At 41.8% G+C, this 57671-nt stretch carries 63 protein-coding genes, 1 pseudogene and 1 riboswitch (2 of these 65 only partly in view); of the genes and pseudogenes, 50 read left to right on the top strand and 14 right to left on the bottom strand.

Annotated features, from left to right (window positions below; genetic code table 11):
* The 8 genes from BAA9072_RS01805 to BAA9072_RS01770 form a co-directional block, all read left to right on the top strand.
* A protein-coding gene (locus BAA9072_RS01805; RefSeq protein WP_230980719.1) for a glycoside hydrolase family 32 protein crosses the window boundary here: on the top strand, positions 1–711 show its end. The gene continues 795 nt to the left of window position 1, outside the view; only the last 711 of its 1506 coding nucleotides appear in the window; the start codon falls outside the window, past its left edge; it ends in the stop codon at positions 709–711.
* A 4-nt stretch (positions 712–715) separates the two neighbouring features.
* Complete coding sequence (locus tag BAA9072_RS01800; protein ID WP_201712963.1) at positions 716–1675, top strand: carbohydrate kinase family protein; 960 nt, start codon at positions 716–718, stop codon at positions 1673–1675.
* 37 nt (positions 1676–1712) lie between these two features.
* A complete protein-coding gene (locus BAA9072_RS01795; protein WP_201712962.1) occupies positions 1713–1853 on the top strand; it encodes a hypothetical protein in 141 nt (46 codons plus the stop codon).
* 553 nt (positions 1854–2406) lie between these two features.
* A complete protein-coding gene (locus BAA9072_RS01790; protein ID WP_201713193.1) occupies positions 2407–3888 on the top strand; it encodes an Lsa family ABC-F type ribosomal protection protein in 1482 nt (493 codons plus the stop codon).
* Between the two features lie 181 nt (positions 3889–4069).
* On the top strand, positions 4070–5377 hold the full coding sequence (locus tag BAA9072_RS01785; RefSeq protein WP_201712961.1) for a spore germination protein: 1308 nt from the start codon (positions 4070–4072) through the stop codon (positions 5375–5377).
* Positions 5370–6443, top strand: a complete 1074-nt coding sequence (locus BAA9072_RS01780; RefSeq protein ID WP_230980718.1) for a GerAB/ArcD/ProY family transporter — start codon at positions 5370–5372, stop codon at positions 6441–6443. Before BAA9072_RS01785 ends, BAA9072_RS01780 begins: the two co-directional genes overlap by 8 nt.
* Positions 6440–7513, top strand: coding sequence for a Ger(x)C family spore germination protein (locus BAA9072_RS01775; RefSeq protein WP_230980717.1), 1074 nt, complete (start codon positions 6440–6442; stop codon positions 7511–7513). The genes BAA9072_RS01780 and BAA9072_RS01775 overlap by 4 nt, the downstream gene beginning before the upstream one ends.
* 519 nt (positions 7514–8032) lie before the next feature.
* Entirely contained in the window at positions 8033–12118 is a 4086-nt protein-coding gene (locus BAA9072_RS01770) for a S8 family serine peptidase (RefSeq protein WP_201712960.1), read from the top strand.
* A 138-nt stretch (positions 12119–12256) separates the two neighbouring features.
* Here BAA9072_RS01770 and BAA9072_RS01765 read toward each other — a convergent pair whose 3' ends face one another.
* On the bottom strand, positions 12257–12847 hold the full coding sequence (locus BAA9072_RS01765; protein ID WP_201713190.1) for a YczE/YyaS/YitT family protein: 591 nt from the start codon (positions 12845–12847) through the stop codon (positions 12257–12259).
* Between the two features lie 114 nt (positions 12848–12961).
* Between BAA9072_RS01765 and BAA9072_RS01760 the strand changes: the two genes are divergently transcribed.
* From BAA9072_RS01760 to BAA9072_RS01750, 3 genes are read left to right on the top strand one after another with little or no spacing between them, the layout of a single operon-like run.
* Entirely contained in the window at positions 12962–13414 is a 453-nt protein-coding gene (locus BAA9072_RS01760; protein WP_201712959.1) for a MarR family winged helix-turn-helix transcriptional regulator, read from the top strand.
* Between the two features lie 24 nt (positions 13415–13438).
* Positions 13439–13954, top strand: coding sequence for a GNAT family N-acetyltransferase (locus BAA9072_RS01755; RefSeq protein WP_201712958.1), 516 nt, complete (start codon positions 13439–13441; stop codon positions 13952–13954).
* Between the two features lie 24 nt (positions 13955–13978).
* Positions 13979–14590: an FMN-binding negative transcriptional regulator gene (locus BAA9072_RS01750; protein WP_201712957.1), complete on the top strand. Its 612-nt coding sequence runs from the start codon at positions 13979–13981 to the stop codon at positions 14588–14590.
* Between the two features lie 73 nt (positions 14591–14663).
* On the opposite strand, the gene BAA9072_RS01745 is transcribed toward BAA9072_RS01750, so the two are convergent.
* Positions 14664–15278 (bottom strand): LysE family translocator, encoded by a 615-nt coding sequence (locus BAA9072_RS01745; protein WP_201713189.1) that lies wholly within the window; start codon positions 15276–15278, stop codon positions 14664–14666.
* A gap of 137 nt (positions 15279–15415) precedes the next feature.
* Between BAA9072_RS01745 and BAA9072_RS01740 the strand changes: the two genes are divergently transcribed.
* Positions 15416–15961 carry a helix-turn-helix domain-containing protein gene (locus tag BAA9072_RS01740; protein WP_201712956.1) on the top strand — a complete coding sequence of 182 codons (546 nt, stop codon included), beginning with the start codon at positions 15416–15418 and terminating at the stop codon, positions 15959–15961.
* Positions 15962–16138: 177 nt separating this feature from the next.
* Here the strand turns inward: BAA9072_RS01740 and BAA9072_RS01735 are convergent, their stop codons facing one another.
* Complete coding sequence (locus BAA9072_RS01735; protein ID WP_201712955.1) at positions 16139–16651, bottom strand: DUF6143 family protein; 513 nt, start codon at positions 16649–16651, stop codon at positions 16139–16141.
* Between the two features lie 135 nt (positions 16652–16786).
* Between BAA9072_RS01735 and BAA9072_RS01730 the strand changes: the two genes are divergently transcribed.
* Positions 16787–16942, top strand: coding sequence for a helix-turn-helix domain-containing protein (locus BAA9072_RS01730; protein ID WP_201712954.1), 156 nt, complete (start codon positions 16787–16789; stop codon positions 16940–16942).
* Positions 16943–17057: 115 nt separating this feature from the next.
* On the opposite strand, the gene BAA9072_RS01725 is transcribed toward BAA9072_RS01730, so the two are convergent.
* A complete protein-coding gene (locus BAA9072_RS01725) occupies positions 17058–17495 on the bottom strand; it encodes a hypothetical protein (RefSeq protein WP_201712953.1) in 438 nt (145 codons plus the stop codon).
* A gap of 773 nt (positions 17496–18268) precedes the next feature.
* On the opposite strand from BAA9072_RS01725, the gene BAA9072_RS01720 reads away from it, so the two are divergent.
* Entirely contained in the window at positions 18269–18622 is a 354-nt protein-coding gene (locus BAA9072_RS01720; protein ID WP_201713188.1) for a VOC family protein, read from the top strand.
* A gap of 120 nt (positions 18623–18742) precedes the next feature.
* Positions 18743–18842: riboswitch (purine riboswitch) on the top strand.
* Positions 18843–18900: 58 nt separating this feature from the next.
* Complete coding sequence (add, locus tag BAA9072_RS01715; protein WP_201712952.1) at positions 18901–19902, top strand: adenosine deaminase; 1002 nt, start codon at positions 18901–18903, stop codon at positions 19900–19902.
* A 124-nt stretch (positions 19903–20026) separates the two neighbouring features.
* On the opposite strand, the gene BAA9072_RS01710 is transcribed toward add, so the two are convergent.
* Positions 20027–20389 carry a VOC family protein gene (locus tag BAA9072_RS01710; protein ID WP_201712951.1) on the bottom strand — a complete coding sequence of 121 codons (363 nt, stop codon included), beginning with the start codon at positions 20387–20389 and terminating at the stop codon, positions 20027–20029.
* 217 nt (positions 20390–20606) lie between these two features.
* Here BAA9072_RS01710 and BAA9072_RS01705 point away from each other — a divergent pair, with 217 nt between their 5' ends.
* On the top strand, positions 20607–21017 hold the full coding sequence (locus BAA9072_RS01705; protein ID WP_201712950.1) for a DUF4181 domain-containing protein: 411 nt from the start codon (positions 20607–20609) through the stop codon (positions 21015–21017).
* Between the two features lie 17 nt (positions 21018–21034).
* Positions 21035–21217: a hypothetical protein gene (locus BAA9072_RS01700; protein ID WP_201712949.1), complete on the top strand. Its 183-nt coding sequence runs from the start codon at positions 21035–21037 to the stop codon at positions 21215–21217.
* Here the strand turns inward: BAA9072_RS01700 and BAA9072_RS01695 are convergent.
* Positions 21214–21360: a hypothetical protein gene (locus BAA9072_RS01695; RefSeq protein WP_201712948.1), complete on the bottom strand. Its 147-nt coding sequence runs from the start codon at positions 21358–21360 to the stop codon at positions 21214–21216. The genes BAA9072_RS01700 and BAA9072_RS01695 overlap by 4 nt on opposite strands.
* Before the next feature lie 260 nt (positions 21361–21620).
* Here BAA9072_RS01695 and BAA9072_RS01690 point away from each other — a divergent pair, with 260 nt between their 5' ends.
* Both BAA9072_RS01690 and BAA9072_RS01685 read left to right on the top strand, forming a co-directional pair.
* Positions 21621–21962 carry a PadR family transcriptional regulator gene (locus BAA9072_RS01690; protein ID WP_201712947.1) on the top strand — a complete coding sequence of 114 codons (342 nt, stop codon included), beginning with the start codon at positions 21621–21623 and terminating at the stop codon, positions 21960–21962.
* Positions 21959–22945 (top strand): HAAS signaling domain-containing protein, encoded by a 987-nt coding sequence (locus BAA9072_RS01685; protein WP_201712946.1) that lies wholly within the window; start codon positions 21959–21961, stop codon positions 22943–22945. The genes BAA9072_RS01690 and BAA9072_RS01685 overlap by 4 nt, the downstream gene beginning before the upstream one ends.
* Before the next feature lie 128 nt (positions 22946–23073).
* On the opposite strand, the gene BAA9072_RS01680 is transcribed toward BAA9072_RS01685, so the two are convergent.
* Both BAA9072_RS01680 and BAA9072_RS01675 read right to left on the bottom strand, forming a co-directional pair.
* On the bottom strand, positions 23074–23316 hold the full coding sequence (locus BAA9072_RS01680) for a hypothetical protein (protein ID WP_201712945.1): 243 nt from the start codon (positions 23314–23316) through the stop codon (positions 23074–23076).
* Positions 23317–23423: 107 nt separating this feature from the next.
* Positions 23424–24047: an HNH endonuclease family protein gene (locus BAA9072_RS01675; protein WP_201712944.1), complete on the bottom strand. Its 624-nt coding sequence runs from the start codon at positions 24045–24047 to the stop codon at positions 23424–23426.
* 337 nt (positions 24048–24384) lie between these two features.
* Here BAA9072_RS01675 and BAA9072_RS01670 point away from each other — a divergent pair, with 337 nt between their 5' ends.
* The 3 genes from BAA9072_RS01670 to BAA9072_RS01660 all read left to right on the top strand — a co-directional run bounded on the left by BAA9072_RS01670 (position 24385) and on the right by BAA9072_RS01660 (position 27864).
* Entirely contained in the window at positions 24385–24939 is a 555-nt protein-coding gene (locus BAA9072_RS01670) for a GNAT family N-acetyltransferase (RefSeq protein WP_330999255.1), read from the top strand.
* 137 nt (positions 24940–25076) lie between these two features.
* On the top strand, positions 25077–26492 hold the full coding sequence (locus tag BAA9072_RS01665) for a hypothetical protein (protein ID WP_201712943.1): 1416 nt from the start codon (positions 25077–25079) through the stop codon (positions 26490–26492).
* Positions 26493–26994: 502 nt separating this feature from the next.
* Positions 26995–27864, top strand: a complete 870-nt coding sequence (locus BAA9072_RS01660; protein WP_201712942.1) for a proline iminopeptidase-family hydrolase — start codon at positions 26995–26997, stop codon at positions 27862–27864.
* Positions 27865–28092: 228 nt separating this feature from the next.
* Here the strand turns inward: BAA9072_RS01660 and BAA9072_RS01655 are convergent, their stop codons facing one another.
* Positions 28093–29106 (bottom strand): hypothetical protein, encoded by a 1014-nt coding sequence (locus BAA9072_RS01655; protein ID WP_201712941.1) that lies wholly within the window; start codon positions 29104–29106, stop codon positions 28093–28095.
* Positions 29099–29983 carry an ABC transporter permease subunit gene (locus tag BAA9072_RS01650; protein ID WP_201712940.1) on the bottom strand — a complete coding sequence of 295 codons (885 nt, stop codon included), beginning with the start codon at positions 29981–29983 and terminating at the stop codon, positions 29099–29101. The genes BAA9072_RS01655 and BAA9072_RS01650 overlap by 8 nt, the downstream gene beginning before the upstream one ends.
* A 114-nt stretch (positions 29984–30097) precedes the next feature.
* On the opposite strand from BAA9072_RS01650, the gene BAA9072_RS01645 reads away from it, so the two are divergent.
* Positions 30098–30772 carry a hypothetical protein gene (locus tag BAA9072_RS01645; RefSeq protein ID WP_201712939.1) on the top strand — a complete coding sequence of 225 codons (675 nt, stop codon included), beginning with the start codon at positions 30098–30100 and terminating at the stop codon, positions 30770–30772.
* 74 nt (positions 30773–30846) lie between these two features.
* Here the strand turns inward: BAA9072_RS01645 and BAA9072_RS01640 are convergent, their stop codons facing one another.
* Positions 30847–32499 carry an ABC transporter substrate-binding protein gene (locus tag BAA9072_RS01640; RefSeq protein ID WP_201712938.1) on the bottom strand — a complete coding sequence of 551 codons (1653 nt, stop codon included), beginning with the start codon at positions 32497–32499 and terminating at the stop codon, positions 30847–30849.
* A 100-nt stretch (positions 32500–32599) separates the two neighbouring features.
* Here BAA9072_RS01640 and BAA9072_RS01635 point away from each other — a divergent pair, with 100 nt between their 5' ends.
* From BAA9072_RS01635 to BAA9072_RS01620, 4 genes are all read left to right on the top strand, one after another.
* On the top strand, positions 32600–33868 hold the full coding sequence (locus BAA9072_RS01635; protein ID WP_201712937.1) for an MDR family MFS transporter: 1269 nt from the start codon (positions 32600–32602) through the stop codon (positions 33866–33868).
* 78 nt (positions 33869–33946) lie between these two features.
* Positions 33947–34288, top strand: coding sequence for an NIPSNAP family protein (locus tag BAA9072_RS01630; protein ID WP_201712936.1), 342 nt, complete (start codon positions 33947–33949; stop codon positions 34286–34288).
* Between the two features lie 240 nt (positions 34289–34528).
* Positions 34529–34765: a helix-turn-helix transcriptional regulator gene (locus BAA9072_RS01625; RefSeq protein WP_201712935.1), complete on the top strand. Its 237-nt coding sequence runs from the start codon at positions 34529–34531 to the stop codon at positions 34763–34765.
* A complete protein-coding gene (locus BAA9072_RS01620; RefSeq protein ID WP_230980716.1) occupies positions 34758–35087 on the top strand; it encodes a 6-aminohexanoate hydrolase in 330 nt (109 codons plus the stop codon). The genes BAA9072_RS01625 and BAA9072_RS01620 overlap by 8 nt, the downstream gene beginning before the upstream one ends.
* A 75-nt stretch (positions 35088–35162) precedes the next feature.
* Here the strand turns inward: BAA9072_RS01620 and BAA9072_RS01615 are convergent, their stop codons facing one another.
* Positions 35163–35657 (bottom strand): hypothetical protein, encoded by a 495-nt coding sequence (locus BAA9072_RS01615; protein WP_201712933.1) that lies wholly within the window; start codon positions 35655–35657, stop codon positions 35163–35165.
* 132 nt (positions 35658–35789) lie between these two features.
* Between BAA9072_RS01615 and BAA9072_RS01610 the strand changes: the two genes are divergently transcribed.
* The 21 genes from BAA9072_RS01610 to BAA9072_RS01510 all read left to right on the top strand — a co-directional run bounded on the left by BAA9072_RS01610 (position 35790) and on the right by BAA9072_RS01510 (position 55827).
* On the top strand, positions 35790–36269 hold the full coding sequence (locus BAA9072_RS01610; protein ID WP_201712932.1) for a GNAT family N-acetyltransferase: 480 nt from the start codon (positions 35790–35792) through the stop codon (positions 36267–36269).
* 3 nt (positions 36270–36272) lie between these two features.
* Positions 36273–36827, top strand: coding sequence for a GrpB family protein (locus tag BAA9072_RS01605; RefSeq protein ID WP_408015193.1), 555 nt, complete (start codon positions 36273–36275; stop codon positions 36825–36827).
* Complete coding sequence (locus tag BAA9072_RS01600) at positions 36824–37423, top strand: hypothetical protein (protein ID WP_201712931.1); 600 nt, start codon at positions 36824–36826, stop codon at positions 37421–37423. The genes BAA9072_RS01605 and BAA9072_RS01600 overlap by 4 nt, the downstream gene beginning before the upstream one ends.
* A gap of 418 nt (positions 37424–37841) precedes the next feature.
* A complete protein-coding gene (locus tag BAA9072_RS01595) occupies positions 37842–38552 on the top strand; it encodes a FadR/GntR family transcriptional regulator (protein ID WP_201712930.1) in 711 nt (236 codons plus the stop codon).
* A 218-nt stretch (positions 38553–38770) separates the two neighbouring features.
* Positions 38771–39784, top strand: coding sequence for a mannonate dehydratase (locus tag BAA9072_RS01590; RefSeq protein ID WP_201712929.1), 1014 nt, complete (start codon positions 38771–38773; stop codon positions 39782–39784).
* Between the two features lie 23 nt (positions 39785–39807).
* Positions 39808–40314 carry a tripartite tricarboxylate transporter TctB family protein gene (locus tag BAA9072_RS01585; RefSeq protein WP_201712928.1) on the top strand — a complete coding sequence of 169 codons (507 nt, stop codon included), beginning with the start codon at positions 39808–39810 and terminating at the stop codon, positions 40312–40314.
* A gap of 10 nt (positions 40315–40324) precedes the next feature.
* On the top strand, positions 40325–41833 hold the full coding sequence (locus BAA9072_RS01580; RefSeq protein WP_201712927.1) for a tripartite tricarboxylate transporter permease: 1509 nt from the start codon (positions 40325–40327) through the stop codon (positions 41831–41833).
* Positions 41834–41899: 66 nt separating this feature from the next.
* Positions 41900–42880, top strand: a complete 981-nt coding sequence (locus BAA9072_RS01575) for a tripartite tricarboxylate transporter substrate binding protein (protein ID WP_201712926.1) — start codon at positions 41900–41902, stop codon at positions 42878–42880.
* A 178-nt stretch (positions 42881–43058) separates the two neighbouring features.
* Positions 43059–44000, top strand: a complete 942-nt coding sequence (gene kdgD / locus BAA9072_RS01570; protein WP_201712925.1) for a 5-dehydro-4-deoxyglucarate dehydratase — start codon at positions 43059–43061, stop codon at positions 43998–44000.
* A gap of 83 nt (positions 44001–44083) precedes the next feature.
* Complete coding sequence (gucD, locus tag BAA9072_RS01565; RefSeq protein ID WP_201712924.1) at positions 44084–45547, top strand: alpha-ketoglutaric semialdehyde dehydrogenase GucD; 1464 nt, start codon at positions 44084–44086, stop codon at positions 45545–45547.
* Between the two features lie 104 nt (positions 45548–45651).
* Positions 45652–46995, top strand: a complete 1344-nt coding sequence (gene gudD / locus BAA9072_RS01560) for a glucarate dehydratase (RefSeq protein WP_408015198.1) — start codon at positions 45652–45654, stop codon at positions 46993–46995.
* Positions 46996–47016: 21 nt separating this feature from the next.
* The gene (gene garD / locus BAA9072_RS01555) at positions 47017–48540 is read left to right on the top strand and encodes a galactarate dehydratase (protein WP_201712923.1); all 1524 of its coding nucleotides are present in this window, start codon (positions 47017–47019) and stop codon (positions 48538–48540) included.
* A 263-nt stretch (positions 48541–48803) separates the two neighbouring features.
* Positions 48804–49082 (top strand): ArsR/SmtB family transcription factor, encoded by a 279-nt coding sequence (locus tag BAA9072_RS01550; protein WP_201713185.1) that lies wholly within the window; start codon positions 48804–48806, stop codon positions 49080–49082.
* A gap of 60 nt (positions 49083–49142) precedes the next feature.
* Entirely contained in the window at positions 49143–49529 is a 387-nt protein-coding gene (locus BAA9072_RS01545) for a VOC family protein (RefSeq protein ID WP_201712922.1), read from the top strand.
* Positions 49530–49668: 139 nt separating this feature from the next.
* Positions 49669–50016 carry a hypothetical protein gene (locus BAA9072_RS01540; RefSeq protein ID WP_201712921.1) on the top strand — a complete coding sequence of 116 codons (348 nt, stop codon included), beginning with the start codon at positions 49669–49671 and terminating at the stop codon, positions 50014–50016.
* A gap of 195 nt (positions 50017–50211) precedes the next feature.
* Positions 50212–50634 (top strand): DUF418 domain-containing protein, encoded by a 423-nt coding sequence (locus BAA9072_RS01535; protein ID WP_201712920.1) that lies wholly within the window; start codon positions 50212–50214, stop codon positions 50632–50634.
* Positions 50635–50636: 2 nt separating this feature from the next.
* Positions 50637–51269, top strand: coding sequence for a DUF418 domain-containing protein (locus tag BAA9072_RS01530; protein WP_201712919.1), 633 nt, complete (start codon positions 50637–50639; stop codon positions 51267–51269).
* Between the two features lie 262 nt (positions 51270–51531).
* Positions 51532–51924, top strand: a complete 393-nt coding sequence (locus tag BAA9072_RS01525; protein ID WP_201712918.1) for a DUF3021 family protein — start codon at positions 51532–51534, stop codon at positions 51922–51924.
* 236 nt (positions 51925–52160) lie between these two features.
* The gene (locus BAA9072_RS01520; RefSeq protein ID WP_201712917.1) at positions 52161–53657 is read left to right on the top strand and encodes a spore germination protein; all 1497 of its coding nucleotides are present in this window, start codon (positions 52161–52163) and stop codon (positions 53655–53657) included.
* A gap of 18 nt (positions 53658–53675) precedes the next feature.
* The gene (locus tag BAA9072_RS01515) at positions 53676–54761 is read left to right on the top strand and encodes a GerAB/ArcD/ProY family transporter (protein WP_201712916.1); all 1086 of its coding nucleotides are present in this window, start codon (positions 53676–53678) and stop codon (positions 54759–54761) included.
* Positions 54754–55827: a Ger(x)C family spore germination protein gene (locus BAA9072_RS01510; protein WP_201712915.1), complete on the top strand. Its 1074-nt coding sequence runs from the start codon at positions 54754–54756 to the stop codon at positions 55825–55827. The genes BAA9072_RS01515 and BAA9072_RS01510 overlap by 8 nt, the downstream gene beginning before the upstream one ends.
* Before the next feature lie 294 nt (positions 55828–56121).
* Here BAA9072_RS01510 and BAA9072_RS01505 read toward each other — a convergent pair.
* A pseudogene (locus tag BAA9072_RS01505) lies at positions 56122–56328 on the bottom strand (cytochrome P450); the annotation flags it as partial.
* Positions 56329–56399: 71 nt separating this feature from the next.
* Between BAA9072_RS01505 and BAA9072_RS01500 the strand changes: the two are divergent.
* Complete coding sequence (locus BAA9072_RS01500) at positions 56400–56870, top strand: CBO0543 family protein (RefSeq protein WP_201712914.1); 471 nt, start codon at positions 56400–56402, stop codon at positions 56868–56870.
* A gap of 29 nt (positions 56871–56899) precedes the next feature.
* Entirely contained in the window at positions 56900–57358 is a 459-nt protein-coding gene (locus BAA9072_RS01495) for a hypothetical protein (RefSeq protein WP_201712913.1), read from the top strand.
* 208 nt (positions 57359–57566) lie between these two features.
* Here BAA9072_RS01495 and BAA9072_RS01490 read toward each other — a convergent pair whose 3' ends face one another.
* Positions 57567–57671, bottom strand: partial view of a cytochrome P450 gene (locus tag BAA9072_RS01490; protein WP_201712912.1) — the end only. The gene runs 1128 nt beyond the window's last position; 105 of the gene's 1233 nt are visible here — the last part of the coding sequence; its start codon lies beyond the right edge, outside the window — the gene reads right to left on this strand; its stop codon occupies positions 57567–57569.

Here is a 57671-nt window from a genome sequence, read left to right as displayed (position 1 = left end):
GACTCCATCCTCTGGCTTGATCACGGAAGGGACAATTATGCGGGAGTGAGCTGGTCCGATATCCCTGAAAAGGACGGAAGACGAATCTATCTTGGATGGATGAACAACTGGAGATATGCAAATCAGGTTCCGACTGAAACGTGGAGAGGAGCCATGACGCTGCCTAGAGAAATGACCTTGATTTCTACTAGAGATGGTGTTCAGCTTTTACAAAAACCTGTATCCGAAATCAGCGAAATCAGAAAAGAATCAAAGGTCTCTAATGCAATAGAGTTAACGGAAGAAGCGTACTTAATAGATGTAAATCATGAATTGGTGGAAGTGAATCTGGCTGTAACGTTGGAAAAGGCAGAAGAGTTCTGTCTGACGATCCAGCATTCATCCGATGAGAAAACAAGTATTCGGTACAATCGAATCACCCACATGTTATCGGTCGATCGGACTCAGTCAGGAGAACACGAGTTTTCGGATTCATTTCCGGGAATTTCCGAATGTCCTGTGGCATTATTGGACGATACACTCAGCCTTCAGTTATTCCTGGACTCGTCTTCCTTAGAGGTATTCGCACAGGGAGGACGGGGAGTATTAACCAATCTTATCTTTCCAAAGGGAACGAATCACACCCTTTCCTTCACTGCCCTTGGAGGTGGTGCCAAGGTGGAAGAGCTCTTGGTTACCGAGCTTTCCTCTATCTGGGGAAAGGAAGTGTGAGAGCATGAATAACCCTTCGATTTTATGTATCGGTGAACTGCTCATCGATTTCTTTTGTACCGATATCAATAAAGACCTGGCACATGGTCAACACTTCTCCAAGCAAGCAGGAGGGGCTCCTGCGAATGTGTGTGCCACCATCACCACACTTGGGGGGCGCGCCAGATTCCTGAGCAAGGTAGGAAATGACCCGTTCGGCCATTTCCTAAAAAAGACCATGAACGATCTTTCCATTGATGATTCTTCCATTCTTCTTGATGAGCATCATCCTACAACCCTGGCGTTTGTATCTTTGAAAGAAGATGGGGAAAGAGATTTCGTGTTTAATCGAGGGGCGGATGCCCATCTGAACAAGGAAGAGCTTCATGAAAGCAGTTGGAGGGAATCTTCCATCATTCACTTCGGATCGGCTACCGCCTTACTGGAGGATCCCTTTAAGTCCGCGTACGTATCCTTCATCCAAACCGTCAAAGAAGCAGGGAAATTCGTCTCCTTTGACCCGAACTTCCGAGGCGATTTATGGAAAGGGAGAGAGGGGGACTTCATTGAGGTGGCGGAGCAGTGCATCAGCCAAGCAGACTTCGTCAAAGTAAGCGAAGAGGAATGTAAGATCATTTCTGGATTTGCCCATCTATCAGATGGAGTCGAACGTTTTCATAGACTGGGAGCCCATACGGTAGCCGTCACCCTTGGGAAGGATGGAACACTGATTTCAAATGGTAAGGAATCGTGTATCGTCCCAAGCATTCCCGTTCATTCCATTGATTCAACGGGAGCAGGAGACGCATTCGTTGGGGCGACACTGCATCAACTCAATCACTATCAGGATCCGGAAGCCCTCCTGGATAATTTCGAAGAATTAAAGAACGTCATTTCAACCAGCAATCGCGTAGGGGCAACTGTCTGTACAAAAATAGGAGCGATCAGCGCGATTAGGGAATTAGAGGGACGGACCTCTTCTTGATGACAGCTATAACATTCGTGCACTAGATGGATGCCTGATGCCCGGGATGGTAAAGCATAAGCTTGGTGGGGGATGCACCGTTTTTTCTGAAATCATCCTAAAAGTAGAAGCGAAAAATCGTCTCGATGCTGTCATAGGAGGAGCATGGGGACGGTTCTGTTGCTTCTTTTTGGCGTAAAAAGGAAGCACGAGAACCGTCCCCGCGCTTCCCCTATGCAGAATGGGAACATTCGTGATATACTTATATTCGAAAAATGAGCTTTTCATTTTTCTCTGAGACGTGGATACATGATGATACTTTAAATCAATATGAGAGAGCTGATGAATGAACAATGATTAACTAATCTATATTTTATTTGAATCGAATAAACGTTCGAACATGTAAGTATAGGATTAGTCTGTTCATTTTTATAAACTTGTTTATGTCTTACTGGTTATGGCAATATTTTCATACCATGAAAGACGTATCCAATATGAGTGTATGACGATCCTTCCAATAACGATTGGGGGATTTTTTTGTTCTCTCAAAGATGCGAAGTATACTTTTCATAACTCTATCCACACTCTAATAGGTAAAGGAGAGATGAGATGAGTACCGACACAATTGTTGTGCATGATCCACTCCGTATAAGTCGTTCCTGTCCATCAAACTTATGCGGAGTAAAATAGATTCGATGGATGAGTCGACTTTGTATATTAGGAATGTGTATATATACAAAGGAGGAATTATGATGTCAATGATTCAAGTGCAAGACCTGACTTTTTCTTATCCGAGCAGCTTTGATCCTATTTTCGAAAATGTGAACTTCCAAATAGATACAGATTGGAAGCTTGGATTTATCGGTCGAAATGGAAGAGGGAAGACCACATTTTTTCATTTGTTATTAGGAAATTACGAGTATAGCGGGAAAATCAATTCTTCGGTTGAGTTTAATTATTTTCCTTATCCGGTAGCTGATAAAAGCAAATACACTCATGAAATTTTAGAAAGTATATGCCCTCAAGTAGAAGACTGGCAGTTCCTTCGGGAGATTTCGTATTTACATGTCGATGCCGAGGTAATGTACCGTCCATTTGAGACATTATCCAATGGGGAACAAACGAAGGTGTTGCTTGCTGCACTTTTCTTAAATGAAGGCCAATTTCTGTTAATCGATGAGCCAACCAATCATTTAGACACGAATGCCCGAAAGATGGTTGCAGACTATTTAAGCAAGAAAAAAGGATTTATCTTAATTTCACATGATAGGCATGTTGTGGACGGGTGCGTTGATCACATTTTGTCTATCAATAAAACAAATATAGAAGTTCAAAGTGGAAATTATTCTTCCTGGAAGCTGAATTTTGATAGGCAACAGGAACATGAAGAAGCCACAAACGAGCGCCTGCAAAAAGACATCGGGCGGCTACAACAGTCTTCGAAACGGTCAGCAGGTTGGTCAAACCACGTGGAAGCATCCAAAGAAGGAACAACAAATTCTGGTTCTAAATTGGACAAGGGTTTTGTAGGTCATAAGGCAGCGAAGATGATGAAACGATCTAAAAACCTCGAATCAAGACAGCAAAAAGCCATTGAGGAAAAATCAAATTTGCTGAAAAATGTAGAAAAAACCGAGGCATTAAAAATAGAGCCGTTGGAACTTCATTCGAAAGAATTGGTGAGTCTGACGGATGTGTCCGTTATGTACGATGGCAAAATCGTGAATAAACCGATCAGCTTGAACATGAAACAAGGAGATCGCGTCATCCTTGATGGGAAGAATGGGAGTGGGAAAAGTAGTATTCTGAAACTGATCCTAGGGGAGCCCCTTCAGTACAGAGGGACAATGAAGGTAGGTTCGGGACTTGTTATTTCGTATGTCCATCAAGACACTTCTCATCTAAAAGGCATGTTATCTGACTTTATTGAAGAGCACCTGATAGATGAGACGTTGTTTAAATCCATTCTACGGAAAATGGACTTTGACAGGATTCAGTTTGAAAAGGACATCTCCCATTATTCTGGCGGCCAAAAGAAAAAATTGCTTATAGCGAAAAGTTTATGTGAGAAAGCCCATATATACATTTGGGATGAGCCATTAAACTTTATTGATATCTATTCACGCATGCAGATTGAAGAGCTTATTCATAGCTTCAATCCAACCATGCTTATGGTGGAGCATGATCAGGCATTCCAACAAAATGTTGCCACGAAAAAAGTATCTATGGAATGAGATACATTATAAAAGTAGGTAAGTTTCTATATTGCATACGATGAAAAACGGTGACCGGATTTCCCGGTCACCGTTTTTGTGTGAAAAGGAAGCAACAGAACCGTCCCCGCGCTTCCTGAATAAAATATCCATGATATGGATAAGTTGTTTTTAATGATGTATTTAGAGGAGCTTCCCTTTTATGGATTCTATTTTAAAGGAAATCAAGGATGTATTTGGTGGTAGCGCTGACTTTTTTATGCTGGAGCAAATCATTGATCAGAATCAAATTGTCTTGCTGGGGTTGGATAGTCTCATCGATTTGCCCAAAACGATACAATCTCTCGAGAGGCATTTTCATGAGAGTGGTGAAAGGGGATTTTTACATCAAGTTGAAGAGAAAAATGAGCAAAGTGATTTTGTTCAATCGATATTGGAAGGCAAGCTGCTCATATATATACGTAGTCAAAATGCGTTGATTCCTTATGTTGACACGGTCGGCAGGGAATTGAGCCGTGGAATCGAGCAACCTACGAATGACAATATTCTACAAGGCCCTTTACTTGCTTTCACTGAAGACCTGAACACGAATATCGGCGTGATCCGCAAAGAGATTAATTCCGTCCACTTGAATGTGACGGCCTATTCATTTGGTGAGGAGCAAAAGAAGAGCGTTTCGCTCCTATTTCGTACGGATAAAGTCCACGCGAAGCTGAAGGATGAGATTATTTCCAGAATGGAAAGGAATAAGCATTTCGAGCTAAACAATCTACAAGATATCTCGAATATGCTGGGATTTCCAAAAAGAAATGTGATCTCGAGTTTTAAAACGACTGAAATTCCTTTAGAGGTTTATAGAAGCCTGGAAAGAGGGAAGATTGTATTATTTTTAGACAGATTTCCATTCGCTCTAATCCTTCCCAATGTATTTTCAGATCTGTTTTTTCTGGAGAATGACCGAAACTATTCATATCCGATCATGTTCGCCAAGAGACTGCTTAGAATAACGGGAGCTCTTATTTCCGTGATTCTTCCTGGATTATATGTAGCATTGGTTTCAGTGAATCCGGAAATGCTCAGAATAGAATTAGCATTATCGGTTGCTCAGTCTCGAGAAGGGGTCCCGTATCCTGCATTTATAGAGACGATGTTAATGCTCCTTATTCTTGAGTTAATATTGGAGGCAAGTTTAAGGCTTCCAAAAAGCGTTGGCCCAACGATTACCATGGTAGGAGGGATCATCTTAGGACAGGCGGTTGTAGAGGCAAGATTAGTCAGTAATCTGCTTATCATCATTTTAGCTGCGACAACGATCGCCAATTCGACCATCATAGGCTTCGCCAATTCCCTATTTATTCGAATCTTTAAATACCTCCTATTGATACTTTCCGCCATATTTGGTGTATTTGGATTGTTTGCAGGCATATTTTTTGTATCCGCCTATCTAGCCGGTTTTAACACGTTAGGGATGCCTTACATTACGATGAAAGGGGAAAGTAATAGTGGATAGAAGCTTGTATGTCAGTATATTGTACATATTAACTCATGTTGGACTCATCCTTTTCTTGTACCCGGCCAATATTATTATGAGTACAACTCAAGGACACTGGATTCCAATAATGATTGGAGTCTCTATCCATTTCATCTTACTCTATTTATTGTTGAAGGGAATCAGTCATTTCCCTGACAAAGATATCATTACGATTTACAAGGACAAAGGAAAGGTTCTCACCTTTATGATTCTTGCGCCAACTTTCATTTACTTTCTCATGGCAAACATCATTTCTGTGCGTGCCTATTCAGAGATTGTTTCCATCGTTTTTCTTTCAAAGACTCCTCTATGGGCGATTATGGCTCTTATCATGACGGTTGCATGTTACTTAGCTCTCAAGGGGATTGAAGGGATTATGAGAACCGGCTACTTAATCTTCCTGCTGTTGTTTCCGATCCTTTGTTTTATTATGATTTCCTCTTTTCAAAATGTGGATTGGCGCTATATCTATCCCCTTTTACCCAATGATTTCTCCTTTTTAACCAAATCATCTTATTTAAAAAGCTACTTTGCCATTGGTGGCTCTTTTCTGTTTCTGGGCTTTATTCACCCATTCGTTCCGTTTAAAGGAAGAAAGATTATGTGGGCAGGAATCGTTTTAATCCCCATCTTTCTGCTATCTGTTTATGTACCGGTTCTTACTTTCGGACAAGCAACGACTTCCCATTTTATTTTTCCCTTTGTCATGACGGTAGACGCTATTCACTTAACCTGGATTATGTTTGATCGGTTAACGGTGTTCTTCTTACTTAGCGTCGTCATTTTCACCCTCCTGTACATTTCATTAGTATTGTGGATGCTAGACAGAATCATTCGCAAGTGTCTATGGCCAAGTGCCAAGTCGTCTTTGCTGATTATTGGACTATCTATATTTATCTATTTGGTGTGCTTATGGATTCATAATTGGAATGGTGTGGAAATGCTGTTCAAGTGGAATACGATCATACGATTCTTCGTCATCTTTGGTGTCCCAACCTCAATCTATTTCCTTGGTGTGAAAGAAAGAAGGGGGGAGAGTATGTGAAGAAGAAAAACGTAAGGATGTGGGTATTACTCTTGTTACCCATTGTGTTAGTAAGCGGATGCTGGGATAACAGGGATATTAACCATCGGGTCATGCCTGTTGTGTTGGGAGTTTCGAAGGATATGGAAAAATATAAAGTCTACTTGCAAATCCCGGAACCTCAAAATGGTACCATTAGGACCCGGGTGGTGATCGGGTATGGTGAAACGATCAATGAAGCGGTGGAGAAGATAAGTACCAACATAGAACAAGATGTGGATTTATTACATGTAAAGGTGATTGTATTGGAGAGACGATTAGCGGAAGAAGGGGTGGAAGACCTGATTTCAGGAATCATGAGGTCAAGAGATGTGTCTGCCAAAGCGCTCGTTGCCATATGTGATGACAATATAGAGGATTTCTTTGCCAGCATGGAAAAGGATACTCCCCCCAGCGGCACCAGTCTCTTCGGTTTTTTTGAAAAAAATGCTGGATGGGATCCGGAAATTGCCTTAACAAGGGTGTGGCAAATTTACAGGAGTATCCATTCCTACACAAGAGATGTTGCCGTACCTCTTCTTCGACGTGGAGACACTACCCTGGTAGAGTACAAAGGGGCGGGGGTAATCAAAAACGGAAGAATGGTAGAAGAAATCAGTCCCGATGAAACGTTATTATATAATGCATTTAATGGGGAAAGTACTCAAGGGAGAGTAGAAGTAACCAATGTAGGAAGTGTATTAATTCTTGACGACTCGATGTCTCACAAGAGTACCTTCACTCATGATCGGCCATCTTTAGTAACCCACATGAACTTTGTTGTCATGGTATTGGAAACAAAAGGGAAACCTTCAGAAAAAGAAATAAAAGAGGATTTTGAAAAAATTGTGACGAACAGATTTGAACAAATGTTCACCAAACTACAAAAGTCCGAAGCCGATATTTTGGGATTGGGTCAAATGTTTCGAAAAGAAATACCCCGACAAAACTTAAAAAATTGGCGTTCACAGTATTACCCTGAACTGAATGCATCATTTATCATCCATGTAGATATTCAAAACACAGGAAACTTGAAACTGACCAATGATTAGGGAAGCATGGGGAAGCATGGGGACGGTTCTGCTGCTTCGTTTTTGACCAAACAGGAAGCACGGGAACCGTCCCCATGCTTTTTTTTGTCTTAAATAGGTTATTGGTCTTAACGGTGACTTTCAAGAGACTGGGCGTTATCAGTGAGGAGATGAATGGAAAAATGAACATTCGGAAGCAAAAGAACCGTCCCCATGCTTCCAAATGGGGGGAATTTGGTAGGGTGATTGTCCCGGTTTTTTTGATTGGTGCTTTTGTGATGAGTTGAAAACCTTGTCAGTATCATATCGCTTGATGATGCTGACATGTTCGCTTTGTTTTGATTTGGGAAAGTCCTTTTTATAGAGGGGTTTTGCCATGTTAACTCTAATTGGTAGGTATGCTCATAGTTTGCTAATTCCTGAGTATTCAAGATTATTTTCAAAGGTGGTGAAAATCGTTTTTTTTAAATGGAGTTCAAAGGAACATATAAGGCTTAGTCGCAGGCTCTAATGAAAATAATGGACTGATGGGGGAAAACAATGAAACGGAGAAAGAAAATCGTAAAGGTGTCTGTGTTAGCGGTTAGTGCCATGTTATTAAATCCTATTGACGGTATAACAAACTCTGAAGCGGAGGCACACACCGGTATAAATCGAGAACAAACTCAACAAATGTCAGAGGCAGCCAATCTTGTTCACGGGGAAACAACAGCAAGGATCAACCAGTTTCTGAAAGAGTTAACGCCCGAGCAAAGAAAAGCACTCCAGGATTTGAATACAACGAGTAAACCCGAAATAAATATCTCACCTGAGACGAAGCTGGATAGTTCAAAAGAAATATCCGTTATTGTCGAGTTTAAGCAGCATACAGCAAACACTGCCATCATGCTGGAAAAGCTTAAGGGAAGATCCTTAACACAAGAAGATGCGAACAAAAAGATAGAAGCATCCCATGAACAATTTAATAAGGACTTATCTCACCTAAAGGTAAAGCATAAAGTAAGTGATACATTTACGGAAGCATTCAATGGTGTTGCCATAACCCTACCTGCGGATCAGGTAGAAACCTTACTTCAATCTGAAGAAGTTAAAAGCGTTTACGAAAATAAACAAGTACAGTTAATCGAACCAACTCAAGAAAATACGAATACGTCCCCTTATAGTGGGAAAACCCCTCAAGAAATAATGGGGGTAGACAAACTCCATGAAGAAGGTTTAACTGGGAAAAACATCAAAGTGGGTGTGATTGATACTGGAATTGATTATAACCATCCAGATTTGAAAGATGCTTACGCAGGTGGATATGACCTTGTAGATGATGATAATGATCCAATGGAAACGACTTATGAAGATTGGATCAAAGCCGGGAAGCCAGGCGGGAATGCTTCGAATTATATTACCTTTCATGGTACCCACGTTTCCGGTATCCTTGCAGGACAGGGGAAAGCAGAATCAGCCTATGCAACTAAAGGGGTGGCACCAGATGCGGACCTTTATGTATATAGAGTTCTTGGTCCACATGGGACTGGTTCAACGGGAGATATTTTAGCTGGTATTGAGAGATCAGTGAAGGACGAAATGGATGTTATGAACTTGTCGCTTGGGGCTAATTCTAACGATCCATACTCCCCTTTAGCGATTGGGATCAATAATGCAGTATTATCAGGTATTACGTGTATTCTGGCCGCAGGTAATGAAGGGGGAGGACAGTATACTCTTGGAACTCCTGCCGCTTCAGCACTTGGGATTACCGTTGGTTCGAGTAATCCAGAAGTTGCAGAGTTCAATTATACAGGAACATTTAAAAGCAGCCGTACAGAAGTAGATTCGGAAATTCGTTATTCTACACATGGCTATGGTGAGGACGCCAGGACATTAGAAGGAAAAACATTTGATATAGTCGATGCAGGTAAAGGACTGGAAACTGATTTCAATCGTGTAGACGTATCGGGGAAAATTGCCCTGGTTTCAACCGGGACGAATCGGACGTATGAAAAAGTAAGGTTAGCCAAACAGCATGGAGCGGCAGCTGTATTTATATACGGTACTTATAACGGATTCATCGGAGATAAAATAGCTGTCTCCACAGATAATACGTATGCTTATATTCTTAATGGCGAGCAAGGAAAAGCGTTTAAAGAATTGTTACAGAACGAAACGGCACACTATACATTTAAAGAACCTGAAAAAAATGTGATATACCCGGAGGACACCATTTCCTATTTCAGCTCCCGTGGACCTGCGCTATTTACGTATGATATTAAGCCAGAAGTGACAGCACCGGGACTTGATATTATGTCGACGGTTCCTCCTTATTTACGCGGTGAGAAATATGAAGGACAGTACGAATACGGTTATGCCCGATTATCAGGGACCTCTATGGCATCTCCGCAAGTAGCGGGCGTGGCAGCGTTAATGCTTGAAAAAAATCCAAAAGCCACACCATCTGATATTAAAACATCTTTGATGAATACGGCAGATGAAATGGCAGAAGAGTACAGTGTTTTTGATGTGGGAGCCGGCCGTATCGATGCGTATGAAGCGATTCATTCAGATATGAATTTTCAGGTGATGGATGAGACGAAAAACTTCCTAAATGGTGAGGAAATTCTGATCGATGAGCTGACAGGGAGTATGAGCTTTAGTTTGCAGCATGAAGATGATTCACTTAGAGATCAACGAACAATCATGATGAATAATTCCAGTAAAGAAACGAAAACGTTTATTGGAAGTGTAAAGTTTACAAAGCATTCCCTTGACGCTTCCAAAAATGGAATACAGCTGACCTTTGATCACGATATGAAAGTAAAGGCCGGGAAGAAAAAGAAAACCAATGTTTTCTTGAACGTGCCTAAGACAGCTGAAGACGGTTACTATGAAGGGTATATCCGTTACGTGAACAAGGAAGATTCGACAGAGGAATATCGTATACCTTTCAGTATTCGAAAGGTGAAAGATGGGGTTGAATATCTGGAAACGAGCTCGGGAATTACAACCATCAATAACGGGAATTTAAATTACAGCAGTTTAGCATCAGCTAGTCTGAAATTAAATTCTTATATGCGCTCACTTGATATTTTCTTAGCGGATGCAAACTCTAAAGATATCGGATATATTGGCTATTACGCAGGAACTGAAATGCCTGAAGGGAAAGAGATTAAACTAAACCCTTTCTTCAAGGGGGATTATTATCCTCTTGGAGTCACATCCGAACAAGTTGAAGCCATGGAACCCGTCCAAGTAAAGCCGGGTACGTATAAGGTGAAGTTTGTCTTTACGAGAGAAAATGGAAAACAAATCATGATTGAAAAGCCGATTTCCGTTGATAATTCAAATCCTGAATTGACTACCAATCTGGCTGGAGGCGTCATTGAAGTAAATTCTGATGATTCAAATCCGGTGATTGATATCAAAGGGAATGTAATGGATCAAGCAATACTTGATTTGAAAGCTGCTGGTTCCGACGTCACTCAAGCAAATAATACGGTCTATTATCGTTACAACACTAATTACCCATCCCGAATACCAGTTGACGCGGAAGGGAATTTTCATTTCGTCAGAAGCACGATCCCCAGCCACTTAAACGTACTGCCTGTTGAATTTTACTCAACAGATCATGTGGGGAATAAATCTGCTTCCTTGCAGTACTATTTTGTTAAAGAAGGTTCACCATATGTGACAACTACCCCACGCCAGAAAGAAGTGACGCAAGGTGAAACGGTCACATTCGATGTAAATGCTGCGAATCAAGGCGTATTTAAAAAAGCAGAACTGGAATTCAAATACGACCCGAAAGTTCTTTCCTTTACAGAAATTGCTTTAGTAGAAACAATGAAGGATCACTTCGATGCAGAAGTGACGAATGAAAATGGTACGATTAAGGTGACATTACAAGCTAAGGATACAACATGGAATGCCGAAGATGTACTCTCTCTCCTTCAATTAAAAGCAGAAGTGAAAACGGATCACTATATGAATGACTATGCAAAAGTGTCACTAACAAAAGCCGATTTCACAAACTTATCTGATGTGAAAACAACAAGTGGACGAATTGATCCATCATTCAACATACATGCTGCGAATTCTTACATTTTAGGGACCATGAATGGAGAAGCAGTGTATGAATTATCCGCATCCGGTCCTGTACAGCTATTTGATTATTCCACAATGGGTGCGACAGTCAAGGTGATGGATGAGGACGGAAATCAATATCCGGGGAACGTAATGGAAGAGCCTACTTTTGAAGTGAAATTACTGCCTTCGACTAGAGAACCATTAACATTACTATTTGATATACCCGGTCATTTCACCGTACAAAAGTCCTTCTATGTCGGATTAGATGGTCATGTAGGTGAAAAGAAATTTATAGATAAAAAGGCAGCCATTGCGGGAGATGTGAACAAAGACCATGTAATCGATATTCTTGATGCGACCTACCTGGAAGAACATTGGGGTACGAACGACCGCAAAGGAGATATCAACTTTGACGGTACAATTGATTTGGTCGACATGAACTATATCAAACAAAACTTCCTAAAAGAAAATCCAACAATCCCACATGAAAACCAACCGAAATCAACCGAGAATGGGAAAACATTAGAAAGCATCATGGAAGGTCTGAATTAAGAGAAAGCAAGGGGACGGTTCTCTTGCTTCGTGACGGGCGACAGTTTAGTAATGACACAAAAGAGATTGGTATCTTACTAACCAATAGCTTTTGTGTCATTTTTTTCATTATTAATGTACTAATAGTAGAAGGCTCATTCATACATGGTCCAATACCTTCCTAGTAAATGACATAAAGTAGTTCAGTATTAGACCACTTAAGCAAACGATTAATAAAGTTCCAACGCCAATGGGTCCTTTAATAATCAAGGCCATTAGTAAGAAGATGAGGTAAATGAACGTTCTCGAATAAAATAGATTGGTTCTCGTTAATTCCTGTATGATTAGCGTTAATCGGTCAACCGGGATCGGTGCGATATTTGTGTGTAGGTATAGGGCAGTACCTAATTCTATCGCTATTAAGCCGATTCCAAAGTAAATAACCTTGCTGTACCATAGTTCAGGTATGAACAAATTTTCTAATAGAATGAGCCACATATCGATACTAATCCCCGTTATACATGCTGTTAACAACCCCAAAATTTCTGGTTTTTGCTTTTTTAGAAACGAGTTACACCCTATTACGATCAAAGCAATGATGATTTCCCAGGTTCCCACCGTAAACCCCACGTGGTTAGCGAGTCCTACCAAAAGTGCGTCAAAAGGGGAAGTGCCAAGGTCCGATTGTATCGTGAAAGAAATGCCAAGGGTTAATAGCAAAATTCCTACTACATAAAAGAAAAACGTCACATTCATCTATCCCTTCATTGGTTTTTGTTGCAAATACAACAAAAATAAGATAAATTAAGTGTAGAGGATTACATGTTGTATTTGCAACAAAAATGTATGTTGAGGGGGTTGAATATGAAAGAAATACTCCGTGAAATTGGAATGATCGCAAGGGCATTAGATTCAATCAGTAATATAGAATTCAAAGAATATGACCTTACGAGAGGGCAGTATTTATATCTCGTGCGAATCTGTGAAAGCCCGGGAATCATTCAAGAGAAGGTAGCTGAGCTGATAAAAGTAGATCGAACTACAGCAGCACGTTCTATTAAAAAACTTGAAATGAATGGCTTTATTGAGAAGAAAGAAGACGAACAGAACAAAAAAATAAAAAAACTCTTTCCAACTGAGAAAGGGAAAAAGATTTTTCCTTTTATTAAAAAAGAAAATGAACATTCCAATGCTGTTGCCTTAGAGGGTTTATCCGAAGAAGAAATTGATACCATCTTCCATCTTCTTCTAAGAGTAAGAAAAAATATAGAAAAAGACTGGGATTTTGTTAAAAAAGGAAACAAGAGAAGCTATTGAGTATAGAGAGGAGCAAAAGGTTAAATGAAAATAAATTTGATAAGATGTGCTCAGGAAGATTCACAAATCCTTCAAGAAATTAGTTATGAAACATTTAAGGAGACATTTGAGGATCAGAATTCCCCAGAAAATATGAAAGCCTATTTGGAGGAGGCATTTAACATAGAGCAAGTAGAAAATGAGTTAGCCAATCCTTCATCGCATTTCTTTTTTGTTTCTTTTTATGATGAGGTGGCTGGATATGTAAAGGTGAATACTGGGGATGCTCAATCTGAAGAAATGGATCATGACTCTCTTGAGATCGAGCGTATTTATATTAAAAAAAAATGTCAAAAGCATGGACTCGGTCAATATCTGTTTAATAAAGCTATGGATATTGCTTTGGAACAGAATAAAAAGAAGATCTGGCTGGGTGTATGGGAAAAAAATGAAAATGCCATTTCTTTCTACAAAAAATTGGGGTTTGTTCAAACGGGAGAGCACTCTTTTTTTATGGGAGATGAAGAACAAACGGATTTAATAATGGTTAAAAGACTCTAATAATAAGGGAAGAGGTGGATGAGGATGTATATCCCAAATCATTTTAAAGTCACAGAATTCGATGAAATCAGAGATTTTATTCAGAGGAACTCTTTTGGAACGATCGTAACGACAGAGCAAGGAAAACCTATAGCCACTCACGTACCTTTGGAATTGCATAAACAAGGGGATGACTACTATCTCACCGGCCATTTGGCTTATGGGAATCCTCAGTGGAAAACGTTCGGGGATGATCCTGTTCTTGTTATGTATCAAGGCCCCCATGCTTACATTTCATCCTCGTGGTACAAGTCTGAAAATGTGCCCACGTGGAATTATCAAGCTGTCCATGTATATGGAACGGCCAGTCTCATGAGTGAACAAGAATTGAAGGAAGACCTGAAATCCCTATTGCAAAAATATGAACAACACCGTGAAAATGCAGCATTATGGGAGAAACTATCTTCAAAAGCCAAAAAACAAATCAAAGGCATTGTGGGCTTTAAAGTGAAGGTGGAAGAAGTTCAAGCAGCATACAAATTAAGTCAAAATCGAAGTGAAGAGGACTATGACAACATCATTGCCAAGCTATATGAAGAGAAAGATGTAAACTCCCGACAAATAGCTGAAGTGATGAAAGAAAGAAAAACGAAGTGAGTCTTCCAGGAAGCAAGGGGACGGTTCTCCTGCTTCTTACCGAAAAGGGAAGCAGAAGAACCGTCCCCTTGCTTCAATGTTGTCTTTCTAAAGCCAATTTCAGACCAAAGCCAATTAATACAATTCCCGTAGCTTTCTCCATCATACTTTGAACCTTTGGAGTCATGAGCCATTTTCGCAGATAATGAATGAAAAGGACATATACAATAAACCAGAGAATGGACAATAACGTATAGATTATTCCCATTAGAATAAGTTGTTTTGCTGCGTGAGATGGTGTGTTTACGAATTGAGGTAAAAATGTTAGAAAAAAGATTGCCACCTTAGGGTTCAACACATTTGAAAAGAACCCCTGCTTAAAGGCTGATCCCTTCGCTTGTATCTCTTTTAATCCCTGTTCTTTATTTTTCCCTTTTGATATAAATGATGAGACGCCTAGATAAATTAAATAGGCAGATCCAATGTATTTTACTATTTCAAAGGCAAAAGCAGATTTCATCAAAACGGCTGAAAGTCCAAAGGCAGCTGCAAATGTATGAACGAGGGCACCAGCTGTGATCCCAACGGCCATTTGAAAACCATCCCTTTTTCCAGCTGATATCGTCCTCCTTGTTATTAAGGCGGTATCAATTCCAGGGCTCATCACGACGAACAAAGAAAGTACGATAAAAGTAAAAAAGTCATTCATCATTTTGCTCCTCCTTACGATTCGAATTGGCTTATGATAAAATATCACTTAACTAAAGTAAATTTATTTTAACACAGCTAAAAGAAATAAGTTAAGTAATATTTTAAGAAATTAAATTTAATTTAACGGAGTGTATAATGGAAAAGATCAATATAGGCAAAAAAGTTGAACAGTATAGGAAATCAAATGATTTAAGTATTCGAGAATTAGCGAACACAGCTGACATCACCCCTTCTATGTTAAGTCAGATTGAACGGGGGATCGCCAATCCCTCTATTCAAACTCTTAAGGTCTTAGCTAAAGTCCTAAATGTCCCTACATTCAGTTTTCTGCTGGAAGAGGTGAATACAGAAGAATTAGTCGTTCGCTCAAAGAATAGAAGGAGAATGGTGATTGATCATTTGTCATATGAATTAGTGTCACCTGATATTTCTGGAAAGCTTGCCACAGCTATTATGACCTTCCCTCCAGATAGTGCATCATCGGAAAAGCCCTTAGAACACAAAGGGGAAGAAGTTGCATTTGTCTTAGCAGGGAAAATAAGAATTCATTTAGACGGAGAAGAATATGTCCTTGAAATGGAGGATAGTGTGAAAATCCCTTCACATATGAAGCATCGGTGGATCAATGATTATAGTACAGAAGCAACGATTCTTTTCTCAGTTACTCCTCCCTCGTTTTAGGCAGGGGAAGCATGGGGACGGTTCTGCTGCTTCGTTTTGACTTTAAAGGAAGCACGAGAACCGTCCCCGTGCTTCTCATCGGTTTATGTATTTCCTTCGGGATAGAGGAGAGGGGACTCAAAGGTGTGAAGAAATAACAAATGAAAGAAGAAAGAGAAGGATCCTTTTTAGGAATAATTAAAAAATCACTTTATTCTCAAACCACTCGAATTCTATTTGAGATTCAGCAGGGGAGTGACTGTATAAAAAGAACATTGCATTCGTTCCTGGCTCTATTATTAATCGACCGTCAACTCTGAAACCCAGCCCGGTAGTTTGTGGACTTAGCGCCCTGGTACCGATAATCTTCCCCCCAGAAAATGAACCTGAAACATTAGGATTAAAGAGAATTCGTCCTACTGGTTTATGATTGGAACCCAATTTCAGAACATTCACCTCTGATGATAGAATGGGGGTTCCAGGCGGTTCAGCATTAACAACAAAATCTGCTCTCACTAGTTTAGTTGAAAAGTTTGTTAAAGCAAAAAAAGATACAAATAAATTCACTTTGGAATGCAAAGGATTTACAAGCTGAGCCCATGCGTTCTTACTAGCACTCGTTTCTAATACCCCGGAAGTTCCAGCAAACAACCTTCCTTTTGTACTTTGAAAGACAGGGTTAATAATATCTATGCTTGGCTTTTTTTCCAAGTTAAGTTCGCCTCCCTATAAGTTTACTTTTTATCATATATATACTTTTGAGTAGTCGATATGCCTATATCCCCAGTTTTTATAGGGTAAGCTATAGAGTTAACTGAATCTTTAGGTTAAAAAGTATTTCTTGTAATGGGGAAATCCTTTTTGTTTTTGGGAAAATATCTTATAGCAATAATAGAGGCAAAGGCTATTAGACTCTCTACTTCAGAAAGGATTTGTACAGCGCTTGAATGTCAACCCGGTGACAAGTTGAAATACAGAAGGAACGAAGAAACTCACGATTGATAGACTACATTTATTCCATGGCCGGGGTTCTCTTAAACTATCTCTATCTCAAAAAAATAGCCCTCTACACAAAGGCAGGGGGCTATTTTTCATCATCTTTTCATTGAAATCATGATTAACCAGCTGTAGCAATGGCACTGAAACTTTCAGGGCCCCTTCTAACAGTTCCAAGGACCGTAGCGCTAATCAATGCAGAGTATACGAGTGGTCCACTTACAGGTTTTGGTGGGTTGAAGTCTGCCCCAGAAAAGGTAATGAGTTGAGGACCAAGAATGGATAAATCTAATGCTTCTTGCGCTGTATAAACCGTAGTAAATCCTGTTTCCGCTGTTCCACGAACAATTCGAATATTAATACTGGTTGCAAGAGGCACAAGAGGTAATTGCACTGCAACAGTCCCATTAAACTGTACGCGGATCTGCCCCACTGTAGCTTTGGTTACATCGAGTCCAAGAATTCCAAATAATTCTTCACTCCCGACAAGGATGGGGGTGGTGATGCTATTGGCTAAGCTAGCATTTTGTGATGTCCGTCCATCTAAATAAATACCCAAGGTTTTTTCCTCCTTTCTGTTTTATTATTTTATTTTATGAATAATATGAAAGATTGCTTGTACTACCGCACAAATCATAGTAATAAACTAGTAGAAGTGGGATTTTTGTGTGGATTATTTCTTGATCACGGCCAGTAACGTTCGGCGGAAGGTTTTTTGAAAACCAGTTTTTCAATGTTTCGGCAGGGGCACACTTCTGAAGAAAGCTATGTAAAAGACGATCCTTAAATAGAATTACTTATTAATGTTTCTAGAAGATTATTTATTTTATGGAGTAATAAGATATATTCCAGGAGAAACAAGAAAATAAGGTGTCTAAAAATGGAAGTAATCGTATGGGAATGATTAAAGGATATGTTAATACTTTAATTTTTCTTATTGATTCTTTTTAGAGGAGCACATTCATTTTTGGAGCATGGACCTGAAATATCGGCATGTTTACAAATGAACATTCAGAAAAAAAGGATAGGAAGAACGATCATACATCATTTAAAGGAATGGTGTTATTCCAATAATCAATTTTTCGATTTGTGGTTGTTGGTATTATAATACTCCCACGAAACAAATATTGGAAAGTGGCGGTGTGGTCTCTAAAACAAAATTAGTACATATCAGAGTCTTATAGATTGTGATTGAATTTATAGCTAACCTTAAGTAGTTAAAAGTGGTTGTAAGGATTTGTTATTTTTGGAATAATTGGTAGTAGGATATTCATTCTAAAGGGGAAGTTTCATATTACTTTTTTAAATATTTAAAAATTGGGAGGGATTATGATGTCAAAAACAATATTAAATCAAATCGGGACTACATTTATTCCTGTTAAGGACATTGAAAGAGCACGCGACTGGTATTGTGACATATTAGAAATACCATCAGACGGTGAGATTTTATTTGGTCATCTCTATATATTACCTATGAACGGAACAGGTATCGTATTAGACAGCAAAAAATATTCAGAGGAAAATATCTATAAGACTCCGCCTTTTCATTTAAACACCCATAATATAGAACAAGCTTTTCAATACATGAAAAGAAAAAATGTAGAAATTACAACAGAAATTGAACATAATCATTGGTTTAATTTTAAAGATTTAGACGGCAATCATTTAATGATTTGTCAATGTTAGCTGTTTCGGGGGAAGCATGGGGACGGTTCTGTTGCTTCTTTTTGGTGTAAAAGGAAGCACAAGAACCGTCCCCGCGCTTCCCCTTGACATTCAATGAAAATTTTATTATCGTAGTAAAAAACCTACTAATATTCTCACATTCGTATAACTCCAATAATATGGTTTGGAGGTCTCTACCAGGAACCAATAAATCCTGATTACGAAGAAGATACAAGCATTTTATGTGTATTTTCTTCGTAATCAGGATTTTTTTTTTGATAAATTGAGGAGGTACAAAAATGAAAGATTATACAATGCCTAAGATTGAACTTCACTGCCATTTGGATGGGAGTGTCAGACCTGAGACGATCATTGATATTGCCAAGAGAGATGGCATAGATATCCCATCTTTTGATAAGGAAGCGATGAAAGAGGAGCTTATTGCCCCATTAGACTGCGAATCACTGGATGAATATTTGGAGAAATTCTCGATTCCTAATGCCGTTATGCAGTCAAAGGAAAATTTAAAGAGAATCACCTTTGAGCTTTATGAAGATGCAGCAAAGGAACATGTGAAATATATGGAGGTGCGGTTTGCTCCATTGCTTCATACACGAAAGGGATTATCGGTAGAAGAAATCATTGGAAGTGTAATCGGGGGAATGAAAGAGGCAGAAAGACAATTTGATATTAAAGGGAATATCATTTTGTGTTGTATGAGGACGATGTCTGCTGAAAGTGCTTTTGAAGTTGTCAAAAAGGGGAAGAGCTTCCTTGGAAAAGGAGTCGTCGCGATTGATTTATGTGCTTCAGAAGAGGAAGGATTCTGCGGGAAATTCGTTGAACCAATCGCACTGGCGAGAGAATATGGCTACAAAGTCACCATCCACGCAGGTGAAACGGGGATTGGAAGAAATGTGCTCGAGGCTGTCGAATGGCTGGGGGCAGAAAGAATCGGACACGGTGTATATATTACAGACTGTCCGGAGGCTTATCACGTTGTTAAGGATCAACAAATCGTACTTGAGGTCTGTCCAACGAGTAATGTTCAGACAAAAGCAGTGAAAAAATTCAGCGATCACCCCCTATACGATTTTCACAAAGACGGGATTAAAATCACCATTAATACCGACAACAGAACGGTTTCAAATACCACGATGACGAAGGAATGTGATTTGGTCTGGAATGAATTTGCAATGAGTGACGAGGACTATCGGGAGATTTATATGAACAGCGTGGAAGCTGCTTTTGCGAGTGATGAGGTGAAGGAAGGGTTGAAGAAGTATTTGTTAGATCGATAGAGTTGGTTGGGGCGAGACAGACTCTTTGTTCCTGACTGTCTGAGAGAAAAAAAGGGAAGCATGGGGACGGTTCTGCTGCTTCGTTTTTACCTAAACGGAAGCACGAGAACCGTCCCCGTGCTCCTTACACTTTTTGAATCATTTCAACCCGATTTCCGAAAGGGTCTCTGAATTCAAAACGCTCATATCCTGGTATCGGTATTCCTTCAAGGATTTGTATGTTTTTCTTCTCCAACACGTTTCTCCAATGAGAAATATCATCGACCTGGTAAGCTAAATGCGCTTTCGTTTTGGAACGGTCAACGCCATTTTCCGTGCCGACGTGAACCTCTCTATCTCCAACCTTTACCCAGAAGCCTCCGCGACTTTTTAGTGAATCAGGTTTTTCTACCTCAGGCAAGCCCAGAAGGCCGCAATAAAAATCTTTCCCTTCATTTTCAGTGCCTTCAGGAATGGTCAACTGCACGTGATGTAAACCGAGTATCATCTAATATCCCCCCTACTTTGTATGGACACGATTTCATTTGAAATAAATACCAATCTTAACTCTATCCTATCCCCCTGATGTTAATAAGTAAAATATGATTGTATTATGATCTGTAATAAGATTTTCTTATTTATGAGAATGTTTGACGACCATTGAAACCTTCATTACTTGACACCCGTCAAATAGAATAGCAGCTGACAGAGCAGGAGGGTGTCGAATGTTTTGGTTGAAATTTATCTTCATTGTGATCATGGTGTTGGCTCTGATTTCTATCGTGAAGTTCAATCTCCGAAAGATGTTTAAGATAGAAAAGGTAAAGAAGGAGTTCTTTTCTTATCATCATATTAATGAGTTACATCGTAAAGTGGACCGATGGGTGAGGCATAGTTCCGCTATCATATTATTTGTTTTTGTTTGGATTCTCTTGTTCTACTACGAGGACTTTACGTACCTATTCACATATGGAATCATCTTCTTCGCGGTTTTAGACTATGGTGTAAAGGCATTCTTTGAGTATACGTATAGTGAAGTACCGAAGCAGGCGATCTTAACGTTAGCTGAAATGTGCCTGGTGCTGATAGCCATAGTGGCTGTTGTTCAATTAGGATTGCTGGGTTCTTATTATTGAAAGAAAGGGAGAGGAGGATGGGGCACTTCTTATTAAAAATCATTCTCGTCATTTTGATATACCTGTTGTTGAAGTACATATTCCACCATGGGATCAGCAGCTGGCTCGGTGTGGGCAGACGGGGAAGCGCGGGGACGGTTCTGCTGCTTCTTTTAACTGAAAAGGGAGCACGAGAACCGTCCCCGTGCTTCCTTCCCTAAAGGTTATCTGTATGAATTCTTGGGGCTGCCGGGTCAAGCGCTGCTGCTGCTCTTGCATTATCATTGTTTCGATCCGTTTTATTTCCATTGTCTAATGTTCTGTATTTTTCTATGTCTTTGGATGTTTTCTTTTTGCCAGTCATCCTATCACCTCCTATGGATAATATGCTCAACTAACCTTTTCTAATGCGGTTAACGCTGAAAGACGTTTATCCAAGGGGAGCATGGGGACGGTTCTGTTGCTTCATCTTGACCAAAAAAGGAAGCACGAGAACCGTCCCCATGCTTCGTTTCCCCCTTTTTCAAAAAAACCTTTCTTTTACGCACCTCCATAGTGTATGATACATAGTATAAACTATATAGTGTACGACACATAGTATAATTCAATCAAAGAGGTGAACATATGGATAAGTCACTGCTGACATCCTTGACGACGGAACTGCGGAGGGGGACATTGACCCTGGCGGTATTAAGTCAATTACGGACACCGCAGTATGGATATTCCCTTGTCCAACTACTGGAGAAAAGCGGAATTTCGATGGAGCAGAGTACTCTCTATCCACTGCTGCGCCGTTTAGAGAAGCAAGAGCTGGTCACAAGCAGCTGGGACCGGTCGGAAAGCAGGCCGAGGAGATATTATGTGTTGAGTGAATACGGCACTGATATTCTTGGACAGTTACAGACCGAATGGGAAAAGATGTCTGGAGAATTGGCTATTTTATTAAAGGGGGATGAGGAAGGATGAAGCTTGTTGAACTTTATATTCAAGAAGTGATGAGAAGGCTGCCGGAGAAGAACCGGGAGGATATTGCCCTGGAATTGACATCCACGATTGAAGACATGCTGCCGGATGATTATACAGAGGAAGATGAGAGAGAGGTACTGACTTCACTGGGGAACCCGGCAGTTTTGGCCTCGAATTATCAAGACCGGCCGATGCACCTGATCGGACCAAGATATTATGATCTGTATATGACGCTCTTGAAGATCATTCTTCCGATTTCTGCAGCTGTCACGTTCATCGTGTTGGCTGTATCATCTGTATTGAGCTACTCAGGGGAATCAAGTCCGATTGAGATATTCCTGTCCATCGCAGGAAATGGCGTGGTCGAGGTCATCGGAACAGCAATGCAGGTCTTCTTTTGGTTGACTCTTACCTTCGCGATCATCGAGCGGACCGTTTCAACGGACAGTCAGCTTCCGATCACCATGAAAGGGAAAGAGTGGACGCCTGAAGACTTGAAAGATATCCCGTATATTCCGAAAGAAAAACGAATTTCCAAACTGGAGATTTTCGGAGGTCTAATTTGGACGGTCATCTGGTCAACCTGTTACTTTAAAGCGTCAAGTATCGTCGGATTGTATGAAAAGAGTGACAGTGAAAGAACATTCACTCCATTCTTTGATGGGGATGTGCTCATCGGGTATTGGCCGTTGGTCGTGTTCCTGATCGGCTTGGAACTTCTCCTGCTGCTTAGAAAATGGAAAGCGGGGGTCTGGACCAGGAAGCTTGCGATCGTGAATGCAGTTTATCAGTTCATTCCTGTTCTAGCTTTTATGTTTGTTTTCAGGAACGTGGAGGTGCTGAATACAGGTTTCATAGATAGGGTACAGGAACTATTCGACGCCTCTTTCAATTTTCAGTGGCTCTACCTGACCATATCGGTTGGGTTATTGGTCACCGCGGTGATCAACAGCTATGATGGGTTTAAAAAAGCCTATAAATAGAAAAAAGGTTCTGATCAAGAGATCAGAACCTTTTTCACTTGGTTTTTAATGTAGATTAACATTGTTGACGAAATCCTCAGTAAGGGAACTTTTACCGTTTGTTGAATGACTTTGCTATGTCCCTTTGTTCAAGGACGCTCCAACACTGCAGCAAGCAACCCATGTACAACCTCATGATCACGCACATCATGCAAACGATACTCCTCACCGGGGAGCGTATACCACTCATCAGCCCCTACATACGTGATGTTAAGCGTAAGCATTCCTTCATCATTACAAGTCGTCACCAGCTCAAGCTCACCGCTGATCACACCTACCTCAGAAGTCATGACTCCGTGAGTGGCAGTAAAAACAGTTGATTTCTTTTCCATATGTATTCCTCCTTTCTTGTAAGCATAGGGACGGTTCTTCTGCTTCGCAATGACCAAAAAGGAAGCACGGGAACCGTCCCCGTGCTTCCCACCCGTGCTTCCAAGAATCAGTAAATGCAGCTGTTCAGCATGCCTTGAAGGGCGGTTTTTTCTGAAGATTGCAGGCTTAATCCCCATTTGTATTTCGTGCTGATCCACCACTTTGAGTAACCGCATGCTGCGCCGGAGCGAGGTGGCTGCCATGTGGATGGATCCTGGTCGCCTTTGGAGCGGTTGGAACTGGCGCTGACGGCGATCAGCTGCGGGCCGCTCAGGTCGTTGGCGAAGTCTTCGCGTTTTTGTGTGGTCCAGCTGCTGGCACCGGAGCGCCAAGCTTCAGCAAGGGGGACAACGTGGTCGATATCCAGGTCGGATGGATCGGTGAACGTGACTCCGTCATAGTAACTGTACCAATCGCCGGAGGTCACGGGGCAGCTGCCGCTGTAGCTATCGGCGTCACGCTGCAAGACGAGCTGGCGGGTGTCGCAGCCGTTCCCCTGGCCGATCCAGTGGGGGAACTTATCCCGGGAGTAGCCGGTCATCGAGCCTTCGGATTTCACTTTCAGGGCGTTCAACTGAGATTGGGCCGTGGACTTGGACGGTGTACCAGGCGGGAATGCTAGTGCCGATGGCAGGAATAAAGCGAACGAGAGAAGTAGGGCAACAACAAACAACATCGATTTCTTCAACATGGGAATGCCTCCTGTATGTAATTTTTTTATATCAACATGTCATTCCTGAGAGAATGAGATGTTAATAGTAAAACAATGGGGCAAGGCAGTGAGAAAAGATTGATTAAGAGGACAGGGCATTGGTTTTAGTTCGCTTCTACTTGTCATGATAGGGGATGGAATAACCTTCTAACAAGTTAAAATTTTGTAAATCATAGCGTTTTACATATGTTGAATCGTTGTTCCTATCCCTTTGGAATCATATAGTCGCCAAGGGGAAGCAAAATAATGGGTCGTTGCACCTAGATGATAAAGTGACCGTATATTATTTAATTTGCTCTTCAAAAACGACCAATTTTTGGTAACATCATTATTAGGCAAAAGATTAAGAGAGTGGAGGACTTCTCATGATACTCATCCAGAAGGCAAACCCTACTCACGTAAAAGGATCAAAAAAGTCTGTTCCGAAGGTTATTGGGCAACGTACCAGGATATCTATACGAACGAATATATTGAAAAAGTGATTGAAAAGTTTTATTACCAAGAACGCATTCTGAAGGAAGTGATCACATCGGACAGGCATTGGGGAGGTTATTTTGTCGCGGTTGAAAACGATGAAGTCGTTGGCGCTGGTGGAGGCGGGATGATCGCAGAGACCGATGGAGAACTTTTTGTTTTATATATGGATCCTAATCGACGCAACGAAGGAATCGGAACTCGATTGTTAGATGCAATCACTCAGCAACAGAAAGAAGAATTCCACGCAAGAAAACAATGGGTGTCCGTACAAAAAGGGAACCAGAAGGGGATTCCATTTTACGAAGCAAAAGGGTTTGTGTATGAATACGAGCAACCTGTTTATGAAAATCAGGAGGGGGATTATCGATCATTAAGGTATTCCCGTTTCATATAAGTGAGGCATTGAGGAAGTTCTGCTGCTTTCACTTCACCAAAAAAGGAAGCACGAGAACCGTCCCCGTGCTTCTTTTTGTTTACAGTACCTTTCTTCCGTGTAAAGGAATAGTAATACAGTAGAAAGGAGTTTGTTATATGAATTTCATTTCAACAAGGAAAATCATCTTATTTTCTTTCCTTGCTGCCATTCTTATGACAGGGTGCTCCACGGAAGATGCAGCAACGGAACCACAAAGCCAGACGGGTCAAGAGGAGAAAGGTAATCCTTCCGACCAAATTTCAGATAAAAACCAGCCGGACGATGAAGGAAGTAGAACGGAAGAGCAGGCAGGACAAAAGGATGAATCTTCCAGTGGCAATCAGACAACAGAAGGAGACAAAAACTCCCAAGAGGAGAATCCAAAAGAGGAAGATCATGCTGAGAATGGTTCAGAAACAGACCATACGTTAACGAAGGAACAAGCCGCAAAAATTCTACAGGACTACAAGAATACGTTTATGGTAGATACCAGTTCAGAGGGCACAGTAGAAAAATATCAAACCAAGGAAGAACTTTTATCCCATTATCAATCGATTATGTCGGAAGAACTTGCCCAGGGCTATGTTGATGATTTTTTCAAAATGGAAAATGGCAAGTTGAAGATGGTTGCAACGGAACCACCTGTTTGGCTTAATCCTGACCAAGAGTACAAAGTAAATGAACAAGATCATACCACTTACCATGTTATCCAGAGTAAAAGCAGTCAGCTTAGAGGGGACAGAGAGTACACATTTGAACTGGAATATGAGAAAGACCACTGGATGGTAGCGGATGTGTCGAGTGAAAAATCCGGCAAGCTGACAAAAAAACAAGCCGAACAGCTCGTAAAACAGCATCTTGGTGACGAGATCAGTGAAAGCATGAGTGTAGAGTATGACCATATGGAACAAAATCAATTTGTCATTCATGTATATGAACAGATAGATAAGGGGGGAGAATCTCACATTGCCACTTACGGATGGTACGAGGTGAATCCTGAAACGGAAGAGGTTACTTCTTTATTTGATGATGGACAGGAAGATTCCGCCCAGATAAAGGAGAAAGCCCAAAAAGTGTTGGATGCCATTTTGAATGATGATATGAGCACTTTGGCAAGTTTTGTACATCCGGATAAAGGACTTCTCATTTCTCCTTACGTCAATATCAATGGAGAGGACGTTGTTTTTCAAAAACAAGATATCGACAATCTCTATGAAAATGAAAAAATCTATACGTGGGGATACCAGGACGGCAGTGGGAAGCCGATGAAATCTACTCCCCAGGAATACTTCCAACGTTATCAGGAGTTTTCAGAGGTGGATCAGGTCATTGTAGACGACCTGAAACAGCGTGGAAACGTAAAAATGAACATCAAGGAGTATTTCCCGAATTCCCATGTAGTTGAATTTTATAAAAAAGGAACGAAAGAAAATGCCAATATGGACTGGTCCAGTCTTTATATCGTCTTCCATAAAAACAATGAAGGAGAATGGAAGGCAGTTGCACTAGTCAGCGGGCAATGGACCATTTAGTACAGAGCGTTTATTTTACCTGGTGTATAGAGGATAGTTGTTACGCTCTTTATGGAATCAAGCAATAAAGAAGGCCATGCCTGCCGCTACTTTACATTTGCATGAGTCCTGTTTCTGGCCAGGCAACGTTAACCATGCCGATTAATAAATATGATATAAAGAGTATCCAAGACCGTAAGCGGGATCCATCCGTTTTGCGGTCTTTTTCTTTAGAATAGTAACAGTACTTCTTATTGCTCGTGATACTTATCAATCTGCCGAATCTCTGATGAGGGGGGCGATCACCTAATAAGAGTTAAGGGAAAGTGGTATTTTACTTTATGTAAAAATGATCACATGCATATGGACAATAGTGTGTAGGTCACTGGAAAAAAGATAAGTCAGGTATGATAGAATTAAATATCGGTCATTGTTTGACTTTTCTAAAACTTAGAAGAGGGCAATCTGCCCTTCTGAATCGATTTCACTATCACGCATAATACCCAACGGAGGAGGAAGCAAAATGTCTGCACACGAAGGTTTTATCGAAGTAACCGGCGGGAAGGTCTGGTACCGGATACATAATAAAGAATCCCAAAACATCCCCGTCATCATTTTGCACGGAGGTCCTGGTTCATCTCATTATTCCATGCAGGGACTGGGCATCTTGGCGGAGGATCGTCCTGTCATCTTTTATGATCAGTTAGGCTGTGGGAAGTCGGATCGTCCAGATGACCAATCATTATGGACGATTGACCGTTTTGTAGAAGAGTTGAGACAGGTAAAGGATGGCCTGAATTTGGAGGAGTTTCATATTCTCGGACATTCCTGGGGGACTACATTAGCGGCAGCATACTACCTTGCGAAGCCGGAAGGGATAAAGAGCATCATTTTCTCCAGCCCCTGTTTAAGTGCTCCATTATGGGCGGAGGATCAGGAGGAAAACCGTAAGCTTCTGCCTATGGCCGTTCAGGAAGCATTAAAAAGGAACGAAGAAAAAGGAACAACCGATTCTGAAGAGTATAAAAAAGCAACGGAGGTTTTTAACAAACACTTCGTATGCAGGCTTGATCCTTATCCGGAGTTCCTTAAAAAGGGAAGAGAGTTCAGAGGACCTGAAGTCTACAATATTATGTGGGGGCCGTCTGAATTCCATGTGACCGGCAACCTGAAACATTTTGACTGCACCGGACAGCTGAAAGATTTCAATGTACCGACACTCTATACTTGCGGACGATTTGATGAGGCAACGCCGAAGTCAACCGAGTACTACAGCTCGTTAACTCCAGACGGAACATTCCATGTATTTGAACAAAGTGCGCATATGCCTTATATAGAAGAGCATGACGAATATGTACAAGTGATCGGTGAGTTTTTGAAGAGTGTGGATTAACGGGAAGCTACTTGCCTCTCACGCCCTATCACTCTTAGAAGGGTAAAGAAGTATTGGAAAGGTAAGTAAACGGGGAGACAGATAAAATGTCTGACTCCCTCAATTTTGACTCCTTGGTCGGTCGTGCATGGTGCATAGAAGCAGGTGCAACTTCTAAATCAAATTCCTTGCCATCATAAATAGCACCGTTTGTCCAGCATCTTTCACTGCTTTTTATCCTCAGAGAGTTCACCCCTTAAAAGTAAACAACTCCTCAGAACGCACTCCTATTTCTTTTGATTTATCTTCTGATTTCACGTTTTGTTGAACGGGCATGTCGCTGTCAATCAAGCACTTCTTTAAGGTGGAGCTGATGGAATTCATGCTTAGAATCAATATGGAGAAAAGAATTAATGGAACGACAACGAGCAAGGGATTGGTGAATACTTGCTGGATGTTCATGCTGATGGTCGCAGCCCATTCGTTCGTTTCTGAGAAATAAACGGGGTTGCTAGGTTCATAGGGACCTATGGCAAATTCAGCTACCTTCATACCGCCAAGGGCCATTAAGATGATTCCGAGTTGAATGAGCAGGGAAAGGGCCTGTGATACCTGCTCGGAAAATAACACGATCGAGTGGCGCAGGAATTGGGGCAGGAGGTGTTTTCTCACAAGGTGGAACCGGCTAGCGCCCATCGTTTTAGAGACATCGACAAATTCCTGCTTCATAAAGAGCTTCATTTCTTCCCCGAGATAGATTCCGAGAGAAGGGATTGTAATGGCTGCGATTCCCGCCAGCTGGATGAAAAAGTAGCGGCCGGATGGGAGCGCATCCCCCTGGAAAGCCCCCTCCAATGGTGCCAGCAGTCCAAATACGACAATGGCAAGGGGAAGGTATTGAAAAGCCTCTCCCAATCCTTTTAATGTCTGTGTAAATGAACCGGGCAGAAACGTATAAAGGATGGCGAACCCAAATCCAAAGATCATCCTGAGGGCTGCTATGAAAAGGGCAGCGAAAATCGTGAACTTAGCACCGGCGATCAGGAGGAGCAAAAAGTTCCTTCCCAATCTGTCACTGCCGAGCAGAGGCATTTCTTCAGGCGTAAAAGGCGGAGCGGCAATGACCTTATTGTTTTCATCCGTTAAATAGTTGGTGGTTGCATCATAACCAGGGTACAGGACTGGAACAAGGAAACTCGCCACAAGAAGACCCATGATGATCAACACAGGGACAGCCATTCGTCTCACGATTGAATTAGACATTGTATTCTCCCCCTTTCAGCCATTTTTTCAATAACCAGGAACCGATTGTAAACACGATGTAAAATGGAACGAAAATCAGAAGCATCCCAAAGAAAAAGGCAGGCGATGACGAGGTTGCTGTTCGGAGCAGGACCGTCATGAAGCCTTTAATGTTAAATAAAATCTCAATGACAAGCAGATTGGAAAGCATGAGCAGGAAAATCGGCTTCAAATGCAGGAAGAAGTGAATCCACACATTCCGGAACACATGAAACCAGAGGGTATAAGCCTTTTTGAATCCTTTTGAAAATGAAAATTCTACATAAGGCTTGCTTTCTTCTTCCTTGAGTTGAAATAAAAACTGCTTCACTAGAAACACTACTGGCAGAAACGACAGACAAATGACTGGAAGCATGTAGATTCGTTCTTCACCCGTCGTATAGATGTCGAATAAGAGAAAGTCTGTTTTTTTGAACAGCCAGATGATGAACAGCTGGAATAACACGACGAGGAATACATCCGGGATTCCGTCGAGGATGTTGACCACTTTTTCTGAAGCCCGGTAAAGCTTCCTTGGCATGAGCATCATCAAGTAACTTACGACAACCGAAATCAGGATGGCGGCCAAAAACGAGATGAACAAAATGGTGAATGAATACGGATAGGTAGTGAGAAAAATGTCGAACATGTGGTATTGTTTATCATCTGCTCCCCACAGGACAATGATGGAAGAGGGGGAAGCGAGTTCAAGAATCGTCTGCCATAACCTTAACGCGTAAGCTCCGACATTGATGACGAGTTCTGTATCGTAATCCAATAAAGCGCTGATACCGCTGAGTAAAAACAACCCGATTAAAACAATCACAAAGTGAAAGGGCGTACGTAATACTTTATTCATCGAAGTCTCCCTTCCTTATTCTCGAAAAATTACAATTTTTACTATATAAATGGTACAATAAAGAAATTCAATAGTAAACACTATTCAGAAAATATTGTCGAAGGTGATCAGAAAATGTATCGTAATCTTTTTGTTTTTATACTATTCCTTTCATCCTGCCTGTTTCTCTCCGCCTGCAGGGTAGTCTTTGATCCATTCGCCCAAAACGCGGAGCAAAAGGAAATCCAAAAAGAACACCGTCAAAAAGCGGACGTGCAGGAGCAGGAGGAAGTCGTGCAGGAAGAGCCTGAAGAACCTGCGTTCAAGATTGATGCAACTCTAACATTGGATGGGGAGAATATGGTGTTATCAGGGGAAACGGACCTTCCCCCTGATACATATTTAAAGATTAATTTAATTCCATATAAGGGAAATGCAACAGCGGAAGAAATTAAGGAAAAAACCGCCGGGACTCTGAATGAAGTGCCTGCGAACACGGTGGGGATTGGAACTTCGGTTGAAGAAAACGGATCGATCAGGGAGAAGACATACTACAGACCGGATTTATCGACCCGGTACCGATTTGAATTGACCTTTGAGCCAGAAGGACAAGAGGAAAAGATCAAGCAGCAATTGATCGAACAAGCGGGCAGTCTGGATGAGCTGGCCGGACTCCAGGTGATAAAGGAAGCCGATCCCGATGCCTCCATGGTACACGGGGATGACCCGGTAAAGGGATACATCCAAACCGTCAACATCATGAAAGCAGATGAAGAAAATGGGGACGGCGTGACATTGGAGTTTGAATGAGGGAAGCATGGGGACGGTTCTGATGCTTCCTTTCCTTTTGAGAGAAAAGGAGCCAGAGAACCGTCCCCATGCCCTCACACATCAGGCCGCACCCACAACTTCGAAAAGTCCACATACCCAAAATGCTTGAATTCAATATTCATAATGTCAGTCGAAAAAGGGATGTAGCGTTTCTCGTAGTAGAGTGGGATCATAATGGATTCCTTCATAAGCCTATTCTCCAAGCTCATATTTATAGCGGTCCAGTCCTCGAATGGCGTATGCCGATATTCCTCAAGCAGCCTCTTCCACTTACCTTCCTTTTCAAAAAGGGCATATAAAGGAGAATAGCCGTTCTTCAAAAAGTGATAAAACGAGAAGTTCTGGTTGGATTCGAAGATTTCCCCGTGAACGAACAGGTCCACATGGAACGTTTTCGGATGCTTCGTCAAGGTGTCGGCAAAGGAAAACCACTGGAGGTCCACCGGGATTCCTTCTTTTTCGAAGATGTCGACGAGCCACTCGGTTGTTTTCACTGTATGGTTGGCACCCCGGATCACGATCGGCTCTTTAAACAAGGGACGTTCTGCCCTCGGGACGGTCATGGCTTGATCCTGGCCGATCAGGATGCTCTTACCGTTCGGTGTCAGGCGGGGGTCAACCTCACGAAGGGTATGGCGGTTCTTCGCAATCACCCAGTGCAGATAATCCCGGACGTCTTTCCTCTGAATCTGGGAATCTCGTCCCGGGACGGCATTCATGACGACAATCCCGAAGCCCGAATCACTTTCGACTTCTACGGAAGAGTACTGGTTCTCCCCGATGTGAGAATGATAGATTCCCTTAAAGTCTTTCGGCACTTGCACGAATTCGACGGCATCGAGGAGGGGCCTCTCCTGGAAGTGTTCTTTAAAGGCAGTGAGGGACGTCTTGGAATCACTGTTTTCTTCAAGTGAGAAGCATCCTGTCCCGAAGGTCCGTCCCTTGGATTCCTTGTACATGCTCGCACATATCATGCTGAGCATGGGGAGGATGTAGCTGCAGCCCCCGGGGTGATGGATGTCGATGATGAGCGGTGCCTTCACTTCGATTCTTTCAACGGGTGTCCATAGTTCCTGGTAGTGGGTACATGTCCGGAGTTGTTCGAGACAATGGGCGGCATCTTTGGCCGTCAGGATGGAGCCGTCGTGGAACCGGATATCCTTTTTGATATAAAGTCGCAGTTTGGCAGGGGAAGCATCCCAGCTGTGTGCGAGTTCCGGGAGGATGGTCCCATCTTCCGTGATGGAGACGAGGCGATTGAATACGTTTGCCACCAGGTGGGCGCTGAGGACATCGGCTGCCTCCAATGGATGGATGGAGAAAAACGGATATCGCTTCGGCACGATCAGTTTATCCTTGGACTCTTTCACAAACCCGAGTTTTCCGTGGAATTTCGTCATCAGTCTCATCTTACTGTCCGTTGACCAGTTGTACATGAGATACTTGCTGCTCTCTTCAATCGGTTCCTCTTCCATGAGCCTCACGACTTCTTCTTCGAACTCTTCTTCCACATCTTTCTTCCATAGGAGTGTCGATACATTTCCCCGTCCCCGGCCAGGTGTAAAAGCGATCCAGCCTTCTTCATTCCATTTTTTCAAATAGCGGGTCGTCTGTTTATGACTCAATTGAAGAGTTTCAGAGATTTCCTCCACGCGGATGCTGCCGGAGGGATAGTATCGCCAAAGGGTGAGTAATTTGTTCTCCATGTAGTTTTACCTCCTAAAAGGGGACATCAATTTGAAAAATGTCTATTTTTATAATCTTCCGTCTAGTTTACTATACAGTAAATAGAGGAGGGGGAACAACATGAAGTGGAAGGAATTACCTCGAAACATAAAAGTACGGATGATCACGTCATTTTTTAACCGTGCCGTATCATCCGCCGTCATGCCGTTCATGGCGCTGTTCTTTGCGCAGGAACTGAATAAAATCTGGGCAGGGATCTTCCTGATCGTCACTGTGGTGATCGGATTTTTCATCAATTTGGTCGGGGGATATATATCAGACCGCTTTCCCCGGAAGAAGGTGCTCCTGACAACGTCCTGGCTGAACGCCTTGTTCTTTTTCATCATGACCGTCAGTCTTTTTCCCGAAGATAATCTGATCCTGCTCTTCGCAGGTGCATATATCGGGTTCATCATCACAAGCAGCCTGGGCCGGCCGGCAATGCATGCCATTATTATCGATTCCACGACGCCGGAGAACCGGAAAGCCGTCTACGCCCTTGATTACTGGCTCGTCAATCTGTCCATGGCGATCGGTGCGGCTCTCGGGGGATTGTTGTATCTGAACCATCAAACCGAACTGTTCATGATGCTGACCTTCACGTCGACGACGATCCCTGTTGCTTATGGGATCTGGCTACAGGACAATTTCACAGATCAGCTTCAGAAAAAACACGAGAATGTGTTCATCGATCTCGTCAACAATTACCGGATTGCCTTCAGGGATTCGGCATTTGTGAAAGTGGTGGCAGGGTCCACCTTCATCTTCGCAGCAGAATTCTCCCTCAACAGCTATATCGGGATCCGTCTTGCAGAAACATTCAAAGCTGTGAACATCGGGAATTTTGAAATCGTCGGCGTCAGGATGCTCAGTATCTTGAACATTGAGAACATGATGCTCGTCGTATGCCTTACGTTCATCATCAACCGCTATACCGACCGCCTGAATAAGAAGAATGCTCTCTTGATCGGGCTCATCCTGTACGGTATCGGCTATGTGACGGTCACATCTGCCAACACATGGTATATCTTGATCGCCTTCAACCTGATTGCAACAATGGGAGAACTGATCTATTCCCCGATCCGCAATGCAGAACAGGCCAACATGATCCCAAGCGACAAGCGGGGCTCCTACTCCGCCTTCTCCAACCTGTCCTTCAGCGGAGCGGACCTTGTTGCCAGGTCTACCATCATTATCGGTGCCTTTCTGATGCCGACGATGATGAGCGTTTACATCGGCTTTATCGTTATGCTCGGTACCGTTCTTGTTTATACAGGATTGTTTGGCGGGAGCTGGGTGAAGGCGAAGATGTTAAATGATGGTGGAGTTGGTGCGAGTGGAGGGAAGTAAGGGGGAAGGTTGGCTTCCCAAAAAAAGTGATGTCCAGCTGTCCTTAATCCCTACTATACATAAAGGAGAGAGCGATTCATGATCTACCGTAGAAAAATGTACCGTGTTTCCCCACGGATTTTAGAAGATTTCAACCTGCATTTTAATAAAACCTTATTACCGACCCAGTTGAAATATGGATCCAGATTAGTTGGACGTTGGATGACCAATGAGACCAATGGGGAAGTGGACGTATTTGCCATATGGGAATACGACAGCTATGAAGAGTATGAAAGAATAGAAGCTTCTGTTAGAAGCGATGAAGCACACATGAAACGAGTGCAGGATTGGTACGGGAAATGGGGTGGAAGAGAAAACCTGAAGGAACATTTTTATAAAATCGATCAGGATTTTATCAACAATACTGTTACGGATTGCTGACCCTATAACGGAAAACGACTGTAATACAGGCTTTGATAGAAAATGTGCGCCATATTTAAAATAGGATGACAGATGTTCCATTAAGGAATGTCTGTTTTTTTATATCGGCACCTTTCGAAATGAAAACGTAAATAAATACATTTATTTTATAAACTTATAACTATATTTTGTATAAGTTTACTTTACATTTTGGGGATATTCATTTATTGTGTAGATAGAGAAAAAAGGAAGGTGCTGTAATTGAAGGAAGACTTCGGGGATTCGATCGTGAATAAAGTATATGAACACAGAGTGTTAAGGAGAATGTCACAAAAGGATTTGGCTGATGCGGTTGGGGTTTCCAAGCAAACCATCTTTGTAATGGAAAAGAACAATTATTCTCCTTCACTGGTGCTGGCCTATCGAATAGCCACCTTTTTTGAAGTAGATATCAGTGACATATTTTCTTATGTCAGAAAGGATGAGAACAATGATTGATGTACTGAATGACTGGATGTTACAAAGCTCGGATCACTTCAATGTGATGGTAGGGGTAACGATGGTTCTATATGTTGGATCTTTGGTCGTCCTCTACTATGTAACCAGAAAATTCGGTAAACCCGACGAAAGAACAAATGCCGTTTATCTCAAAATCATTTCTTGTATGTTTACGGCGCAACTCGTAGTAAATGGCATTTTTATTTCATGGGTTGATCGGGATATCGAGTACTTCCGCCAGATTTTTATCCTATTTCAAGGGATCGTTTTTTTAGTCGGCGCCATTTATTCGATTATGCAATATCGGAAAGATTTTAAATAATGTCTATAGTGGATGCTGAAACGTTAATGGTGCCTGACCTCTGAAACGTACGATCGTTCAGGGGTGGGCACCTTTTTATTTTTTTATCCGAACAGACGTCTGATAACGCTCCTTAATTTCTTCCATGGACAAAAAAGTCAGATTGGCACCGATCCCATCAGGGTCTTCGATTTTCATTAGATTGATATACTTTACCATCTTACCGGCAACTAATTTGATTCTGTATCGCTTAGAAGGATCTGGTCTATCGATCACAACGGGTTCAATCTTCCCTTCTTCATCCACGGTGACGTTTTTTTCAAAAACGTTTTCTGTTTGGGGATCTACCATATAGGATTGTATTTTCCCTAAGGGGTGATGGTCTGAATATGGTTGGATCGATAGGGATAGAGGCGTCTCTGGTGGAAGGCTGGTTTCCGTTCTGATAATGATCTTAGCGCGCTTTATATAGACGTGAGCGTCCATCGTAAATGGGGATTGAGCTATTTCAGCCGGGGCAAAAAGAATGACCCGGCATCCAGCCAAACCTAAACACATGGTGCATATGAAGGGTAGAGTAAAACGTTTCAAAGGTCTCACCGCCTTGTTGAATCTTCCTTTCTATTTTAACATGGGATTTCTTGTATTTTCCTTTTTTTACAATTAAATCTATGATATCTTCCAGTAGAGTACCTTGTGAAACAGATAAAGGGGAGAGGGAGAATGAACATCGTATCATTGAAGGAATTATCGAAAGACAGGATCATCAATTTTTTCCATCGGCATTGGGGAAGTCCGGAGATGGTGATTTCGAGTGGTGTGTATGATTGCGCTGCGTTAGACGGCTTTGCCGTCCTCAGTGGTGAAGATGTAATCGCAGGATTGATTACATATGTGGTCGAAGGTGGAGTATGCGAGATTATTTCACTTGATAGTTTGGAAGAAAAAAAGGGAATCGGCACAGCCCTGATGAAAGAAGTAGAGAAGGTGGCCACCGAGAACCGGTGTAAACGCATTACCCTGATTACGACGAATGATAATTTGCCGGCTTTGAAATTTTATCAAAAGCGGGGTTTCATGATTTCGCATATCCACCGGTTTGCCGTGGAGAAAGCAAGGCGGATAAAGCCTGACATCCCGTTGATCGGACATGACGGAATTCCAATCAGGGATGAGATCGAACTGGAGAAGGGTGTGGATTGACTGGTGGAAAAACAAAACTTGCCTAAATGGGCTGTGGAATCAATAGAGATTGCATCCCCAAGCCCGGAATGGATGGACGCGGGAAGAACTGAAGTGAATGAACTTTCACATCGGCTAATTCCCTTTGGTGTCAAGGAAGTAGAACATATTGGGAGCACGTCGATTCGTAACCTTCCAGGGAAACCAATCCTTGATTTGATGGCCATGATCCCAACTTTTGACCACTTGGATGAGATTGCCGGTAAGCTTGCGGAGGATCAATGGCATTACGTACCGATCGAACTCGATAACCGGCCGTGGAGGAGGTTCTTTATCAAGGTGGAAAATGATAAACGTGTCGCCCATCTACACCTCATGCTGGAGGGTGAACCGAGGTGGGAACAACAACGGTCATTCCGGGATCGGTTGAACAGAAACCCTTCTTTGAAGGAAGAATATGCCGAGCTGAAAAAGCATCTGGCGAACCAATTTCCTGACGACCGGGAAGCTTATTCGAAAGGGAAAGCAGACTTTATTCAAAGGGTATTGGACAGTTCGGAAACGGGGGAGAGCAAATGAAGAGACGACTGCTGCTGATGATCGTAGCCACGCCATTTTTATTGATGGCCTGCAGTGGGGCGGGGAAGCAGAGTGGAAGTGCTGAGCAGGTGAAGCTTGAGGAAGATAACCGAAGCTCAGAAGAAGTTGAAACAGATGAGCCGGTTGATTCCGTGGATATGGCAGACGTCATGACAGAGGACCAATCGAATAACACAGAAGATCCCCTCTCTACATACTCTTCAGAGAAAATCGAATATGCCCGAGTCTGGTTACAAGTCATCGGGAATAAAGGCGTTGAAGTACTGAACGTCCGGCATATTTCAGCCGGGGAAAAGCTGAATCCTTATGAAGATACAAGCATCGGTTATCCAGAAGATGTCATTGTATTAAGCGGCAAAGCCATGGCTGATGGCGTTGTCACATACAGTGGTAATGGGGATGGCACGATTCATGTGTACGATATTCCATCCCACTGGCCGACGAGTGAACAAATCGAGGAATCGATGGAGGACTATACGAAGGGGATAGTAGAAGGTGCGGAGAAGATTTCGGTTGAGACGGGTAAGGAGCAGGAGATTGTTGAGTTGATGGGAAAGATGGATATCGAAAGGTAATGGATGCTCCGCAGGACCTGTCTATGAGTTCTCCCAAGAAAATTCGACACGGCGGCACGATTATTAGAATTCCCGCATGAATCATCTGAATCCCGCACGATTTTCCTGAGAGGCGCATGATTATTCCATAATCCGCACGTAAATTCAATATCCCGCATGAATCATATTTTATCCTATCTAAGGGTAGGAGATGGAAGGATTATTCGCTTGGAAAAGGCTATTTTGAAGGGGAATTGTATAAAAAATGCCCCATTGGAAGTACATGAATAGAAAGAGAAACTCATAATCTGGTAGTCAGTACGAAGTGATCGGAGTTACTCATCCCTCAGACATCTAATCTTGACAATTATTGAATCTTTAGTAAAATTGTCTTACAAATTATATTCACATAGAGTCTTGTTGGAAAGAGGGAGAAGATGTGGAAAATTCGAAGAGTGTAGATATAAAATCCCTGAGCAGGAAAACATTGTCCAACCAGGTTATTGATGAAATCATTGGACTGCTGACAAGCGGGCAACTGAAACCTGGGGACAGAATACCATCTGAAATGGAATTAATGGAGATTTGTGGTGTGAGCAGACCAGTGATTAGAGAAGCAATGACATCATTGGAGGTTCTGGGGATCGTGAATAGGAAGACTAGAAATGGTACATTCTTTGCAGACAAAGTAGGTTCTAAACCGTTTTCAATGATGTTAGCGCTTTCATCTACGGACTTAGTTTCGATTATTGAGACGAGGGTAGCATTAGAGTTGGGGTTAATTACGTTAGCAGCCGAAAAAATCACGGATGAAGATCTGGCGAAGCTAAAAGGTCTGTTAGATGAAATGAAGGCTCTGCCTACGGAGGATTCATCAGAAGTGGATAAAGAATTCCATAAAGCCATTGCCCTTGCCGCGAAGATCCCTCTTTTTGAATCCATCATTGATCCGTTGCAAAGTTTTCACCATAAGGTGCTGGAGCAGATTCCGTTGGAGGATCGTAATTTGGCTCAAACGATTGAGTATCATGTAGATATTTATAATGCCCTTGAGAAACGTGATCCAATTGAAGCGTATACAGCCATGTATCGTCACCTGGATTTCGTCAGAAAGAAAGCAATGAAGAGGTTTAATACTGAAGAATCCTAAATTATATTCCTATATTGATAACGAAACCGCGAAGGACTGTCCGAATAAAGAATTTATCTTTATTCGGTTTTTTTTTTTGCCTGAATAACGATTCGTAATTAATTTTAAATATTCTAAATTTTTTATTGACTCATATTTTTATTTGTCTTACAATTAAAAATATAAAATGTAAGCGTATTCTTATACTGCTGAAATTACCACAAGAGGGGGGATTCCCGATGATGAATATATCGGTGACGACGACGAAATTTGATTTAACGGATCAGGAGTTAAGACAGATGTGCCAATTAGGGGTAGATTGTGTTGACTTTGGTACCGGGTCTTCGTTTCCAGGTGTGAAGGAACAAGGATTTCCTGATCTGGATGAACTGTTAAAGATGAAGCGCAAAATTCGCTCATTCGGATTAGATATTAACCGTGTGACATTACCCGACCTTTCCAAGAGATTCATGGATCAGGAAGAAGGCAGTGAAGTGGAGGTGGAAAACTCTGTGCAAGCTGTAAAAGTCTTTGGGGAAGCGGGCATCAAGATCGTACGGCAGAGATTTGCCGGAGATACCTTCAATTACATGACAAAAAGCTATCAGGCAAGACAAAGGGGCGGAGCAATTGCACGTGGGGAAAGTCTCGGTTTCAACAAAGAACCCTATGAAACTCCTACTCTTGAAGAACATGAACAATGGTGGTTACGATTCCGAGAGGCCTATTCAAAACTTGTTCCGGTTTGTGAAGAGTATGATGTGAATCTGGGGATGCATCCTTCTGACTCTCCCAATCATGATACACCGTTCGGTGGTTTGGGTTATCGCCGGGTCATGGACGAATTCCCAAGTAAAAATGTGGGTTACATCTATTGTGTAGGAACGAGGGCGGAAGAAGGCGGAAGTCCATTAGTGCTTAATGAACTCAACCATTATGGCAGAAAGGATCGTATATTCCTGGTTCATTTCCGGAATGTAAGGGGCAGCTTGCCGACAGCAGGAGCCTTTGAAGAAGCTTTGTTGGACGATGGGGATATGAACATGTTCAAGATTCTCCTTGAGCTTCGAAAGGTTGGCTATAATGGTTGTCTAAATCCTGATCATGTACCAATGATGGAGGGAGATCGACCGGATCTCGATGGAAACTGGGCCCATTCAAATATCGGCTGGAGTTACGGCAGTGTCGGATTTGCTTATTCAATCGGATACATCAAGGCGATGCTTGCGGCACTGGTTGAGTTCGAAGGGTAGAAAAACAGGGAAGGTGGGAGTTTATGATTAGACTCAATAAGGATCTATTTGCGAGCGCTTTCTTGATACTCATTTCAGTTGTCATGTACGCTGCATCGAACAGTATTAAGAAGCTGACTGTTTCTAAAATTGGTGCGGACTTTGCTCCAAAGCTGGTTGCAATCGCCATTTTCATTCTTAGTATCTTCTATTTGATTAACTCTGTTAAACAATTGAAAGGATCAACTGCTGAAAAGGCTATAGAAATGGACACGGGAGCAAAGAAGGATCAAGAAGGAAAGAAGAAGGTAAGTCCTTTGTCCGTCATAGGCACTATGGGTTTATTGGGATTATATATTACCTTACTGCCAATCATCGGCTTTCTTATTACGACGGTCGTTTATCTCTTTGCACAAATGTATTTGCTGGCTGATAAGAAGGAAAGAAAAATCCCGTTGTTTCTTGTTACATCGGTGATCACTTCCGTTTTTGTTTATTTTATTTTTAAATCAGTTTTCTTCTTAATGCTGCCGGCAGGAATTTTAGGATAGGGGGGTTCGTATGTTTGAGATGTTTCTAGAAGGGTTTGCCTCTGTTTTAACAATTGAGACGATTGCTTACATTCTTGGAGGTGTGGCTCTGGGACTTATTTTCGGTTCAATTCCCGGTTTAACGGCTACAATGGCCATCGCGATTACGCTGCCGATTACGTTTGGCATGGAACCTATATCCGCCATGTCTTTGCTGATGGGACTTTACATAGGAGGAGTATCCGGTGGGTTAGTCCCGGCAATCCTGTTGAACCTCCCAGGGACACCATCTTCCATTGCCACCACATTCGATGGGTATCCAATGGCGCAAAAGGGGCAGGCAGGACCTGCTTTCGGTTATGCGATTCTCTTTTCTTTTCTTGGAGGTTTATTGAGTATTATCGTTCTGATGTTACTTGCGCCTCCACTAGCCAAATTGGCTCTTGAATTCGGTCCTTTCGAATATTTCGCCATCACGATTTTTGCTTTAACGATGATATCCAGCTTATCAGGCGGATCATTGATTAAAGGACTTTTAAGCGGGTTGTTGGGAATAGCGCTTGCAATGGTGGGTTCAGCTCCGATTGATGCATTCCCGCGATTTACGTTTGGATTTAAGGATTTAAATGCAGGATTTCAACTTCTGCCTGTGTTGATTGGATTATTTGCTGTATCCGAAATCATTAAGTCATCCGAGGCAAAGTTGAAAAAGGGTCAATCCGTCAAATATAAACTAAAAGGCTTTGGGTTTTCAGTCAAGGATTTCTTCAAACAAGGATGGAACGGATTGAGGTCCTCTTTAATAGGGATCGGAATTGGGATCCTGCCTGGTATAGGCGGGGGTACGGCGAATATTATCGCTTACGTGACGGCAAAGAACCAATCTAAAAAGCCGGAAGAATTCGGAAAAGGAATCCCTGATGGTGTTGTGGCTTCCGAATCGGCTAATAATGCCGCAGTCGGTGGGGCCCTTGTCCCACTCATTTCATTGGGAATTCCCGGTGATACGGTGACAGCTTTGCTTCTTGGCGGATTAATTCTTCATGGACTGAGCCCAGGTCCACTGCTCATAGAAAACAATGGTGATGTTGTGTATGGCATATTTGCTGCATTAATTATTGCGAACTTCTTCATGATCGCTTTGCTGTTCTGGGGAATGAGAGTATTTACCAAAGTGTTGAGCATTCCACAATATATCCTTCTTCCCATTATTCTCGTACTCTGTGTCGTTGGAGCGATCGGGGTGAATAACCGCTTATTTGATGCAGGAGCTTTATTATTCTTTGGAATCCTCGGTTATGCCATGCTGAAGTTAGATTTTCCGATTACTCCGGTCATTCTGGGCTTTATACTAGGGCCGCTTGCAGAAACGAACCTGAGAAGAGGACTTATGTATTCCAAGGGGGATTTCACACCGTTTTTAACACAGCCTATTGCTGCTGTGTTCCTCTCATTAGCGTTGTTGTCTGTACTATTTAAGATTAGAAGCAATTACAAGAAAAAGCGGGATCATGATTCTAATCATACAATTAGTTTGTAAAGGAATGTCGAACAGTGTTTTTAATAGGAAGAATCCTATTGAAATAATAAATCAGGGGGGTAAAGTATGAAGAAATCATTTAAAGGTATTTTGTTTGCAGTAACTATGCTGGTGTTTGCCACAATGATGGCGGGATGCTCTGACAAGAGTTCGGGGAGTAATGGGGCTGAGGAAAGTGATTACCCATCTAAACCGATAACGGTTGTAGTGCCTGCCGGGGCCGGTGGAGATACGGACGCAAATGCAAGATTACTAGGGAAGTATCTTGAAAAAGAACTGGGACAGCCGATTGTCATTTCGAACGTAACGGGAGCAGGCGGTACAGTTGGAGCCAATGAAGTACTTGATGCAGATGCTGATGGTCATACTGTTCTTTTCTTCCATAACTCCTTACTGTTAAACAGAATTCTTGGCCTCACTGAAGACAGCTATGATTCGTTTAAATTGGCGGGAATTCCAATATTAGACCAGGGAAATACATTCATGGTGAGTGGGGATTCTAAGTTTAAAGATCTAAAGGACATGGTTGAATATGCCCGTGCCCATCCTGGAGAAGTTTCCATTGCGACTGAAGTCGGCGGATTTACACATTTACAACTATTAGCTTTGCAAAAAGACCAGAACATCGAGTTGAATATCGTCGATGTTGGAGGTGCCTCTGAGAAAGTAACAGCATTATTAGGAGGACACGTAGATATCGTTCCTACTTCATTAGGTCTTGTCAAAGACTATGTAGAATCTGGAGACATGCGGTCATTGGGCATTATGGCAAACGATAGGGTGGATCTTATGCCGGATGTTCCGACATTTGTCGAGCAAGGGGTCAATAGTGAATTCGAAAAGTTTTTCTTCTATGGCTTTAACCCGGATACACCTGATAAATTTGTAGATGAATTTTCTAAGGCTGTAGAGAAAGTAGTTAATAACGAAGAGTATGTCAAGGAAGCAGAGAAATTCCTTGTAACACCTACTTACCTGAATCAGCAAGAAGCATTTGATTATATCAAAAAGACCGAGGAAAAATATATTGAGTTAAATAAAGATTAACGAAAGAAGTCGGGGCAGATGCTCCATCTAAGGTAAGAGCATCTGCTAACGTATAGAGGAAGTAATTGAAGAGATCGAATAATTAAAGTTGACACATAATTATTATTGTCTTACAATTTATTTTATTGTAAGACAAATAAACAATTTATAGTGTCTATCTGGGAAGGGAATGAGTGGTTTGAAAAAGAAAAGGAAAGTACCAACAGGAATTTTAGGATTCCCGACTGCCCCCTATAATGAAAACGGTGACATTGACGAGAGAGCATTAGCCAAGAATATTGAGTTTCTGATCAAAGGAGGACTTTCATCCATCTTCATTGCATGTGGGTCTGGTGAATTTCATGCATTGAATAAGGCAGAATATCAATCGATGGTAGAAGTAGCAGTGTCTGTTGCCAATGGAAGGGTTCCGGTCTACTCAGGAGTCGGTGGCAGCATTGCAGATGCCGTTGATCTGGTAAGGTTGTCAGAAAATTTGGGTGTAGACGGGTATTTGATCCTGCCTCCTTATCTCATTGAAGGAGAACAGGAAGGATTATATAACTATTACAAGACCATTATTCAAAAGAGCAGTCTGCCTGCCATTCTTTATCAAAGAGATAATGCCATTTTACAATTGGCCACATTAAGGAGATTAATAGAAGAGTTACCACAAATTGTTGGTGTTAAAGATGGATGTGGAAACATGGAATTGAATCTTGAACTGACACAAACCCTCGGGGATAAGGTTGAATGGTTAAATGGGATGCCATTTGCGGAAATTACCATGCCGGCCTACCACTCGATAGGATTCAACTCTTATTCTTCCGCCATGTCGAACTACATTCCACATGTCTCAAGACTTTACTACGATGCATTAAAGGAAGGAAATGAGGAGCTGGTTAAAGAGATTTATGTAAATGTCCTCCTTCCAATCAACCAAATCAGAAAAGCCCGGAAAGGTTATGCCGTTTCCTTAATCAAGGCGGGAATGGAAATTATCGGGATGCCAGTTGCCAATACAGTCCGTCCGCCATGTGTTCCTGTTGAGAAAGAACACTATGAGCAATTGAAAACAATCATTGAAAAGACATTGGTAAACTATCCCGTTCAGCATGTTGAGTCGAAGGAACTAATCTAGTTTTCTATTAGAAAATGTTTTAGAAAGTGGCTGAAATCAGATTCAGCCATCATAAACCTTAACGAATAACAAGGAGGAGAAATATGACTGTCGAAACTAAACATAATACGTATCTAAATTTTATCAATGGTGAGTGGACGGAATCTGCCAGTGGGAATGTTCAAGCAACCCTAAATCCTGCAGATCGCGATGACCTTGTAGGGTATGTGCAAATGTCAACCAAAGAGGAGGCTGACAATGCAGTTGTCGTTGCAAAAGAAGCACAAAAAACGTGGAGGAAGTTAGCCGGAAGTGAAAGAGGAGTGTTTTTATACAAAGCCGCTGACATACTTGAAAGAAGGACGAATGAAATTGCAGAATGCATGACAAGGGAAATGGGAAAAACTCTCCCAGAAGCGAAAGGAGAAACATCTCGGGGTGTGGCCATCCTTCGTTACTATGCAGGTGAAGGGATGCGTAAAGTGGGGGACGTCATACCATCCACTGATAGTAAAGCCTTGATGTTTACAAGCAGAGTGCCACTCGGAGTCTTAGGTGTAATCACTCCATGGAACTTCCCTGTAGCGATTCCGATATGGAAAATGGCTCCCGCTCTTATCTATGGAAATACGGTGGTACTAAAGCCTGCACAAGAAGCCGCGGTTACTGCAGCGAAAATCATTGAGTGCTTTGAAGAGGCAGGGTTTCCAAAAGGTGTCGTGAATTTTGTCACTGGTTCTGGCTCAGTCATCGGCCAGGCACTTACGGATCATCCTGATGTGAACGGGATCACGTTCACTGGTTCCGATTCTGTTGGGAAGAGCATCGGGCTTTCAGCCTTGGCACGGGGAGCTAAATATCAATTGGAAATGGGTGGTAAGAACCCGGTTATCGTTGCAGCTGATGCCGATTTAGATCTTGCCGTGGAGGCAACTATCAGTGGTGCGTTTCGATCTACAGGTCAAAAATGTACAGCAACCAGCCGTGTCATTGTGGAGGCAAAAGTCTATGAAGATTTTAAAGAAAGATTAGTGGCTAAAACAAAGGACATTACCATAGGAAATGGATTAAAAGATGGCGTTTGGCTGGGGCCATGTGCAAGCGAAGGTCAGATGAAAACCGTCCTATCTTATATCGAAAAAGGAAAACAAGAAGGAGCAAGACTGCTAACGGGAGGGAAACAACTGACTGGTGATGGATATGAAAAAGGGTACTTTGTAGAACCGACTATATTCGATAACGCGACTTCAAGTATGACGATTGCGCAAGAAGAGATTTTTGGTCCCGTCATCGCTTTGATACAAGTCAATACTCTGGAAGACGGACTGGCGATTGCGAATGATGTCCAATACGGACTAAGTGCTTCCATCTTTACAAGTAATATTTCAAGCATGCTTTCATTCATTGATGAGATGGAAGCGGGTCTGGTGCGCATCAATGCAGAAAGCGCAGGAGTTGAACTTCAAGCTCCATTTGGTGGCATGAAGCAATCAAGTTCACATTCCAGGGAACAAGGTGAAGCAGCTAAAGAGTTCTTTACCTCTATTAAGACAGTATTTGTTAAGTAGCCTATTGTCCATCTAGATGGATTCAAATCAGGCGGAGGATAATATGAATGTGATTCTTTCAATCAGGGGTGAGGACAATCGAACAGCAACTAGCCGAACAGCAGATAGCGGGGGAAAAGCCAATTCATACACCGGTCATCACGGATATGAACGTCATTCCGGTTGCCGGTCATGACAGTATGTTATTCAATCTCAGCGGGGCGCATGGCCCCTATTTTACCCGGAATGTCATTATTCTAAAAGATAATTCAGGTCATACAGGTGTTGGAGAGGTTCCGGGAGGGGAACGCATTCGCAAAACACTGGAGGATGCAAGATCCTTTGTCATTGGGCAGTCGATTGGCAGGTATCATACCATTCTCAATTCTGTGAGGAAGCAGTTTGGAGACCGTGATGCTGGTGGGAGAGGTCTTCAAACATTTGATTTAAGGGTGACCATTCACGCAGTGACAGCATTAGAAGCAGCTCTCCTAGACCTCTTAGGGAAACATCTTGATGTACCTGTAGCTGCATTACTTGGTGAAGGGCAGCAACGCAAAGAAGTGGAAATGCTGGGGTATTTGTTTTATGTAGGTGACCGGGCAAAAACAGATCTTCCTTATGTAAGTGATTTGAACCATGAACAGGATTGGTTCCGGTTGCGCCACGAAGAGGCGGTGACACCCGAAGCTATTGTCCAATTGGCTGAAGCAGCACATAAGCGGTATGGATTTAACGATTTTAAATTAAAGGGCGGCGTGTTGCGGGGGGAGGAAGAAATAGAAGCGGTGACGGCTCTTGCCGAACGCTTCCCTGATGCCAGGGTGACGCTTGATCCGAATGGTGCCTGGTCATTGAAGGAAGCGATTCGTTTATGCCGCGATCAGCATCATGTTCTTGCATACGCAGAAGATCCATGCGGAGCGGAAAATGGCTATTCTGCAAGAGAAATCATGGCTGAGTTCAGGCGGTCAACAGGTCTTAAGACCGCAACCAATATGATTGCCACGGACTGGCGGCAGATGGGGCATTCCATCCAATCAAACTCGGTGGATATCCCCCTTGCTGATCCCCATTTCTGGACGATGCAGGGCTCAGTCCGGGTGGCCCAAATGTGTCATGATTGGGGCCTGACATGGGGATCTCACTCGAACAATCACTTTGATATTTCGCTGGCTATGTTTTGCCATGTTGCTGCAGCTGCGCCAGGTACGATTACCGCGATCGATACACACTGGATTTGGCAGGATGGCCAGCGGTTGACGAAGGAGCCATTTACCATTCATGACGGTAAGGTGAAAGTACCTGATAAACCAGGCTTGGGAATTGAAGTGGATATGGAACAAATTGAAAAGGCTCATGCCCTTTATCAAAAAGAGGGGCTGGGTAGCCGGGATGATTCAGTTGCCATGCAGTACGTAATCCCCGGATGGACGTTCAATCATAAACAGCCATGTTTGGTTAGATAACGCGCAAAGGAGACGTTTCATATGTCTTTAAACGAAATACCGCTTTATATTCAGATAAACCCACAGGATAACGTAGCGATTATTGTAAATTCCAAAGGTCTCTCACAGGGGACCATTTTCCCTTGTGGACTTGAACTAGAGGAGTATGTTCCACAAGGTCACAAGGTAACGCTGACTAATCTTGCAATCGGTGATGCCATTGTCCGATACGGTGAAGTGATTGGCCATGCAGCCGCCCCGGTTAAAAGGGGGCGCTGGCTGAAAGAGTCCCTCGTAAAGCTTCCAACACCTCCGGAATTAGATGAGCTTCCCATCGCTACGAAAATCCCCGACAGGCTTCCGCCTCTTGAAGGGTATACCTTTGAAGGATATCGAAATGCTGATGGAAGTGCCGGAATAAAAAATATTCTCGGCATTACGACAAGTGTACAATGTGTCGCCGGTGTTCTGGATTACGCTGTAAGGGAAATCAAGAAAGAGATCCTTCCAAACTATCCTAATGTTCATGATGTTGTAGCCATCAATCATACATATGGGTGTGGAGTTGCGATAAACGCCCCTGAAGCAGAGATCCCGATTCGGACCATCCAAAATATCGCGATGCATCCTAATTTTGGAGGAGAGCTGCTTGTTGTAGGGTTAGGATGTGAAAAGCTTGCTCCGAGCAGGCTTGTTCCATCCGGTGATCATGGATCCATTGTCTCTTTGCAAGACGAGAATGGATTTACCAATATGATTAAAACCATCAAGGAAATGGCAGAGGAACGTCTCACTTCATTGAATCGCCGTCAACGGGAAACGTGCCCTCTCTCTGATTTGGTTGTTGGGCTGCAGTGTGGCGGAAGCGATGCCTTCTCTGGGGTGACTGCGAATCCAGCTGTTGGATTTGCAGCGGACTTATTGGTTCGGGGCGGTGCGACGGTCTTATTTTCTGAAGTAACAGAAGTCCGGGATGCTGTTCATTTACTGACACCCAGGGCGGTAAACGAGCAAGTTGGCAAAGATCTTATTAAAGAAATGAAATGGTACGACGATTACTTGATGAAAGGGGATGCGGACCGTAGTGCCAATCCATCGCCAGGGAATAAAAAAGGAGGCTTATCAAATGTTGTAGAAAAATCGCTGGGTTCCATTGCGAAATCTGGAAGAAGTCCGATCTCTGGAGTATTATCACCTGGTGAAAAAGCAGCACAAAAAGGGTTGCTTTTTGCGGCTACCCCAGCGAGTGACTTTGTATGTGGAACGCTTCAACTGGCATCGGGAATGCATATGCAGGTTTTTACAACCGGTAGAGGGACCCCTTACGGATTGGCTATGGCTCCAGTGATCAAGGTTTCAACGAGAAATACGTTGATGGAACAATGGCATGATCTGATTGACGTAAATGCCGGTGAAATAGCAACGGGTAAGGCAACCATCGAGGATGTTGGCTGGTCTATCTTCCATTATATTATAGACGTGGCAAGCGGTAGGACGCAGACGTGGGCAGAGAAGTGGAGACTGCATAATGATCTGGCTTTATTCAACCCTGCTCCAATTACATGAACCAATCCATTCAAAGGCATACCTTTCAATCGGGTTGCCTTTCTCTTGTTTTTAAAAAGACTGTTTACGAAAGGATTGGAAGCACATGAATAGAAAGAGAAACTGGTAATCTGCCAGGATAGCTGTCCTGTGGTTTCAAGAAAGGAATCCTTTTAATAAGGGATTCTTTTTATTTTGTACCTGAATCATAAAGTGTCATTATCATGCAACCAAATTGTTGCTTATCCTTGACAGGCAACCACAAAGTTGCCTATAATCATTATATGACTTGGGACAAAGACACTATATTCAAAGCACTTGGCGACTCGACACGGAGGCTTATATTAGATGAGCTTTCCGACCGCAACGAGCTGACGTTGTATGAACTTACGGCACGCCTCGTAATGAAACACAACCTTTCCATTTCGCGACAGGCGATCACCAAACATCTCAATTTATTGGAAGATGCAGGACTCGTCCTTTCCGAACGGAAGGGAAAGTATCGAGTACTTACGTTTAACAAAGAACCACTTAACCACTTATTGAAAGGATGGACAGACTAATCTTTCATAAAAGGGCAGAAGAAAACCTGCCATCGCAATGATTAAAGGAGGCAACATAGGATGAAAATTATTATTACCAGCATCTTCGTTCAAGATCAAGACAAAGCATTAGCGTTTTACACAAACACCTTGGATTTTGTGAAAAAGCATGACGTTCCCACAGGAGCACACAGATGGATCACGCTCGTTTCAGCTGATGAACAGGAAGGGACCGAGCTGTTACTCGAACCAAACGAGCACCCTGCTGCCAAGGAATATCAAAAGAAATTATTCGCAGACGGGATCCCTGTCACCATGTTTGGGGTTTCGGACATTCATAATGAGCATAAGCGATTAGTGGAAAAAGGGGTCACGTTTACGATGGAGCCTACCGCCATGGGTGACATCACTATCGCTGTCTTCGACGATACATGCGGAAACCTTATTCAAATGATCGAGCAGAAGTGATCTGCATTTCATGGCCTTTTCTCTGTTGCAGGGGGAAGGCTATTTTTTATCAAAACGGGAGAGGGATTTGAAAAGATAGCGGTTTATTCTAAGGGATATTGGGGATTCTTCTTAGTAGTACCGTAAGAGGAGTGGACGTATGGAATTAGATGGCAGAAAATTAAAAGACAGGGCCAAGGCCGCAATGGGTAAGTTAAAAGACAATATGAAGGGGACGTACTATTCCATCGCTGATATCCCCTCATCATCCGTACAAGAGCTCGCGGATTTCGTTCAGCAGCATCCCGACACACAGGAAATCAAGAAGGATCTCCTCGGGCACACGTTTACCTTCTTCAGACTGAACATGGAAACCTATCATTTCTACTTAGAAACCAAGGCCGAACGTATTTTACAATTGGATGGTTCATTAAATGGGAAGAGATTTGTTTCCTACCGATCCTACCGGGATTCGGATGATTTACTTTCACCAGTTAAATTGAGATGAGAATAGGAAGATGGGCTTTCTGGTTGAGGGAGGCCTGTTTTTTTTGTTTAATGAGAGAAGTGAGGCGCTTTTCTTAGAAGAGCAGAATGGTTGAACAAGTGCAGTTGCACATATGATATATTTAAAAGTATGAATACGATCTCGAATGTTCAAAAAAGAAGATTGACTCCAGACTTAGCACGAGGATTTATGTTGTTGTTTATTGCATTGGCACATGCAAATCAATTTATCTTTTCAACTGACCGGGGAGTGACGTTAACCGATCAGTTCACTGTTTTTATTAGGCAGGTTTTCATTGATGGACGCGCTTTCCCTTTGTTTGCCATCCTTTTTGGATACGGGCTCCATCAAGTGTATAAAGGGCAAGAACGAAAGGGGAGCAGTTGGAAAGATACCAAAAAAATCTTCAGGCGGAGAGGAGCTTTGATGTTAGTGATAGGCTTTTTCCACGCCACTCTTTTTTTTGCAGATATTATTGGGGTGTATGGATTTATTGCTCTCCTTTTTGCAAGTTTATTTCTTCGATTGTCCAATAGAAAAAGCATTATTTTAATTATTTTTTTCTTGTATTGGTTGGCCTGCTGGCTCCGTACATGCCCCGGGGCTTTGATGCATTAAATATGGAAGTCACGAATTCCGCCACGATTGAAGACCCTATGGAGGCATCGATTACCCGAATGTTTGAATGGATGTTCTACACACCGGTTCTGAGTTATCAAGTAATCCCAGGCGTGCTCATGGGTATTCTGGTTGCTCGATTTCAAGTAATCGATCATCCTAAAAGATATCAGAAGACACTCCTTACGGTTGGTATAGGCGGACTATTCCTATCGACGGTCGGCGGTATCCCGATGGCCCTCATGTCATCATTGTTTTGGCCAAGCTACAGTGATGTATTAGAAGCAACGGCAAAATCACTCCATACCATCACTGGTTATGCTGGTGGAGTAGGATGGACCGCACTGATTGGACTCTTAGCCATTAAAGTGGAAGGGAAAAGATATCCCTTTACAAAGGCCATTGTTGCACTTGGACAACGTTCACTTAGTTTTTATCTATTTCAGTCTGTTCTGTTTGTTTTCATATTAGCTCCATATGCTGGAGGTCTTGGTGGACACATTAATCAGTTATGGAGTGATTTCATTGCGGTGTTTGTTTGGTTTGTTTCCGTAATGGTTGCTCATTATATGCATCAAAATTCCATAAGGGGCCCTTTTGAGACTTTTTTAAGGAAGAAGTCAGCCATTAAATAGCTTTAAATGGGGAAACGTAGATAGCATGCTGGTAATTATAAATCTCTCACAAAAATCATTCGGAACTGCCGGATGATTTTTGAGGTTTCAAGAACCTTTGACGGCTAAAAATAGGAAGCACTAGAACCGTCCCCTTGCTTCCCGTCATCCGTATCATTTGTATAGGCAAAAAATGTTGAGAAACTGCGCAAATGAGGGAATGTAAAAAATACAATGGGGGCGGTTGAATGGAAAGAGAGCCTCTAAGAAAGGAACACCTACAATGCTTCTATTAAAAAAAGGCTTGGTTAGAGGAGGCATCCCGTTTATATTCGTGTCCATCATTTCGTTGCTGTGGAATCTATTCCAAGGATCATCAGCTTTAACGAACAATTTCTTTTTTAATGGTCTGATCGCTTTTTTCCTGGGGTTGGCAAGTGTCATATATGAAATTGGAAAATGGGGCTTTTTACAACAAATTCTGGTTCATTATTTGGTCATGCTGGTGACGGTTTTTCCAACGTTACTTCTGAGCGGGATGTATCCCCTTGATTCCTTTAGGGATGTAGTAAGTGTATATTTCCTTTTTAATAAGACTGGGATTATCTTATTTTTGGCTACATATGTTCTTTTTAAAGTGAGGAATAGAGCATATATGAAGGCCCAGGATCAATAGGATCTAACTATTATTGGTGCCTAACTCACCGGTAAACCTTACATTTACAGGGGCAGGTATCGATTTTCTACTACCGGCATATGTTTTTACGGAATGAAGCTTCTACCCTTTTTATTGGGGGTATGAGGCTTTTTATTTTGTTTCAGGTGAATATATACACGGTCCATGTTCACATTCGTATTAATTCTCCAACTTCACACATAATAAGTAAAAATGATCAATGTAGAGGGGTTTTTATGAAGTTGAACAGTGGCGATGACAACAATGGATTCAGCTCCACGAATAATGTCAATCGTGAGTGGGTTGACAATCTTTCCAGTTCAAATGACTTTGTTCATTACCATACATCATTAATAGACGGAGAGCCATTTTGGATTTCCTATTATCGCACGCTCATTTCTTCTGACATCCTGCATAAAGATGTTCTTCCCTATTTGCAAAATCAGATTTCCTTAGAAGAGTTAATGAGCATCATCCCTATTCAGGAAATCATATTTACTAGTGATACAGATAAGATTGTTCAAAACATGATGAATGGATATATGGCGATTCAAATTCACTCTCATGATCAAGACTGTTTATTGGTGAATATTGCAAACAGTAAGTTTCGCGATATCGGTATACCGACGTCAGAAGCTTCTGCGATAGGTCCTCAGGTTGGATTTATTGAGGAATTAGATACGAATATTAATCTTATCCGTAAAAGGCTGCCTATATCAGAGCTCATTGTCAAAGAAATGAATGTCGGAAAGTTATCAAAAACAAGAGTGGCTGTATTATATGTGGAAGGGATTGCGGATCAGGAAAATATAAACACCGTCATTCAAAGGATCAAAGAGATTCAATATGATCAGATTCAGGATAGTTCCTATATCTCATCCATGATTGAGGACAATTCAAATTCCCTGTTTCCACAGTCCATTTCAACGGAACGGTCAGACCGGGTGTCGGCTGGATTAACCGAAGGGAAAATTATCATTGCCGTTGACGGTTCACCTAACCTGGTCATCCTGCCAGTCACATTCATGGAATCCTTTATTGCAATGGAGGATTACAGCTATACTTGGATCATCAGCAATTTCTTTCGGATCATGCGATTTGTTGCGGTTTTCATCTCATTTTTAATTACACCAATGTACGTGGCCATCATGACCTATCATTACGAATTGATCCCAGCTCGTTTACTGGAGCCCCTTGTAGGTTCAAGAGCAACTGTCCCCTTTCCTCCATTTCTCGAAGCTCTGTTTTTAGAGCTCATGATTGAAATGGTAAAGGAGGCAGGAATTCGTTTACCACTGAAAATCGGGCAATCACTTGGCGTTGTGGGTGGGATTGTCATTGGGCAAGCAGTTGTAGAAGCAGGCTTAACCAGTAACGTATTGTTAATTATAGTAGGACTGGGAACATTAGCATCGTACACATCTCCAGTTTATAAACTTAGCAATACCGTCCGTTTTATAAAGTTCCCAGTTATATTTCTTGCTGCATGGCTCGGCTTATTAGGTGTTTTTGTATGTGTGATATTTACAGCCATCCATTTATTAAGGCTGACATCACTTGGACGACCTTATTTAAGCCAGTACCCTTTACGGATCACTTCATTTCAAGACTTGTGGATAAGACTCCCTTTTTCTATGCAAAAATACAATCCCAAAACCCTAAGGCCTCAAAAACAGACAAAATGTGTAGACAATAAGAAAAATCCTGAACCATTAAATGATTTTTATGAATAATGTTTAGGGGGATTACGTTTGAAAGTAGATATAAGACACCAGGTTTCTCCTTATTTAGTCTTCTTTATCATTTACAATTCCCAAGTAGGTGTTGGAATTTTAAGTTTCCAAAGAAGGATTGCAGAGAAAGCAGGATATGATGCATGGATTAGTGTCTTAGTAGCAGGTTGCCTGGTCCAGGCTTTCATTTGGGTGATGTATAAACTGCTGGAGAAAGCTGATGGGGATATTATTGATGTACATATAGATGCTTTCGGAAAGATTCTTGGGAAATTCGTAAGTTTTTTTATCATCATTTATTACGGGTTAGCAAGCATTTCCGTCATGCTTGAATATATCGAGATTGTTCACGTTTGGATGTTTCCTGTGTTACCATCCTGGGTCATTTCCTCCTTGACTCTTATATTAGTTTATTATTGTATTTCAGGAGGATTCCGCGTTGTTGTCGGCTTGTCTTTTTTGTCATTTCTTTTTCCACAAGTAATCATAATGGTATTGTATTTCTTCCCATTAAAAATTGCCGAATTTTCAAACCTGCTCCCAATCATGAATCACTCATTAGTGGACATGTTGGACTCCGTTAAGAGCTCGATGTACACGATTGCTGGTACAGAAGTGTTATTGATGGTCTACCCATTTATTAGAAATCCTGATAAGTCCAAAAAATTTGCTCATTTGGGTGTACTCTTCACTACAGTACTATATACCGTTTCAAGTATTGTTTCTTTCACATTTTATAGTGAAAGTCAGTTAAAAACGACCATTTGGCCAGAGCTTTCGATTACAAAGATCATTAAGTTCTCTTATTTAGAGCGATTTGAATACTTGTATATCTCTATGTACTTCATTATCGTTACTGCTTTGATTTCACTGTTGTTATGGTGCTCAAGCAGAGGGTTAAAGAGAATTTTCAATATGAAGCAGAAATATGCATTACTGATCTTAAGTTTAGGGAGTGTTTTGATTAGTCAATTGGGAAACGGCCAGGCCAGGGAGATACTTAATACATCAGTGACCCAAATGAATGTATACATTTTTTACATATATATTCCGCTTCTCCTACTGTATTTTACTTTGTTCAAAAGGGGGAAACCTAATGGTTAAGCATGCCTCTTGGTTGTTCTTCATTTTACTATTATCGGGCTGTTCCTTACTTCCTACCAAAATTGTAAATGAGATCGGGATGATACAAGGCGTCGGCTATGATTTGGCCGAGGACGGAGGGGTAATTGGAACAATTGTATATCCAATTATTAACAAAAATAAACCTTCCAAAAATGAAGTCAAATCGGCGTTCGGGCAAGCCAGCAAAGAAATACGTACGAATTTAAATCAAGAATCACAGCTTCGCCTAGTAAGTGGACAACTCAGATTTGCTCTTTATGGGAAATCTCTGGCGGAAAAGGGTATAAATGATTTTGTTGATACTTTAAACCGTGACGCATCAATCGGTAGTGTTGTTCAATTGGCCATTGTTGATGGTAACGCGAATGAAATATTAAATGTAAATAAATACAAAGACGAGAATATCTCCATTTACCTGCAAGAATTGTTGGACCAGAACATGGAATCCGGGCAGATTCCGCACACCGATTTACATACTTTTTTGTTTCAATTATTTCAAGTAGGCCAGGATCCATATTTACCAACTATAAAAATTGTAAATGGCAGTATTAAAATCTCTGGAATTGCCCTGTTTAAATATGATAAATATATTACGTCATTATCAATGGAAGATAGTTATATATTTAAGACATTACTGAATAAAGATAGAGATGGATTCCAATCATTTAAATTTGAGAATGGGGATAAGGTGGTTTTGCAAACTCTATCTTCAAATCCAGAATATAAGGTCAACATTGTACATGGACAACCGGAGTTCACCATCAATCTAAAGACAAGACTACAAGAATTTTCCTCATCAAAGAGAAAACGGCAGTCTTTTAATAAAAAGGTATATCAAAAGAAGGTAGAAAAACAATTAGAAAAAAAGGCTATGGACCTCATTACGCAACTTAAGGAAATGCAGGTTGATCCATTAGGTTTAGGGGCTAAATACAAGGAACATGATCGCTCATTCAATAAAGAAAAATGGGAAAAGTATTATCCAAACGTAAAAGTTTCTGTTGCGGCAAAAGTCGAAATTCAACAAACAGGAACGATTGATTAATTATATTTAAACAAGATGAAACGCAAGCGTCCTAGTGCTTTTTTGTGAACAATAAAGAATATTCGACACGGCGGCATGATGATCGAATATCTCGCACGATTTATCTGAAATCCGCACGATTACTTGGTGGCTCGCACGATTATTTCAAAACCCGCATGATTATCCTGAGACTCGCATGATTCGTGGACACATCCCTTCTCCAAGGCAGGATGATGGAGGCTGGGACAGTTAAAACAGGCAAAAGTGTAGAAAACCCGTCCCATCTTTTAAAAAAGGGACGGGTTTTCTGAAGTATTATGAATAAACCCGCATCGGCAGCGTGGTCAAAGACTGCCCTGTAGCTGAAGCGGTCAAATTCTCTTCCAACTCGAACCCGTCTACAGGCTCGATCCGTGAAAATTTTTTCACAAAGACCTTGAGGGCAATCTTCATTTCTAATCGGGCAAGCGGGGCACCGAGGCAGAAATGAGGGCCATTTCCAAACGTTGGATGCTTAGAAGAAAAGAGATAGAATATTGGGTTCAGCTTAACATCATACTATAAACAAAACCTTTAAACGGAGGGATAATGTTGTGGAGAAAAAAATGTTAAGTATACTCATTTCCTTATGTCTGATTTGCTTCCCATTCTTATTCAGAGGTTCTATGATGAAGCAGAACTTAATTGTTTTCTTTTCAAAAGGCGTTGTGTCTACTCTAATTGATACATATGTTGTGTCAGAGAAACGTGTTGCCTATCCAATTCGCCCCTTTCCAGGAGTGTTTAAGACCAACATTGTTTTTGATATGTTGTTTTTTCCATTGTTGAGTGTAGTCTGGGTCAAACAAACGTATAATGACGGTTTATGGAAGATCCTTTTGAAAAGTTTGACCTGGAGTGTTCCCATGAGCATAACTCAATGGTTTCTTGTGAAATACACAAAGTTAATCCAATGGATAAAGTGGTCGCCATTTCATACCTTTGGTTTTGTAAGTTTCACATTATTTATCATCAGAGGGCTTGTATCTGTAGTGAAAAGATTGGATCAAGCTAAGAGTATTTAATATGAAACGTCAACTAAAGGTTTGATCATATGAAAAAGACTCAAAAACTAGAAGTGGTGCTATGGAGCATAGCATTTCCAGGCTTTGGACAGTTGCTGAATGGTCATGTCATGAAAGGATTCTTATTTATATTATTAGAATTTATCATTAATAGCATGAGTACATTTAATCTGTCTATCATGTATAGCTTTCTTGGCAGAATTTCGGAAGCTGGAGAAGTGATTCATTATCAATGGATCATGTTTTATCCATGTGTTTACATGTATGCGATGTATGATGCCTACAAATTTTCAGATGGAGAGAATCCTCCGTTATCGTTTATTCCATTTGCCTTCGCTGCCTACTTTGTCACGATTGGAATTATGTATTCCCCCCAACCATTCCTCTCCGTTTACTTTGGTCCGATTTGGTTGCCAATGCTTGCGCTAATACCGGGACTGGTGGCAGGGTTTATCATTCGGGCAATTATGTTGAGGTTTTCACCATAGATGATTTTAGAACGTATCATAAGCTGTAAGCTATCCCACCGCTGACTTAATAAAGATATTTGAACCACAATCTTACTGATCTCTCCTGCAATAGATAGGTAATCTCCAGATTCACTTGTGTACAAAGTCAAAAGACCCGTCGACTTCGACGGGTCTTTTAGCTTTAACCTAAGCCAATGGTTGCGCCTTTTATAATGCGAATGATGCATTATGAAAAGACTTTCACCGGTAAATTGGTCAAAGACTGCCCTGTAGCTGAAGCGGTCAAATTCTCTTCCAACTCGAACCCGTCTACAGGCTCGATCCGTGAAAA

Source organism: Rossellomorea arthrocnemi (assembly GCF_904424705.1).
GTDB lineage: Bacteria > Bacillota > Bacilli > Bacillales > Bacillaceae_B > Rossellomorea > Rossellomorea arthrocnemi.
This window is presented reverse-complemented; position numbering and strand designations above follow the sequence as displayed.

Coding starts and splice junctions, on each gene's coding strand:
- BAA9072_RS01795 (WP_201712962.1), top strand. CDS start 1,713: ATGCCCGGGATGGTAAAGCATAAGCTTGGTGGGGGATGCACCGTTTTT.
- BAA9072_RS01690 (WP_201712947.1), top strand. CDS start 21,621: ATGGATAAGTCACTGCTGACATCCTTGACGACGGAACTGCGGAGGGGG.
- BAA9072_RS01745 (WP_201713189.1), bottom strand. CDS start 15,278: ATGAATGACTTTTTTACTTTTATCGTACTTTCTTTGTTCGTCGTGATG.
- BAA9072_RS01700 (WP_201712949.1), top strand. CDS start 21,035: ATGGGGCACTTCTTATTAAAAATCATTCTCGTCATTTTGATATACCTG.
- BAA9072_RS01665 (WP_201712943.1), top strand. CDS start 25,077: ATGAATTTCATTTCAACAAGGAAAATCATCTTATTTTCTTTCCTTGCT.
- BAA9072_RS01755 (WP_201712958.1), top strand. CDS start 13,439: ATGAAAATAAATTTGATAAGATGTGCTCAGGAAGATTCACAAATCCTT.
- BAA9072_RS01630 (WP_201712936.1), top strand. CDS start 33,947: ATGATCTACCGTAGAAAAATGTACCGTGTTTCCCCACGGATTTTAGAA.
- BAA9072_RS01495 (WP_201712913.1), top strand. CDS start 56,900: ATGAAAAAGACTCAAAAACTAGAAGTGGTGCTATGGAGCATAGCATTT.
- BAA9072_RS01620 (WP_230980716.1), top strand. CDS start 34,758: ATGATTGATGTACTGAATGACTGGATGTTACAAAGCTCGGATCACTTC.
- BAA9072_RS01525 (WP_201712918.1), top strand. CDS start 51,532: ATGCTTCTATTAAAAAAAGGCTTGGTTAGAGGAGGCATCCCGTTTATA.
- BAA9072_RS01660 (WP_201712942.1), top strand. CDS start 26,995: ATGTCTGCACACGAAGGTTTTATCGAAGTAACCGGCGGGAAGGTCTGG.
- BAA9072_RS01680 (WP_201712945.1), bottom strand. CDS start 23,316: ATGGAAAAGAAATCAACTGTTTTTACTGCCACTCACGGAGTCATGACT.
- BAA9072_RS01710 (WP_201712951.1), bottom strand. CDS start 20,389: ATGATACTCGGTTTACATCACGTGCAGTTGACCATTCCTGAAGGCACT.
- BAA9072_RS01760 (WP_201712959.1), top strand. CDS start 12,962: ATGAAAGAAATACTCCGTGAAATTGGAATGATCGCAAGGGCATTAGAT.
- BAA9072_RS01635 (WP_201712937.1), top strand. CDS start 32,600: ATGAAGTGGAAGGAATTACCTCGAAACATAAAAGTACGGATGATCACG.
- BAA9072_RS01750 (WP_201712957.1), top strand. CDS start 13,979: ATGTATATCCCAAATCATTTTAAAGTCACAGAATTCGATGAAATCAGA.
- BAA9072_RS01520 (WP_201712917.1), top strand. CDS start 52,161: ATGAAGTTGAACAGTGGCGATGACAACAATGGATTCAGCTCCACGAAT.
- BAA9072_RS01540 (WP_201712921.1), top strand. CDS start 49,669: ATGGAATTAGATGGCAGAAAATTAAAAGACAGGGCCAAGGCCGCAATG.
- BAA9072_RS01550 (WP_201713185.1), top strand. CDS start 48,804: ATGACTTGGGACAAAGACACTATATTCAAAGCACTTGGCGACTCGACA.
- add (WP_201712952.1), top strand. CDS start 18,901: ATGAAAGATTATACAATGCCTAAGATTGAACTTCACTGCCATTTGGAT.
- BAA9072_RS01790 (WP_201713193.1), top strand. CDS start 2,407: ATGTCAATGATTCAAGTGCAAGACCTGACTTTTTCTTATCCGAGCAGC.
- BAA9072_RS01575 (WP_201712926.1), top strand. CDS start 41,900: ATGAAGAAATCATTTAAAGGTATTTTGTTTGCAGTAACTATGCTGGTG.
- BAA9072_RS01695 (WP_201712948.1), bottom strand. CDS start 21,360: ATGACTGGCAAAAAGAAAACATCCAAAGACATAGAAAAATACAGAACA.
- BAA9072_RS01545 (WP_201712922.1), top strand. CDS start 49,143: ATGAAAATTATTATTACCAGCATCTTCGTTCAAGATCAAGACAAAGCA.
- BAA9072_RS01640 (WP_201712938.1), bottom strand. CDS start 32,499: ATGGAGAACAAATTACTCACCCTTTGGCGATACTATCCCTCCGGCAGC.
- BAA9072_RS01675 (WP_201712944.1), bottom strand. CDS start 24,047: ATGTTGAAGAAATCGATGTTGTTTGTTGTTGCCCTACTTCTCTCGTTC.
- BAA9072_RS01655 (WP_201712941.1), bottom strand. CDS start 29,106: ATGTCTAATTCAATCGTGAGACGAATGGCTGTCCCTGTGTTGATCATC.
- BAA9072_RS01590 (WP_201712929.1), top strand. CDS start 38,771: ATGATGAATATATCGGTGACGACGACGAAATTTGATTTAACGGATCAG.
- BAA9072_RS01585 (WP_201712928.1), top strand. CDS start 39,808: ATGATTAGACTCAATAAGGATCTATTTGCGAGCGCTTTCTTGATACTC.
- BAA9072_RS01580 (WP_201712927.1), top strand. CDS start 40,325: ATGTTTGAGATGTTTCTAGAAGGGTTTGCCTCTGTTTTAACAATTGAG.
- BAA9072_RS01650 (WP_201712940.1), bottom strand. CDS start 29,983: ATGAATAAAGTATTACGTACGCCCTTTCACTTTGTGATTGTTTTAATC.
- BAA9072_RS01600 (WP_201712931.1), top strand. CDS start 36,824: ATGAAGAGACGACTGCTGCTGATGATCGTAGCCACGCCATTTTTATTG.
- BAA9072_RS01645 (WP_201712939.1), top strand. CDS start 30,098: ATGTATCGTAATCTTTTTGTTTTTATACTATTCCTTTCATCCTGCCTG.
- garD (WP_201712923.1), top strand. CDS start 47,017: ATGTCTTTAAACGAAATACCGCTTTATATTCAGATAAACCCACAGGAT.
- BAA9072_RS01740 (WP_201712956.1), top strand. CDS start 15,416: ATGGAAAAGATCAATATAGGCAAAAAAGTTGAACAGTATAGGAAATCA.
- gucD (WP_201712924.1), top strand. CDS start 44,084: ATGACTGTCGAAACTAAACATAATACGTATCTAAATTTTATCAATGGT.
- BAA9072_RS01720 (WP_201713188.1), top strand. CDS start 18,269: ATGTCAAAAACAATATTAAATCAAATCGGGACTACATTTATTCCTGTT.
- BAA9072_RS01770 (WP_201712960.1), top strand. CDS start 8,033: ATGAAACGGAGAAAGAAAATCGTAAAGGTGTCTGTGTTAGCGGTTAGT.
- BAA9072_RS01510 (WP_201712915.1), top strand. CDS start 54,754: ATGGTTAAGCATGCCTCTTGGTTGTTCTTCATTTTACTATTATCGGGC.
- BAA9072_RS01610 (WP_201712932.1), top strand. CDS start 35,790: ATGAACATCGTATCATTGAAGGAATTATCGAAAGACAGGATCATCAAT.
- BAA9072_RS01685 (WP_201712946.1), top strand. CDS start 21,959: ATGAAGCTTGTTGAACTTTATATTCAAGAAGTGATGAGAAGGCTGCCG.
- BAA9072_RS01730 (WP_201712954.1), top strand. CDS start 16,787: ATGGGGAAATCCTTTTTGTTTTTGGGAAAATATCTTATAGCAATAATA.
- BAA9072_RS01705 (WP_201712950.1), top strand. CDS start 20,607: ATGTTTTGGTTGAAATTTATCTTCATTGTGATCATGGTGTTGGCTCTG.
- BAA9072_RS01800 (WP_201712963.1), top strand. CDS start 716: ATGAATAACCCTTCGATTTTATGTATCGGTGAACTGCTCATCGATTTC.
- BAA9072_RS01530 (WP_201712919.1), top strand. CDS start 50,637: ATGGAAGTCACGAATTCCGCCACGATTGAAGACCCTATGGAGGCATCG.
- BAA9072_RS01785 (WP_201712961.1), top strand. CDS start 4,070: ATGGATTCTATTTTAAAGGAAATCAAGGATGTATTTGGTGGTAGCGCT.